The sequence below is a fragment of the Lentzea albidocapillata subsp. violacea genome, assembly GCF_900100275.1.
GTDB lineage: Bacteria > Actinomycetota > Actinomycetes > Mycobacteriales > Pseudonocardiaceae > Lentzea > Lentzea violacea.
Window position 1 is genome coordinate 217960 of sequence record NZ_FNET01000005.1, and the last position, 55662, is coordinate 273621.

The following is a 55662-nucleotide window of genomic DNA, read 5'->3' on the forward strand; positions in this document are numbered from 1 at the left end:
CCGTTCAAGGTGAACCACGTCCGGCGAGCCGCAGATCCGTGGGAGAACTGCCATGCCAAAGATCACTTACGTAGCGCACGACGGGGTTGAGACCGTTGTCGACGTTGCCCAGGACGACACCGTGATGCGCGGCGCGGTTCTCAACGGCATCAAGGGAATCGTCGCCCAGTGCGGCGGTGGAGCCTCCTGCGGCACGTGCCACGTGTACGTCGACCCGGAGAACACCAAGCCGCTGTCGCAGATGCACCAGGTCGAGGACGAGCTCCTGTACTTCACGGCCTGTGAGCGCAAGGAGAACAGCCGGCTGAGCTGCCAGATCCCCGTGACCGAGGAGCAGGACGGGCTCGTCGTGCACATGCCTGAGAAGCAACTCTGAGGGAGAGAAGAAGCATGAGCCAGCGACGGGTCGCCCTGGTCACGGGCGCCACCAGTGGAATCGGTCTCGAGGTCGCCCGCAGCCTCGGCAGGGAGGGGCACGCGGTCTTCGTCGTGGCCCGCAACGCCGAGAACGTCCAGACCACGGTGAAGCAGCTCCGTGAAGAGGGCATCGAGGCGGACGGTGCGCCGTCCGACGTGACGTCCACAGAGGACATCAAGAACGCGGTCCAGAAGGCCGTCGACGTCTTCGGGCCCATCGAGATCCTCGTCAACAACGCCGGACGCGGTGGCGGTGGCATCACCGCCGAGCTGGACGAGGACCTCTGGCTGGACGTGATCAACACCAACCTCAACGGTGTCTTCCGCTTCACCAAAGAGGTGCTGTCGACCGGCAGGATGGTCGAGCAGTCCTGGGGCCGAATCATCAACATCGCCTCCACCGGCGGTAAGCAGGGCGTCGTGTTCGCCGCGCCCTACTCGGCGTCCAAGCACGGCGTCGTCGGCTTCACCAAGGCCGTCGGCATCGAGCTCGCGAAGTCCGGCATCACCGTCAACGCGGTGTGCCCCGGCTACGTCGAGACGCCGATGGCCGGCCGGGTGCGCCAGGGGTACGCGAACCACTGGGGTGTCACCGAGGACGAGGTCCTCGAGAAGTTCAACGCCAAGATCCCGCTGGGTCGGTACAGCACGCCGGAAGAGGTCGCCGGTCTCGTGACGTACCTGACGACGGACACCGCGTCCTCGATCACCGCACAGGCGCTCAACGTCTGCGGCGGGCTGGGCAACTACTGACATGCGCGGCGAGTCGGTAGTCGTCGTCGGGGCCGGGCAGGCGGGCTGCCAGGTCGCGGTGTCCCTGCGCGAACAGGGACACCGCGGCCCCATCACGCTCATCGGGGACGAGCAGGCGGCGCCGTACCAGCGGCCGCCGCTCACCAAGGCCTACCTGGCGGGGGAGACCGACCTCGCCGGGCTGGTGCTCAGGCAGGACTCGTACTACGAGGACCACGGCATCAAGCTCGTGCGCGGCGAGCGGGTGATCGGGGTCGACCGCCAGGCGCGGGTCGCGGTGCTGGGTTGTGCCCGGACGATCAGTTACGACCACCTGGTGTTCGCGACGGGAGCGCGGCCCCGGCCGTTGCCCATCCCCGGCGCCGAGCACGTGCTGAACCTGCGCACGGTCGCCGACGCGGACGCCATCCGGCAGCGGCTCGACGGCCAGATCGGGCTCGACGTCGTCGTCATCGGAGGCGGGTTCATCGGCCTCGAGTTCGCCGCCGTGGTGCGGAAACTGCGTCACGAGGTGACCGTCGTCGAGGCGCAGCCGCAGGTGATGCAACGGGCGGTGTCCGCGGAGACGGCCCAGCACCTCGTCAGCCGCCACCGCAGCGAAGGCGTCCAGATCCTCACCGGAACGGGCGTCGCCGCCGTCAGGGAAGGCCTGGTGGAACTGGCGGACGGCACGGTGCTCGTCGCGGACCTCGTGGTCGCGGGTATCGGTGTCATCCCGAACACCGAGGTCGCCCAGCGCGCCGGGCTCACGGTCGACAACGGCATCGTCGTCGACGCCCACCTCGGCACGGTCGACCCGCGCGTCTACGCGGTCGGCGACTGCGCGCGGTTCGCCAGCACGCACGCCGGCGGCCTGATCCGCCTGGAGTCGGTGCAGAACGCCACGGACCAGGGCACGACGGTCGCGGCGGCCATCATGGGCAGCGCGGAGCCCTACACCGCCCTGCCGTGGTTCTGGAGCGACCAGTACGACGTGAAGCTGCAGACCGCGGGCCTCACCAACGGCCACGACCGCACGGTCACCGTCGGCGACCCGGCCGAGGGCCGGTTCTCGGTGTTCTGCTTCAAAAATGACAGGTTGATTGGAATCGAGGCCTACAACCGGCCGATCGACTTCCTGATGGGGCGCCGGATCCTGGAGGGCGGCAACTCGCTCACCCCGGAGATCGTCGCCCAGCCGGGCTTCGACCTGCGCGCCAGCCAGCAGAGGGCAGCCTGACGGATGCCATCCGCACTAAAGCCAGCCGGCTTCCTCGGCGATGCGGATGGCGTCCACCCGGTTGCGCCCGTTGAGCTTGGTCATGATCGTCGTCATGTAGTTGCGGACGGTGCCGACCGAGAGCGACAGCGCGACAGCGATGTCAGGCGCGTCGGCGCCGTTCGCCGCCAGCCGGAGGACCTCCAGCTCGCGGTCGGTCAGCGGGCACTCGCCACGGTCCCACGCGGCCAGGGCGAGCTGGCTGTCCACGACGCGTTCCCCGGCGGCCACGCGGCGGATCGCGTCGGCGAGCTCCGTCGGCGGCGCGTCCTTGAGCAGGAACCCGTCCACGCGGGCCGCCAACGCCCTGCGCAACGTCCCCGGACGGCCCAGCGACGTCAGCATCAACGTCCTGACCTGCGGCATCGTCTCGCGGATCGTCGTCGCGGCGCTCAGCCCGTCGAGGATCGGCAGGTCGATGTCGATCACACAGACGTCGGGAGCGTGCTGGCGCGCGGCCGGCACGATCTTGTCGCCCGAGCTCACCTCGGCCACGACCTCGATGTCCGGTTCGAGGTTGAGCAGCGCGATGAGAGCACCGCGCACCATGTGCATGTCCTCCGCGAGCAGAACCCTGATCATCGCGCCCCTCCGCGCGACACCATATCTCCCAACGTTCATGTCGCGCTCCACGCCACATCAAGGCGGCCCGGCAAGGGTGAACCGAGCTGCCTCGCGAAGGGATGCGTCATGGAACGCAGCGTCAACGTGACAGTCGTGTACTACTCCTCGACGGGAACGATTCACCGGATCGCCACGGAGATCTCCGAGACGGCCGAGAAGCACGGCGCCGAGGTGCGGCTGGTACGGGCTGCGGAGCTGGCGCCCGAGGCGGCGTGGCGGTCCAGGCCTGCCTGGGCGGCGCACCTGGAGGAGACCGCGGACGTCCCCATCGCCTCGGTCGACGACGTGCTGTGGGCCGACGCCGTCGTGTTCGGCACACCGACCCGCTTCGGCAACGTGTCAGCGCAGCTCAAGCAGTTCATCGACACGCTGGGGCCCGCCTGGTTCAGCGGCCTGCTCGCCGACAAGGTGTACAGCGCGTTCACCTCCGGCGGCAGCCTGCACGGGGGCATGGAGACCACGCTCGTGTCGATCTACAACATGGTCTGCCACTTCGGCGGGATCATCGTGCCGCCGGGAGGAGACCTGAATCCCTACGGCACCTCTCACGTCCTGGGCGCGGGCAACATGCCGGTCGACGAGATCGCGTTGCAGGCGGCCCAGGTCCAGGCGGAACGCGTCGTGCGCGTGGCACGCGCGCTGAAGGAGGTCTGACCGCGGTGCGAGTGAAGGATGTTTTCGTCAACGGCAGCGGCGTGCGCCTGCCCTCGACGCTGAACGTCGCGGACGCGATCGCGTCGGGGGAGTGCGAGCCGAAGCTCGTCGCGCGGACGGACGTCGAGTCCGTGTCCGTGTCCCCGCACGAGTCGGCGGCCGAGATGGCGGTCGAGGCGGCCCGGGTCGCGTTGGCACGGGCGGGATCCGCGCCCGACGACGTCGACCTGATCCTGCACGCCACCACCTACCACCAGGGCCAGGACCTGTGGCCGGTCGGTTCCTACATCCAGCGCGAGACGGTGCGGAACTCCTGCCTGGCGCTGGAGATCCGGCAGATGTCCAACGGCGGCCTGGCCGCGATGGACCTCGCGGTGTCCTACCTGATCGCCCGTCCCGGCAGGGACGCCCTCCTCACGTCCTCGGACCGCTTCTGCCTGCCGGGAATCGACCGCTGGAGGACCGACCCCGGAACGCCCTACGGCGACGGCGCGTCGGCTCTCGTGCTGTCCACTCGCGGCGGTTACGCGAAGCTGCTTTCCTTGGCGATCAACGCGGATTCCGACCTGGAGCCACTGCACCGCGGCGACGTGCCGTTCGGCCTCGCGCCGTTCTCGCACCGCATCCCGGTGGACTTCGAGGAGGCCAAGCACACGTTCAGCCGCGAGTTCGGGCTCTCCTACGGCATCAACAAGGCCAACGCGGGCCAGGCGCTCGCCGTGGAGCAGGCGCTGTCCGACGCCGACATGAAGATCGGTGACGCGGACTGGATCATCCTGCCGCACTTCGGCCGCCGCCGGCTGGACGTGAACTACCTGCGCCCGTACGACATCGACCCGGACCGCACGACGTGGTCGTGGAGCCGCACGGTCGGGCACCTCGGCGCCGGCGACCAGTTCGCGAGCTTCGACCACCTCGTGCAGACCGGCAAGGCGAAGTCCGGCCAGCGGATCGTGATGTACGGCGTCGGCGCCGGTTACAGCTGGGGTTGCGCGGTCATCGAGATGCTGTGAGCGGGATTTCGGCGCGCAGCCGGTAGGTTCGCTCGGGCGTGAGCACGCCAGAAGTGCCTGCGCGCCCAGCGCCAGGTAGGCCCCGCGGGACCGCAGGTTCGTGCCCGGCCGGGAGAACACCCCGAGCTGCAGGTACGCGATCGCGAGCAGGATGGCGAGCGAACTCGTGATCCGCACCGGCTACCAGGACGTAGAGGAACGCGTTGCCGAGGTAGTTGGCGAACACCACGCTGATGACGAGGTACGCCAAACGACGGGACACCGCCGAGTGTTCCTGTAGCTGCGCCACGGCGGCATATAGGCGCGTCACCTGGGGATTCAGGTGTTCCGCGATGGCCTCAGTTGAACGACAGAGGGATCTCGGCGCGCAGCCGGTAGGTGTGCTCCGGGGTGAGCCCGGCGTGCAGGTCGCCGCCGAGCGCGCGGACGCGGGTGGTGAGGTTGCCGATCCCGCTGCCGTCGCGGGACTTCCGCTCGATCACGGGGATGCCGTCGTTGATGATGTCCATCGTGACGAGGTGCCGTGAACTCGACAGCACGATCTCGCAGTGCTCCGCCTTGCTGTGCCGCAGGAGGTTCGTGACGCCTTCGCGCAACACGGTCGCGAGCGTCACCTTCACCTCCTTGGGCAGCTGGTCGCACGCGTCGATGCGGACGGTGACCTCGATGTCGGCCGCGGACAGCAGCGCCTGCGCCGACTGGGTCTCCTCGTCGAACGACAGCTCGCGGTAGCTCAGGGCCACCGACCGGACGTCCGCGAGGGCCTGCCGGGAGATCTCCAGGACCTCGGTGAGCTCCTGGCGGGCGCGGTCCGGGTCGGCCGTCGCCAGCCGGTGGGTCAGCTCGCTCTTCAACGTGATCGCGGACAGGCTGTAGCCGAGCAGGTCGTGCAGGTCGCGCGCGAACCGCAGCCGCTCCTGCGCCACCGCCGCCGTAGCGAGCTCTTCCCGTGCCTCGTGCAGCTCGGACACCATCGACCGCAGCCGGGTCAGCGCGTACAGCACGAGCCCGTGGTTCGTCACGGCGACGAAGCCGTAGGCGACCCAGAAGAAGTCAGGACTGGAGACGATCCACATGGCCATCTGCCCGGCGACGATCGCGAGGAACGCCCACCAGCCGACCCGGCGGGGCAGAAGCAGCGCCGCGGACCCGGCGACGAAGCCGGCCACGCCCATGAGCGGGTTGCCGAAGATCCACACCGGCACGTAGACGCACATGGCCATCACGGCGAGCACCGCGAGGCTGCTCACCAGGTTCAGCCGGACGTGTGGACGGCCGACCAGGCTCAGCACCAGCCCGAGCTCTACCGCGGTGGCGAGCACCGCGACCGCCATCCCCGGCAGTCCGATGCGGGGATAGTCGAAGGCCACCTGGGACAGCGACATCAGCCCGTAGCCGACCACCACCGCGGTGAACAGCACCTGGGCGAACCGCATTGCCATCGGCTGGCCCGCAGGTCGTGGGTCGCTCGCCGGTTCCCGCAGCGCCGGCTCGACCGGTACCTCTGCGTGCAACCGGTAGGTGCGGTCCGGGGATGTCTGGGCGAGCAGGGAACCGCCGATGGCTGCCGTGCGGGTGGCGAGGTTGGTGAGACCACTGCCTCGCTCGGCCTCGGCCTCGGCGGGAGCACCGTCATTGACGATGTCGATCGACACCGCGCGGCCGGCGCCCGAAATGGTGATGGCGCAGCGGGTGGCCTCGCTGTGCCGCAGCAGGTTCGTCACGCCTTCGCGCAGCACCGTCGCCAGCACGGTCCTGGACCGCGGCGAGAGATCCGGGTGATCCGTCTCGATCGTCGTCGCGACGCCGGCCGCGGTCAGCACGGAGCGCGCCGACTCGATCTCGTCCGCCAGTGACAACTCGCGGTAGCTCGAAGCCACCGCACGAACGTCCGCCAGAGCTTCACGCGCGATGCCGAGGATCTCGGCCAGTTCACGCAGTGCGCGGTCGGTGTGCGCACCGATCAGCTTGCGGGCCAGCTCCACCTTCAGGGTGATCGCCGACAGGCTGAACCCGAGTAGATCGTGCAGGTCACGGGCGAACCGCAGCCGCTCCTGCGATACCGCCAGCTCGGCGAGCTCAGAGCGGACGGTCTCCAGCTGCTTCACCAGCGACGGCAGCCTGGACAGCCCGTACACGACCAGACCGGCGACCATCGACGCGATCATGTAGTAGACCTGCGAAAAGACCTCGTCGACGTACCAGGCCTGGATGCCGCCGTTGCCCAGGGCCACGGCGAAGAAGACGAGCCAGCGCACCCGGCCGGGCAACACCAGCAGCGAGCTGCCCGCGAGGAACCCGGGCATGTTGGTCCACTCGGCAGGGAAGAACAGCAGCGGTACGTACACAAGCACCGCCATCGCGCCCAGTGCCAGGTAGGCCCTGCCCGAACGCAGGTGCGCACCGGGCCTGCTGAACACCCGCAACTGCAGGTAGCCGATCGTGAGCAGACAGGCGAGGGAGCCCACTATCCGGGCGGGCGTCGCACTGACCTTCACCACGTCGAGGAAGCTGTCGAGCAGGTAGTTGGCGAACACCACGCTGATCACGAAGTACGCCAATCGACGGGACACCGATGAGCGTTCCTGTCGTAGCGTCACAGTAGCTCCCACACGAGGTTCGGGACGCGCCACGATACGGGGCGCTTCCTGGGAAATCTCGTCAGTTCAACGGCAGTGGGATCTCGGCGCGCAGCCGGTAGGTTCGCTCGGGCGTGAGCCCGGCGTGCAGGTCGCCGCCGAGCGCGCGGACGCGGGTGGTGAGGTTGCCGATCCCGCTGCCGTCAGAAGACTTCCGCTCGATCGTGGGGATCCCGTCGTTGACGATGTCCATCGTGACCAGGTATCGGGAGCTGGAGAGCACGATCTCGCAGTGCTCCGCCTTGCTGTGCCGCAGGAGGTTCGTGACGCCTTCGCGCAGCACCGTCGCGAGCGTCACCTTCACCTCGGTGGGCAGCTGGTCGCACGCGTCGATCTGCACTGTCACGTCGATGTCGGCCGCGGACAGCAGCGCCTGCGCCGACTGGGTCTCCTCGTCGAACGACAGCTCCCGGTAGCTCAGCGCCACCGAGCGCACGTCCGCGAGCGCCTGCCGGGAGATCTCCAGGACCTCGGTGAGCTCTTGGCGGGCGCGATCGGGGTCGGCCGTCGCCAGCCGGTGGGTCAGCTCGCTCTTCAACGTGATCGCGGACAGGCTGTAGCCGAGCAGGTCGTGCAGGTCGCGCGCGAACCGCAGCCGCTCCTGCGCGACGGCGGCGGTGGCCAGTTCCTCCCGCGCCTCGTGCAGCTCGGACACCATCGACCTCAGCCGGGTCAGCGCGTACAGCACGAGTCCGTGGTTCATCGCGGCCATGACGCCGTAGGCGATTTCGACCGCGTTGAACCCGTTTACCCCGAAGATCACGCCCTGCGAGGCGACGATCGCGAAGAACGCCGGCCACCCCGCGCGGGGTGGCAGCATCAGCGCCGCGGACCCGGCGAGGAAGCCCGTCAGGCCGAGGTAGGGGTCGCCGTAGACCAGTTGGGGCACGTACACGAACGCGGCGAGGGCTCCGAGCACCCAACAGCGCTGGGCGAGGCCCAGCCGGATCCGCGGCCTGCTCACCACGCCCAGCGCGAGCCCGACCGTGCCGAAGATGCCGATCGCGGTCAGCACGATCCCGGCCGCGCCGATCCGGGCGTACTCGTTGAGCACCAGCATCGTCGTCGTGAGGACGTACCCGATCACCACCGAGGTGAGCAGCACCTGCGCGAACGTCGTGGCGATCGCCGGACGTGCCGCGCGCACTCCGGACGCGGGCGTTTTCTCCGGCGCCGGGTCGGCGGGCACCTCGGCGTGCAGCCGGTACGTGCCGCCGGGAGCGGTCTGGGCGAGCAGGGAACCACCGATCGCGGTGGTGCGGGTGGCGAGGTTGGTGAGGCCGCTGCCGCGGTCGGCCGAGACCTCCGCCGGCGCGCCGTCGTTGACGATGTCGATCGACACCAGCTCGTCGGTGCCGCAGATGGTGATCCCGCACCGGGTGGCGTTGCTGTGCCGCAGGAGGTTCGTCACGCCTTCGCGCAGCACGGTGGCGAGCACTGTCCTCGACCGGGGAGACACGTCGGGGTGGCAGGTCTCGATCGTCGCGGCGACGCCGGCCGCCGTCAGCACCGACCGCGCCGACTCGATCTCGTCGGACAGCGACAGCTCGCGGTAGCTCGACGCGACCGCACGAACGTCCGTCAGTGCCTCGCGGGCGATGCCGAGGATCTCCGCCAGCTCGCGCATCGCACGCTCGGTGTGCTCACCGATCAGCTTGCGGGCCAGTTCCACCTTCAGCGTGATCGCAGACAGGCTGAACCCGAGCAGGTCGTGCAGGTCGCGGGCGAACCGCAGGCGTTCCTGCGACACGGCCAGCTCAGCCAGTTCGGACCGCGCGGTCTCCAGCTGGCGTACCAGCGTCGGCAGCCGGGACAGGCCGTAGACGACGAGGCCGGAGACCGTCGACCCCACCACGTAGTAGGCCTGTCCGATCAGGGGCAGCGTCGGCACGTAGAACGACTGGATGAGGCCGTTGCTCAGCACGACCGCGCCGAACGCGAGCCAGCGCACCCGGCTGGGCAGCACCAGCAACGCGCTGCCCGCGAGGAACCCCGGCATGCCCGGCCAGCCGGTGGGGAAGAACGGCATCGGCACGTAGACCAGCAGCACCATCGCGCCAAGTGCCAGGTACGCCCGGCTCGACCGCAGGTCCGCACCGGGGCGCGAGAACACCCGCAGCTGCAGGTACCCGATGGTGAGCAGGCAGGCGAGCGAGGACACGATCCGCGGGAACGTCGCCGACACCTGCAGCACATAGAAGAAGGCGTTGCCGAGGTAGTTGGCGAACACCACGCTGATGACGACGTACGCCAAACGACGGGAGACCGAGGAACGTTCCAGTCGTTGCGTCACAGCAGCAGCTCCCACGCGAAGGTCGGGACGCGGCCATGATACGGGCGCGTCCTGGGAAATCCCGCGTTTTACGATCCTCGATCGGAGCAACATGGCGATGGCTCAACACCTCTGGACGACGACGAGTCCGGCCCCCGCCAGATAAGCGACCACATCTTCGACCAGCGACTTCTCCACCTGCAACGACTCCGCCACCTGAGCGATCGTGCTCTCGGTGTGCAGCAACGACTTCGCGATCTCCGTGGCGGGCGCGCTGTGCAGGATCACCTGGTAGGGACGACCGGGGCAGGCGAGCGCCTGGTCGCCGTTGAGGCGCTCGATCTCGGTACGCGGCCTCATGGTGACGATCGCGTCCTCGTCGACGGCAGGCAACGTGAACACGGCGTCCCGCGTGACGGCGACGACCGAGAGGATCGGGCCGGCGCCGTCGTTCAGGCCGAGCGAGGGCACGACACAACCACCCAGTTGGTCGAGAGTGCTCTTGAGCTTGCGCCAGATCAGGCACGGGCCGGAGCCGGTCTTCCACCGCACGAAGTTGTCGTGCAGAGCGGAGATGTTCTCCAGCGCCACCGGTCCGAGGCTCATGCGGTGCAACGCCTCGCGCACGAGCGGGCTCGTGTCCGCGACCTCGATCGCACCCCATCTGCCGTGCACCGTGAGGTGCTCGATGCCTTCGTCGACGAAGGCATCTTCCAGCAACGACCACAGCGGCCGGCCGGCCGGGATGTGCGACTGCATGGGCACCACGGCGCCTCCGCTCTGGCAGGTGTGCGTCACATGAAAAGGGGGATCGGGTTGAGCTCTTCGTAACGCCTGGGGCGGGTCAATCGACCCAGTTGTACCGGCACGTCGTAGAGGCGCCCTTGAGCGAACCTCGACCAGAAGTGCCGCAGGCCCGGCACCACGACCCGCACCACCGGAAGTCCGATGTCGGGCCTGGTCTGGTCGAGCACGAGAACTTCCATTCTGCGCTGCTCCAGAGTGTGCTGGAGCGCGCGGACGTCGTCGGTCAGGTCGTGGCGGAACAGGTAGCCGTGGTGGAACGCGTCCCGCGGCGGCACGGACGGGTCGGGCGCGAGCCACGGCTGCTCGGCCAGCTTCGTCGTCTCGAACCAGCGCCGCATGTCGACGTCGAACGTGCCGAGGTCCATCGGCCCGCACACCATCGGCATGCACTGGTTGAGCTCGGTGAGCGCCCGGCGTGCCGCTAGCCGCGAGTCCAGGTGCGAGCCGCAGCCGAGCATGATGTCCTCCCGTTCGCCGCTGGTCCGCCTCGAGATCGCGACCATCGTCGGCACGCCGAGGTCCGATGTGACGTCCAGCAGCCACACCTCACGGCCGAGGCCCGCGTGCACCTGGCGCAGCTCGCTGATCCATGGGTCGCGGAACGAGTCGAGGTCCATGCCGGGCATGGGCGTGCGGTTGTACCACCAGATCGCGACGGCGTCGCGTTCGACGAGTTCCAGCAGCCCCTGCAGGACGGCGTCCTCGATGCTGCTGCCGGCCGCGCAGCCGTTGGAGTTCGACACGACGCTCGGCGGGCAGGGGGCGCCGAAGTAGACCATACCGGTGGGCAGGAACTTGTGGCGTCGCTCGGTCAGCGACCACAGCGGGGTCCAGTCCATCACCTCGTTCTCGTCGAACGGGGTGGTGACGAACTGGAACGCGGCGTGCTCGGCGTTCCACGCGTCGCGGTCCGCGAACTGGCGCGGATGGTACTGCTGCACCGCATCCGGGTGGATCGCCATGTCGCGGAGCGAAGCGAAGCTGCCGCTCACTCGCGCCTCGTCGCCGAAGAACGCGCCGCTGCGGCGTTCCACGGCCTCGCACAGCGCGCCGACCTCGGCGTCGAGCGCGGTCACGCCCTTGCCGCCGGTGTCCGCGCGCAACGCCGAGCGCAGCCCCTCAATGCCCTCGCCGCTCGCCGCTATGTTCGCGCCGGAGCGATAGGAGTTGAAGAACGCGGGACCCTCCGCCCGGCGGATCTCCCGCACGATCCCGGTGACGGGGCCGATGAGGTGGCGGTAGTGGTCGAGCACCTCCTGCGGCGGCGACGCGCGGTGCCCGCCGCCGTCGCAGGAGCGCTTCACGCGACTCGTGAGTTCGACCGGCTCGAACGCCCTGCGCGCGACAACTTCCTGGTCACCGCAGCCGCCGCACTGCGGGCGGTGCCGCACTTCGTGCTGGGTGACCTTCATGCTCAGGCTGTCGTAGCTCCAGATGGAGCGCTGTATCTCGTGGCGCACACCGGCGAGCCACTTGGCCGCCTCGACCGACGCGATCTCCATCGCCATCGCGTGCAGCGACGGCAGGCCGATGAGTGGGCGAGGAGCCGGGCCCTTCTGCCCGCAGCGCGCCCGTACGTGCGCCTCTGCCGTCCGGTTCGCGGACAGGCGGGTGGCGAGGCAACGCCAGCACGGGCCGTCACCAGGGGTGAAGAACGGGCCTACGGTGACCTGCGCGCCAACCGGCTTGACCAGCAACCACGGTGTGCCGGACGCGCGGTGGGCCTCGTCGATGGCACGAAGTTCTGGTTCCAGGTAGTCCGCACACGCCACGACCGTCAGGTCACCACTCCCCGAGGTGATCGTGAGTCCGTTGCGGTGCAGTGTTTCCGCGAGCGCGTCGCGATCGATGTCGCCGATCGTGACGACGGAGACGAGCGACGTCGTTGTCGCCGCCACCGCGTCCGCGGGGTCGAGCCCCGCCGCGTCCCAGTACGCGAGCGAGGCCTCCGTCGTGGCCGAACCGTCCTCCATGCCGCGCCTGCCGATCAGTCCCGCCGCGGCGAGCCGGGTGAGCATCCGCTCGACCCTGTCCGCGGTCAGGCCGGCGGGCACGTCCCGCAGCAGCGCCGTGAGGTCCCTGGTGCCGTCGAGCAGCGGCGCCAGCGCCTCGACGTGCGAGCCCTGGATCGCGGTGACCCCTGACTCGCCGATCAGATAAACGGCCTCGCCGTGCACGATCTGCGGGCGGAGATGGCGTTTGAATCCAATTCTTTGTTCACCGGGTTCGGCCAGTTCGGGTCTCATGCCGCGAGGACCTCGTCGTAGGCCGTGCAGCCCTTGCCCGAGCCGGTGATGGTCGACCAGCCCCACGGGAACAGCCAGTCCATCGACGCTTCACGGTCGAACTGGTAGATCTTCATGTCGTCGGAGTCGTCCATGGCGGTGGTGACGGAAGACAAGTGCTCCACGGTGACGGTGGGGTACATGTGCATCTCCGATGTTTGTGTGTCATTTGATGGGGTAATCATGCGGACCAGCGGTAATGGATCGGTAGTTACCGGCTAATGCGCCTCCGTATGAAGTTTTCATACCCGGCACGGGCAGAACTCACCTGACATCGATGGCCTGTGCACTAACGCGTCCTCGTTGGGCCGAGCAGACTAATCCCGTGCTCGGAACCGAAGGAGGGGTCGCGATGCAGATCAAGGTCCTGGGGCCCGTCGAGGCCAAGGTGAACGGTCGCTCGGTGACGCCGACCGCGGCCAAGCCACGGCAGATCCTGGCGCTGCTCGCACTGCACTCCGGGCAGGTGGTGTCCGTCCCCACGCTGATCGAGGAGCTGTGGGGCGACCGTCCGCCGCGCAGCGCCCGCACCACCCTGCAGACCTACATCCTGCAGCTGCGCAAGCTCATCGGTGACGCGCTGGCGACGTCCGGTGCGGGCGAGGCGAAGGAAGTGCTCGTCACCCGGTATGGCGGCTACCTGCTCGACGTGCCGCCGGAGGCCGTCGACGTGCACGAGTTCGAACGCCTCTCCCGCGCGGGCCAGCAGGCCTATGACGTCGAGGACTACGTCTCGGCCTCCCGGTTGCTGCGCCAGGCGCTGGAGATGTGGCGCGGCGCCGCGGTCGTGGACGTGCGGCCCGGCATGCCGCTCGGCATCGAGATCGTGCGCCTCGAGGAAGCACGGCTGGGCGTGCTCGAGGCACGTATCGACGCCGAGCTGCGGATGGGCAAGCACAAGGCGTTGCTCAGTGAGCTGTCGGTGCTGACCGTGCAGAACCCGATGAACGAGAACCTGTGCGCGCAGTACATGATCTCGCTGTTCCGCGCGGGCCGGCAGTGGCAGGCGCTCGACTCGTTCAAAGCCCTGCGCAACACGCTGATCGAGGAGCTCGGCGTCGAGCCGTCGTCGCGCCTGCAGACATTGCAGCACGCGATCCTGACGTCCGATCCGCGCCTCGACAGCGCCGAAACCCGTCAGTTGCAACGCCTTCTGGCTTAGAACATGGCTCCAGCGGCCCGCGCCACACTGTGGCGCGGGCCGTTTTTGCTTGTCGTGCAACGGTTTCTTCGAGAATCTCTCCAGTGGCTTACAGGTGCGCGGTGTCAACCTCAGTCGTGGGCGCGCGGAAACCGCCCGCTGGAGGAAAGGAAGCTAGCCGTGAGCGCACTGACCATCGAGGGCCTCAAAGAGATCCTCAACGAGGCCGCGGGCGACGACGACTCGTTCAAGCCGGGCCAGGACATTCTCGACCTCCCGTTCCTCGAGCTGGGCTTCGATTCCCTCGCCCTGCTGGAGACGGTGGCGCTGATCAAGCGCAAGCACGGGGTCTCCATCGCCGACGACGAGATGGCGTACATCCAGACGCCGCGTCAGCTGCTGGACAAGGTCAACGGACAGATCGCGGCCTGACGCCGGCGACTCGGATACGGAGACGGACATGACGCACACCACCACGCACACGGTCATGATCGGGGCTCCCGCCAAGGTGGTGTACGACCTGGTCGCGGACGTGACGACCTGGCCGTACATCTTCGGACCCACGGTTCAGGCCGAGGTGTTCGAACGGGACGGCTCGACGGAACGGTTGCGGTTGCACGCCTTCGCCAACGGTGACGTGCGCACGTGGACGTCCCGGCGAGAGCTCGACCCGGCGAACCTGCACATCAAGTTCGAGCAGGAGCGTTCAGCCGCTCCGGTGAAGACGATGGGTGGGGAGTGGCGGATCGTCCCGATCGCCGACTCGGCGACCCGGGTCGATCTGCTCCACCACTTCACCGCGGCGCAGCCCGAGGCGGTCGACCTCATCCTGAACGCCGTCAACAACAACAGCGACGCCGAGCTCGCCGCTCTCAAGCGGGCGGCCGAGTACGGCGACGACTACGACAAGCTGGTGCTGTCGTTCTCGGACAGCATCACGATCCACGCGAGCCGCAAGGACGTCTACGAGTTCCTGTACCGCTCGGATCTGTGGCCGGAACGCCTGCCGCACGTCGCGCGGCTGGACCTCACCGAAGCCGTCACCGGCGTGCAGTCCATGGAGATGGACACGCGCAGCCCGGACGGGTCGATCCACACCACGCACTCGGTGCGGGTCTGCACCCCGTACGACGGCATCGTCTACAAGCAGACGCACACACCGCCGATCATGGCGGCGCACGTCGGCCGGTGGACGTTCCGGGACATCGGCGACGGCATCGAGGCCGGCATCGAGGCGACGTCGCACCACACCGTCGTCATCCGGCCCGAGGTCATCCCCGACGTGCTGGGAGCGGACGGGACGATCGAGCGCGCTCGCGAGCTCATCCGTCACGCGCTGGGCACCAACAGCCTCACGACGCTCCGGCACGCCAAGGAATTCGCCGAGAACGGGTGAGGTGACGCGATGGGGTTGGGTGGCGCGGAGTTGCTGACCGCCGCGGCACGCGCTGCAAGCCGCAACGGACTCTACGTGGTCTCCATGTACCTGGAGAAGGCCGCGGTCGAGCATCAGCGCAAGGGTTGTCCTTCTTCGGACGTGGCGCCCTGTGCCTACGAGATCGAGGCCTCCCGAGTGCTGCTGTCGGGATTCTAGATGAAGCTCTACGACATCTCGCTGCGTCGCACCAGCTTGTCCATTCCGGACAGACTGGTCGCGGCGCGGCGCCTCGACGCGCTCGGAGTCACGTTCGTCGACGGAGGCGTACCCGCCCGGTCGTTCTACCCCAGAGGATTTTTCGGCAGGGCGGCGATCGAACTCCGGTTGCGGGTCGCCACCCTCATCGCTTCCGGCGGTGCGGAGGACCTCGAAGCACTGATGGCCGCGGAAACCCCCGCGGTGGCAATAGTTGTCCAAGGGCACGGCATCTCGATGGTCCGGGAAGCCGTGCGTCAACTCGTGCGCGCCGAAAGACGAGTGATCGTCGAGGCGCGGGACTTCTTCGACGGCTGGCTGATCGACCCCGAACACGCTTTGGAGGTCGTGCTGACAGCCGCGGAGGCTGGGGCGGAAACCGTGTTGCTGCACGACACAGCGGGCAAGCTGTGGCCGGACCAGATCGGCGAGATCATCGAGTCGGTCGCGGAAACCGGTGTGCCCCTTGGATTTGGATGTCACGACGACGGAGGAACGGCCGCGAAACAGCTGTTCGCCGCCGATGCGGGGGCCGGACTCGTACAGGGGTCCTACGCCGTCGTTCGAGGTGGCCTCGATCGAGCCGATTCACCATCGGTTCATTCGGCAGAGACAGGTATCGCTCCCGTGCCCTGTCCGAGATTGGAGCAGACCGTGTCCGCACAGAAGGCGATTGGAGGTGTCCGATGAGTCGTCGCGCCGTCATCACCGGGGTGGGCGTGGTCGCACCTGGTGGCATCGGAACGAAGGCGTATTGGAAACTGCTGTCCGAAGGGCGTACGGCGACTCGCAACATCACGCACTTCGACGCGTCTCCGTACCGCTCCCGCATGGCGGGGGAAGCAGATTTCGATCCAGTGCGCGAAGGCCTGACGCCGCAGGAGATTCGCCGGCTCGACCGGGCCGCGCAGTTCGCGGTCGTCGCGGGTCGTGAGGCGATGTCCGACTCCGGCATCGAGTTCGACCAGCTCGACCCCGGCCGCATCGGTGTCTCGCTCGGCACCGCGGTCGGCTGCACGACCTCGCTGGAGCGCGAGTTCATCGTCGGCTCCGACCGGGGCAAGTACTGGGAGGTCGACCAGTCCTACGCCGTCCCGCACCTCTACGACTACTTCACGCCGTCCTCGATGGCGACGGAGCTGGCGTGGACAGTGGGCGCCGAGGGACCGGTCTCCGTGGTCTCCACGGGCTGCACCTCGGGTCTCGACTCGGTGGGTTACGCCGCCGAGCTGATCATGGAGGGCTCCGCGGACGTCGTCGTCACCGGCGGCACCGAGGCCCCGCTCTCCCCGATCACCGTGGTGTGCTTCGACGTGATCCGTGCGTCCAGCACCCGCAACGACGACCCCACCACGGCGTGCCGGCCGTTCGACAAGACCCGCGACGGCCTGGTGCTGGGCGAGGGTTGCGCGATCATCGTGCTCGAGGAGCTGGAGCACGCCCGCGCTCGCGGTGCCCACATCTACGGTGAGGTCGCCGGCTTCGCCTCGCGGTGCAACGCCTACCACATGACGGGTTTGCACCCCGAGGGCATCGAGATGTCCGACGCCATCAACATCGCGCTGAAGCAGGCGCGTGCGGATGCCACGGACGTCGGTTACATCAACGCGCACGGGTCGGGCACCAAACAGAACGACCTGCACGAGACGGCGGCTTTCAAGCGTTCGTTGGGTGCGCACGCGTACAAGACCCCGGTCTCCGGCTTCAAGTCGATGATCGGGCACTCGCTGGGCGCGATCGGTTCGCTGGAGATCGTCGGCTCGCTGCTGGCGTTCGAGCAGGACCTCATCCCGCCGACGGCGAACCTCCACGAGCAGGACCCCGAGTGCGACCTCGACTACACGCCGTTGGTGGCGCGTGAGAAGAAGGTCGACACCCTCCTGACCGTGGGCAGTGGTTTCGGTGGATTCCAGAGCGCCATGGTGCTCAAAAAGGTGGAAGGGGCAGGCCGGTGACTCGGGCAGTGGTGACGGGAATCGGCATCGCGTCTCCCAACGGTTTGGGGCCGACCGCGTACTGGCGGGCGACCCTGCACGGGGAGGCGGCGATCAAGCCGATCACCCGGTTCGACAGCGCCAACTACTGGGCGAAGATCGCCGGTGAGGTGCCTGGCTTCGAGGCAGGGCGGCACCTGCAGGGTCGCCTGCTGCCGCAGACGGACCACATGACGCGGCTGACACTGGTCGGCACGGACTGGGCGTTGCGTGGTGCGGGTGTGCAGCCGAACGACATCCCCGACACGGACATCGCGGTGATCACCGCGGCGACCGCCGGCGGGTACGAGTTCGGGCAGCGCGAACTGCAGAAGCTGTGGCACCAGGGTCCGGAGTACGTCTCGGCGTACCAGTCGTTCGCGTGGTTCTACGCGGTCAACACGGGCCAGATCTCCATCCGGCACGGCACGCGTGGTCCCGGCGCGGTGGTGGTGTCCGAGCAGGCCGGTGGCATCGACTCCATCGGTCACGCCCGGCGCCAGCTGCGCAAGGGCGTCCAGCTCGCCCTCACCGGCGGCATGGACTCGTCACTCTGCCCGTGGGCATGGGTGGCGCACCAGGCGTCGGGTTGCCTGTCCCGCAACAACAACCCGAAGCGCGCCTACCTGCCGTTCGACCGCGACGCCTCCGGGTACGTCGCGGGAGAGGGTGGCGCGATCATGGTCGTCGAGACGCCGGAGTCGGCGGCCGGTCGTCCGGGTACGCGCATCTACGGTGAGATCGTCGGGTACGCCGCGACGTTCGACTCGAAGATGCCGTCACGGGAGCCGGGCCTGAAGCGGGCGGCCGAACTGGCGCTGCGCGACGCCGGCATGGACGCCTCGGAGATCGACGTGGTGTTCGCCGACGCGGCGGGCATCCCCGAGCTCGACAAGGCCGAGGCCGAGGCGATCAAGGGCATCTTCGGGCCGTACGGCGTGCCGGTGACGGCGCCGAAGACCATGACCGGGCGCCTGTTCGCCGGCGGTGGCTCCCTCGACGTGGCGTCGGCGATCCTCTCCATCTACTGGAGCGCGATCCCGCCGACCGTCAACGTCGAGAACCTCGTGCCGGAGTACGAGCTCGACCTGGTGATGAACGAGGCGCGGCACGGCAAGATCAAGGCCGCGCTGGTGCTCGGACGCGGCAAGGGCGGCTACAACTCCGCCATGGTGGTCCGCGAGTACAGGTGATGTCATGCCTCAAGGCCGTGAAGGTGTTCCCTTCACGGCCTTGAGCCGTTTCTGGAGGCGTGTTGTGGACGTAGCACTGATGTTTCCGGGCCAGGGATCGCAGTACCCGCGGATGGCGGCGTCCCTGTACGGCACGGATGCCGTGTTCACCTCGGTGATCGACGAGGTGTTCGAACTGTTCGGCGAGGTCGGTTCGGTCGCCTGCGAGGACTGGCTCGCCGGTGCCGACATCGACCACGTGTCCCGCGCGCAGCCGTTGCTGTTCGCGGTCGACTACGCGTTGGGACGCACCGTTCTGTCGTGGGGCGTCGAGCCGGTGGCGTTGATCGGGCACTCCGCCGGTGAGGTCGTCGCGGCGACGCTGGCGGGCGTGTTCTCGTTGGAGGAAGCCGTCTCCCTGGTGCGGGACCGGGTGCTGTCGGCCGTGCCGATCCCTTCCGGCGGCATGCTGGCCGCAGCCGCCTCCGAGGCGGATCTGTTGCCGTACCTGGAAGGCGACGTCGCGATCGCCGCCGTGAACTCCGCGCGGCAGACGATGCTGGCCGGGTCCGACGAACCGCTCGCCCGTGTGCGCGCACGGCTGGAGGCCGACGAGTACATCGTCGTGACGGTGCCGGCGTCGACGCCGTTCCACAGCCCGGCGATGCAGCCCGCCGTGGACGAGGCGCTGGCGTCGTGGAGTGCTTCGCCCCGTGCGCCGCGAATGCCGCTGTACTCGGGCTACACGGGCAAGCTGATGACGCCTCAAGACGCGCTGTCCGCGCGTTTCTGGACTCGCCAGCTGACCGACGCCGTCTACTTCGGACCGGCGCTGAACGAGCTCGTGGCGATGTACGACGTGCTGCTGGTGGAAGCCGGTCCCGGCCAGACCCTGACGTCGTTCGCACGCCGCACGAAGGCCGTGCGGTCCGGTGCGTCGCAGGTGCTGCCGTTGCTGGACTCCTCGGACACCGTCGACGCCGCTCGCGCTCGTCTGGTGTGACTCGGCGATATAAAAGGGCCGCCCTCTCCCAGTTGAACTCTCCTGGGGGAAGGGCGGCCCTTTGGCGGTGTCTAGTCGATGCCGCGGACGATGTGGTCTTCGTTCTCCGGTGGCCAATCGCTGTTTTCCATACCTACGAAGGTAGGTACCGTGATTCAGCTCTCACTTGAGACCTAGTCGTCGAGCAGGGCGACCGCGCGGGTCCAGCCCGCCCCGGCACCCTTGATCTTGACGGGGAACGCGACGACGGTGAACCCGAAGTCCGGCAACGCCTCCAGGTTCGCGAGGCGCTCGATCTGGCAGTACTCGCGGTCACGCCCGGCGAAGTGCGCGGGCCACAGCACGCTCTCGTCCTTGGTCGTCAGGTAGCGCTTGACGATGTCCGGGAACGGCGCGTCGAGGCTGAACGCGTCGGTGGCGATCACCTTGACTCCCAGGTCCAGCAGGAAGTTCGTGGCGGGACCGTCGAGTCCGGTGTAGTCGGTGAAGTAGGTCTGGGTGCCCGCGTGCTCGGCGGCGCCGGTGTCGAGGATGACGATGTCCATCGGCTTCGGCGTGTAGCCGATGCGGGCGAACTCCTTCTCCAGCACCTCCACGCCGATGACGCCGGTGCCGTGGCCGCGGACGTCGAGCTTCACGCCGGGGTTGTGGAACCACTCCAGCGGCATCTCGTCGATGTGGCGGGGGATTCCGTTGCCGTACGTGGTCTTCGAGCCGTAGTGGGACGGCGCGTCGACGTGCGTTCCGGTGTGGGAGGTGAGGCTGATCCGGTCCAGGGTCAGGAATTCGGAGTCCCGCAGCACGGAGACGTCGAACTCGATGCCGAGCCGCGCCTTGAGCTGCTCGGCCATGTGTTCGGCACCCTGGGCGGCCGTGAGCACCTCGTGCGTCACCGGGTCCGCTTCGTACGCGGATGCGTCAATGTGGGAAGACAGATCGATGATGCGCATGCGTTCGAGCTTGGCGGGCGTTCCTTGAGCACGTCTCAAGAGGCGGTGTGCATGGTTTTTCTAGCCTGACACCGTTTTGGAGGAGCCACCTCATGATCACCTTCCTCAACCGCTTCACGCTCACCGGTGACCCCGAGGAGTTCGAGAAGGCCTTCGACGAGACGGCGGCGTTCCTGCGCGAGCAGCCGGGCCTGATCAGGTACACGCTCTCGCGCCAGCTGGACGACCCGGCGTCGTACATCAACATCGCGTTGTGGGAGAGCGCCGACGCCCTGCGCGCGGCGCTGGCCCACCCGGACTTCGGCAACCACGCCAAGGCCATGCGCGGCCTGGCCGAGTCCACGGGCGCGATCTTCAACCCGCGCCTGTCCTTTGAAGCCTGATGGGGCCGCTTGACGGGCTGAAGGTCGTCGAGTTCGGCGGCATCGGTCCCGGCCCGCACGGCGCGATGCTGCTGGCGGACCTCGGCGCGGAGGTCGTGCGCGTCGAACGTCCGTCCGGCGGGCTGTCCGTGGTGCCGGACGCCTCCCGCGACTTCCTGTTGCGCGGCAGGCGTTCGGTGTCCGCGGACCTGAAGTCCGCGGACGGGAGGGCGGCGGTGCTGGCGTTGGTCTCGTCGGCCGACGTGGTGATCGAGGGCTTCCGCCCCGGCGTGCTGGAGCGGCTCGGTCTCGGGCCGTCCGACTGCCTGGCGGTCAACCCCGGCCTGATCTACGCGCGGATGACCGGGTGGGGCCAGGACGGGCCGCTGGCCCAGCGCGCCGGGCACGACATCAACTACCTGTCGGTCACCGGGGTGCTGCACGCGATCGGCAAGCCGCCGCTCAACCTGGTCGGCGACTTCGGTGGTGGCTCGCTCTACCTGGTGCTGGGCGTGCTGGCGGCGTTGTGGGAACGGCAGCGCACCGGGCTCGGCCAGGTCGTCGACGCGGCGATCGTCGACGGGGTGGCGTCGCTCGCGCAGATGATCTGGTCGATGAGGTCGCAGTCGGTGTGGGAGGACTCGCCGGAGTCGAACCTGCTCGACGGCGGGTGCCCGTTCTACTCGATCTACGAGTGCGCGGACGGCCGGTCCGTCGCGGTGGGGTCGCTGGAACCGCAGTTCTACGCCCTGCTGCTGGCAGGGCTGGAACTGTCCGCTTCGGACCTGCCCGACCAGATGGACCGCGACTCGTGGCCGTTGCTGCGCAAGACGTTCGCCGAGGCGTTCCTGACCCGTACGCGCGACGAGTGGTCGGAGGTGTTCGCCTCGTCCGACGCCTGCGTGACTCCGGTGCTGAGTCTGGAGGAGGCGGTCTCGCATCCGCACCTGGTCGCACGCGGAGTGTTCACCTCCGACGGGGCGGCCGTGCCCGCACCACGCTTTTCCGCGGAGTTTTTCGGGGACTAGATTCGAGTTCGTGGAACTGCGCATCTTCACCGAGCCCCAGCAGGGGGCGAGCTACGACGACCTGCTCCGGGTGGCCAGGACGGCCGAGGACGCCGGCTACGGCGCCTTCTTCCGCTCCGACCACTACCTCCAGATGGGCTCGGCCGACGGACTGCCCGGCCCGACCGACCCGTGGATCACGTTCGCCGGGCTGGCCCGCGACACGTCGACGATCCGCCTGGGCACGCTGATGACCGCCGCGACGTTCCGCCACCCCGGACCGCTGGCCATCAGCGTCGCCCAGGTCGACCAGATGTCGGGCGGCCGGGTGGAGTTCGGCATCGGCGCCGGGTGGTACGAGGCCGAGCACAACGCGTACGGCATCCCGTTCCCGTCGCTGGGGGAGCGCTTCGACCGTTACGAGGAGCAGGTCGCGATCATCACCGGCCTGTGGGAGACCCCGGTCGGCGGCACCTTCTCGTTCGAGGGCAAGCACTACACGCTCACCGACTCGCCCGCGCTGCCCAAGCCCGCGCAGGAGCGCGTCCCGCTGCTGATCGGCGGCATGGGCGCCAAGCGCACCCCTGCCTTGGCCGCGTCCTGCGCCACCGAGTTCAACCTGCCGTTCGTCGGCATCGACGCCGCCGCCGAGCAGTTCGCCCGTGTCGACGCCGCGTGCGAGGAGATCGGCCGCGACCCGAAGGAGATCATCCGTTCGGTCGCGCTCGTCGCGTGCGTCGGCCGCACCGACGCCGACGTCGCCCGCCGGGCCGCCGCGATCGGCCGCGAAGCGGGCGAACTCAGGGAGAACGGCCTGGCCGGCACCCCGGCCGAGGTCGCCCACCGCATCGGCGCGTGGCGCGAGGCGACCGGCATCCAGCGCGTCTACCTGCAGATCCTGGATCTCGCCGACCTCGACCACATCACCGAGATCGCCACGGACGTCGCCCCGCAGCTGATCTGACGCAGCTCTGATATATCGCGTATTGGATATCAGGCGAGCGCTTTGCGGACCGCTGACGGCATCGGCAGGACGTAGTTCGCGAACCGCCGCCGATATCCGATATATCGCAGCTGGAGGCCGGGCTCGTCGAAGTAGCGTTTCTCCAGCCTGTCCTGCCCGAGCACCAGCTTCAGCCCACGTCCGAGCATCGACGGAGAGTCGAGGCCGAAGCGGGCCCGCAGCACATCGGCGGCCGCATGGTCGCCGAACTCCAGCGCTGCCCGCCGCACGGACTCGACCGGCACCATCAGGTACTGCTCGTCGGCGCGGACCCCGTCACGGTGTGCGATGCCCAATGCTTTGAGGGCCTTCTGGTGTGCTCCACCATCGAGGCCGAGGTAGTACTGCTCCCAGTCGCTGACCTGGATCTCACCGCTCCACGTCCGAGCGAGTGCGGCCGCCGCCGCCGACTCGTTCGAACTGATTCCGCCTGCCAGCGCCGTTAATCCGGCAGCAGCCAACAACTGGCGTCGGGATAACCTCACGACGCACCCTCCTCCGAATTCCCCCAGGAGACGCCACAGGTTCTCGCCGCGGGGCTACGGAATGCTAGCGAAGGTGATACCCGGGGCGACGGGGCCAGTGCGGGTCAGCGTGCGGTCCGTCAGGGGAAGCGTTCCGTCGAGCGCCGCGAGCACTGCGTCACGGGCGAGCGGCAGGACCTCGGCGACGGTGACGTCGCGGCCCAGCTCCTGTGAGAGGGAAGCGACGCCCGCGTCCTTGATCCCGCAGGGAATGATGTCGCCGAACGCGTCGAGGCTCGCGTTGCAGTTGATCTCGAAGCCGTGCATGGTCACGCCACGCTGCACGCGGATGCCGATGGCGGCGACCTTGCGCTCCGGCCCGCGGTCGTCGGCGGGCAGCCACACGCCGCTGCGGCCCTCGATCCGGCCGGTGTGCACGCCGAGCCGGTCGCACACGTCGATCAGGCCCTGCTCGACGCGCCGCACGTACTCCACGACGTCGATCGGATCGGCGAGCTTGACGATCGGGTAGCCGACCAGCTGGCCCGGGCCGTGCCAGGTGATCTTGCCGCCGCGGTCGACGTCGATGACGGGGGTGTCGCCACCGCGCGGGCGCTCCTCGTCGAGGGTGCGCCGGCCGCAGGTGTAGACGGGCGGGTGTTCGAGCAGCAGGAGGGTGTCCGGGCGGGTGCCGTTGGCGCGCGCCTCCGCGATCTCCTTCTGCAGGTCCCACGCCGCCATGTAGTCGATGAGCCCCAGCTCACGGATCACGACGGGGTCTGACGAGGTCCGGCACGAGTTCACGACCCGACGTTACCAACCCCAGGAGCATGGCCGCCAAAAGTCCGATGCCCGTCACACCCAGCACCGCGCCGACGACATCGGTGACCCAGTGCATCTCCAGGATGATCCTCGCGAATCCCGCCACCAGCACCGCGAGCACCGCCCACAGCACACCGCGCTTCAGCAGGACGACCATCGTGAAACCGACCGACGCGACCGCCACCGTGTGCCCGCTCGGATAGCTCGGCAGGTGGTACTCGACGGGCCGCACGCGGTCGAACAGGAACCGCGTCAGCAAGGTCGCGCAGCACAGCGCGTGCAACGCCAGGCCCTTCCAGAGCCGCAGGTCGCGCCGCCGCCAGGCCAGGACGAACAACACCGCCGCGAACGCCCACCCGATCGTCGGTCCGAGCACCAGGCTCACCGCGAACGCGGTCGTGCGCAGCCACTCGGGTCGCGGCAGTTCGTCGTGCACCCACGCGTCGAGCCCGGTCATCTCGGGAAGTCCCAGCAGGATCCACGAGATGACCAGCACCGCCGCCACCGCACGCGTCATGCGACCGCCGCGTTCAGGGCCGCCGGCAGCGTGGGATGCAGGAAGTGGAACCCGTGCCTCTCCAACACCTTCGGCGTCAGGCCCGGACCGCTGAGCAGCAGCTCCTGCGCCATCTCGGCGCCGAGCAACGTCTTGAGCGCGAACGCCGGCACCGTCCACGGAGTCGGCCGGCTCAGCGCCGTGCCGACCGCCTTGGTGAACTCGGCGTTCGTCACCGGAGCCGGGCCCGCGACGTTCACCGGCCCGCGGATCTCCTCGTGCTCGACGGCGAACCGGTAGGCGGACACGACGTCGTCCAGCGACACCCACGGGAAGAACTGCTCGCCACTGCCGAGCTTGCCGCCCAGGAAGAACTGGAACACCGGCTTGAGCCGGCCGAACACACCGCCCGACGGAGAGATGACGACAGCGGTGCGCATGAGCACGACCCGCACACCGCCTTCCTGCGCCGCGGACGTCGCCGCCTCCCAGTCCTGGGTCAGCCGCGACATGAAGGTGTGGCCGCCCGGCGCGTCCTCGTCCGCGAGGCGCGACGCGGTGTCACCGTAGAAGTGGGCGCCGGACGAGCTCACCAGCGCCGGCACCCCGTGCTCGACGCAGGCCGCCGACAGCACCTCGGCCGGCACGACCCGGCTGTCGTGCAGCACCTGCTTGCGCGCGTCGTCCCACCGCTTGTCGGCGATGCCCGCACCGCACAGGTTGATGACGGCGTCGACGCCGTCGAACGTCCCGTCGTCAACGCGCCCGGCGTACGGGTCCCAGCCGCGTTCGTCGGGTGCGGCGGCTTTGCGGCGCACCAGCCGCAGCACCTCGTGGCCGGCGGCGCGCATGGACGCCACCAGGCTCGTTCCGATCAAGCCCGACGATCCCGCGATGACGACTCGCATAGCTAGATCGTTCCCCACTCACGCACCGCGTGCACAGCCACTCCTGGCACATCTGACCCAGGATGTGCTGAAGGCCACCCCGGCAAACCGGAGTGGCCTTCAGGTCACACGTTCTGCTGATATCTGATATATCGGATATCAGTCCTGCTCAGAGTGTTCAGAGACCGAGGTCGGCCTCGAACGCGCCCTCCTCGAGACGGTTCTTGACCGTCGTGAGGAAGCGGCCCGCGTCGGCACCGTCGACCAGGCGGTGGTCGTAGGTGAGCGCGAGGTACATCATCGAGCGGATCGCGATGGTGTCGTTGCCGTCCTCGTCGGTCATGACGACCGCGCGCTTCTTGACGACGCCGACGCCCAGGATGCCGACCTGCGGCTGCTGGATGATCGGGGTGTCGAAGAGCGCGCCGTTGCTGCCGAGGTTGGTCAGCGAGAACGTGCCGCCGGCGAGCTCGTCGGGCGTGAGCTTGTTGGAGCGGGCGCGCGCAGCCAGGTCACCGATCTTGTGGGCGATGCCCGACAGGTTCAGGTCACCGGCGTTGTGGATCACGGCGTTGAGCAGGCCGCGCTCCGTGTCGATCGCCATACCGAGGTGCTCGGCACCGTGGTAGGTGACCTCCTTGCGCTCCTCGTCGATCGACGCGTTGAGCACCGGGTGGGCCTTGAGGGCCTCGATGGCGGCCTTGGCGAAGAACGGCAGGAACGTGAGCTTCGCGCCCTCGCGAGCCTCGAACGCCTTCTTGGCCTGGTTGCGCAGCCGGGCGATCTTGGTCACGTCGACCTCGAACACCTGGGTGAGCTGGGCCGAGCCCTGCAGGGACTCACGCGTGCGCTGCGCGACGATCTGACGCAGGCGCGGGAGCTTCTGCACGGTGCCGCGCTTGCCCGAGTTGTCGACCGCGGCCGGAGCCGAGGTGCGGGAGGCGGGAGCGGCAGCCGGAGCAGCGGCGGCGGGCGCGGGAGCCGGGGCCTTCTTGGCCTCGACGGCGGCCAGCACGTCCTGCTTGCGGATGCGGCCACCGACGCCGGTGCCCTTGAGCGAGCCCAGGTCGATGCCGTTCTCCGACGCGAGCTTGCGCACGAGCGGAGTGACGTACGGCGTGCCGTTCGCGTCGTCCGAAGTGGACTGCGCGGCGGCGGGAGCGGCCTGCGGAGCCGGAGCGGCGGGGGCCGGAGCCGGTGCCGGGGCGGACTGCGGGGCCGGAGCCGGAGCGGCCTGCTGGGGAGCGGGCTTGGACTCCGGGGCGGGCGCGGCGGCCGGAGCCGGGCTGCCCGAACCGATGACGGCGAGCTTGCCGCCGACCTCGACGGTCTCGTCCTCACCGGCGCTGATCTCGAGTAGCGTGCCCGCGACCGGCGACGGGATCTCGGTGTCGACCTTGTCGGTCGAGACCTCGAGCAGCGGCTCGTCGACCTCGACGCTGTCGCCGACCTGCTTGAGCCAGCGGGTGACGGTGCCCTCGGTGACGGACTCGCCGAGCGCGGGCATCGTGACGTCGGTGCCCTCGGCCGGACCACCGGACTGGGCGGGGGCCGCGGGAGCCGGAGCTTCCTGCGCCTGTTCGGACGGCTGCGCGGACGGCTGCGTCTGCTGCGGCTCGGGAGCGGACTCCTGGGCCGGGGCGGGCGCGGGCTCGGACGGTGCGGCGTCGCCGTCACCGATGACCGCGAGCTCACCGCCGACCTCGACGGTGTCGTCCTCCTGCGCGACGATCTTCTGCAGGACGCCGGCCGCCGGGGACGGGATCTCGGTGTCGACCTTGTCGGTGGACACCTCGAGCAACGGCTCGTCCACCTCCACCCGGTCGCCTTCTTGCTTCAACCACCGGGTGACCGTGCCCTCGGTGACGCTCTCACCGAGTGCGGGCATCTGGACGGAGAAGGCCATTGTTCGCTGACTCCTCGTGCTCTCGTGTGGCTGACTTTGTGTGGGGAACGGTCAGCCGTGCACGTGCAGCGGCTTGCCGGCCAGGGCGAGGAACGCCTCGCCCAGGGCTTCAGTCTGGGTCGGGTGGGCGTGGATCAGCGGAGCCACGTCCTCCGGGTAAGCCTCCCAGCTGTAGATCAGCTGTGCTTCACCGATGAGTTCGCCGACGCGCTCGCCGACCATGGTGATCCCGACGACCGGGCCGTCGGGAGCCTTGACGAGCTTCACGCCACCGGCGGTCTTGAGGATCTGGCTCTTGCCGTTGCCCGCGAGGTCGTAGACGAAAACCTCGGCGGAGCCGTACTTCTCCTTCGCGGCGGCCTCGGTGAGACCGACGGAGGCGACCTCGGGCTTGCAGTAGGTGACGCGCGGGATGCCCGCCTCGTCGATCACCTTCGGGTTCTGGCCCGCGATCTCCTCGGCCACGAAGATGCCCTGCTGGAACCCGCGGTGCGCGAGCTGCAGGCCCGGCACGATGTCGCCGACGGCGTACACGTTCTCCAGGTTCGTGCGCAGGCGCTCGTCGGTGACGACGAAGCCGCGGTCGATCTTGACGCCGGCCTCCTCGTAGCCGTGACCCGCGCTGTTCGGGCCGCGGCCGACCGCGACGAGCAGCAGGTCGGCGTCGAGGACGTCGCCGTTCTCCAGCGTGATCGACACGCCCGAGCCGGACTGGGTGGCGCCGGTGAACTTCACGCCGGTCTTGAACTTGATGCCGCGCTTGCGGAACGCGCGCTCCAGCTGCTTGGACGCGTACTCGTCCTCGGCCGGGACCAGGCGGGGCAGGGCCTCGACGATGGTCACCTCGGCGCCGAACGAACGCCACACGCTGGCGAACTCCACACCGATGACGCCGCCGCCGAGGACGACGACCTTCTCCGGGATGAAGTCCAGGTTGAGCGCCTGGTCGCTGGTGATGACCCGGCCGCCGATCTCCAGACCGGGCAGGCTGCGGGCGTACGAACCGGTCGCGAGGACCACGTTGCGGCCCGTGTAGCGCTGCCCGTTCACCTCGACGGTGTTCGGGCCGACGAATGTGCCCGCGCCCTCGACGAGGGTGACCTTGTTGGCCTTCGCGAGACCCTGCAGACCCTTGTAGAGTCGCGAGACCACGCCGTCCTTGTACGAGTTGACGCCGGCGATGTCGATGCCCTCGAGCGAGCTCTTCACGCCGAACTGGTCGCCCTCACGAGCGTTGTCCGCGACCTCGGCCGCGTGCAGCAGCGCCTTGGTCGGGATGCAACCGCGGTGCAGGCAGGTGCCGCCCAGCTTGTCCTTCTCGACCAGGACGACGGACAGGCCAAGCTCTGCCGCGCGGAATGCGCAGGCGTAGCCACCTGAACCACCGCCGAGGATGACAAGATCGGCGTTGGTGGCCGACTCCAGTTCCGGCGAAGTCACTTCGGATCTCCTCGGGATTACTTACTACGCGCGGGTGCGCGCGAGGTACGCGGCCATCTTGTCACTAGTTGCCGGAGCGTGGTGATCCGGCATGGGGCACCATGCCGGATCCTGATCATTCACCTACTCATAACACCCTTACCTGGCACCATGGTGGAGGGAAGCACAGGAGGTGCTCGATGGGGCTGTTCGATCGTTTCCGCAGGAAACCACGTCCGGGTGTGCTACGTACCGCCTCAGGCCAGGACACGAGTCATCTCGAACAGTGGACGAAGAGCCGCCACGGCGTCGAGGCCTATGTGGAACCGAAGACCACGGTGACCGAAACCACTGTGGTCCTGGTCGCCCACGACGGGGAGTGGACCCGCCGCCGGGTCGCGTCACCGGACGCCGCGAGGTCGTTCGCGCGCAAACTCGGCATGCCGATCTACGACGCGGGCATCGTGGGTTACCCGAAGCGCATGCGTGACTACACGGCGCGAAAAAAGGCCTCGGGCGATCTTTAGATCTCCACGGTCGGTTCGTGCCGCACGGGAAAATTGACGCTCGCCGCGATGAAGCACAGCGAGTGCGCTTTCTCGTGCAATGCCTGCGCCGTTTCCTTGGTGGCGGGGTCCGCGACGGTCACGACGGGGTGGAGCAGTACCTCGGTGAACCGCCCGGACCCGTCCGGGTGCTCGGCCATCGTGCCGGTCGCGCGGTCGCGGTAGCCGGTCACGACGACGCCGTTCGTCGAGGCGAGGTGCAGGTACCAGAGCATGTGGCACTGCGCGAGCGACGCGACCAGCAGTTCCTCGGGGTTGTAGCGGCTGCGGTCACCCCGGAACGACGGGTCGGACGACCCGAGGATCGTCTCCTTGCCCGCGATCCGGATCTCATGCGCGCGCTCGTAGGACTTGTAACCGGAAGTCCCGCTTCCGGTGTTGCCGGTCCAAACGACGTCGGCCTCGTACTGATGCGTCCCCATGTGGAAATACTCCTCTCATCGGGCCCAGGTATCCAGCCCCGTGAGACTCGTGTCTCCATCCGGCCGTGCTGCGCCTGCGCGCAAGAGTCCACAGTGGACTTCGTGGTTCGTTCTCGCTGCGGAGCAGGGAATTCGGGGTGAACGCTCCTTTGTGCACCAGGAACGTCTACATGGGACTGAAATGAAGCCGGGCCGGTTGCCCGTCGACGAACAGGTCGAGGCGTTGCGCGACGTCCTCGGGCGCAACGAGGTGCTGACCGGCGTCCTCGCCGGAGCGGCCGAACTGAGCCTGCCCGGCTGGTACCTGACGGCGGGGTGCGTGTTCCAGACGGTGTGGAACGTCGTGACCGGCCGGCCCGCGACCGAGGGCGTCCTCGACTACGACCTGTTCTACTTCGACGCGTCCGACCTGTCCTGGGAAGCCGAGGACGCCGTCATCCAGGCCGGTCGGCAGCGGTTCGCCGGTCTGCCCGCGACCGTCGAGATCCGCAACGAGGCGCGCGTGCACCTCTGGTACGAGGAGAAGTTCGGGGTGCCCTGCCCGCCTCACGACTCGACGGAGGCGGCCATCGACTCGTTCGCCGCCACCACGTGTTGCGTCGGCATCCGATCAGAGCCCGACGGGCGGTGGCGTGTCTACGCGCCGCACGGGCTCGCGGACGTGTTCAACCTTGTCGTGCGACCCAACCCCGTGCTGGCTCCCCGCCACGTCTACGAGGCCAAAACATCCAGGTGGCGGGCCCAATGGCCGGAGCTGACCGTGCTCCCGTGGCCCTGAGACCCGGAACGGGCGGAGACCCCGAAGGATCTCCGCCCGTTACGTGCAGAGCAGGACTCAGCCGTTGGCCGCGATGTCCGCCAGCACGGCCGCGATGGTCCGCACCGGAACACCGGTGCCACCCTTCGAGGTGTAGCCGTACGGGCCACCGGTGTGGAACGCCGGGCCGGCGATGTCGATGTGCGCCCACTGCACGCCCTCGGCCACGAACTCGCGCAGGAACAGGCCGGCCGCGAGCATGCCGCCCCACCGGTGCCCGGTGACGTTCGCGAGGTCCGCCAGGCGCGAGTCGAGGTCCGCGCGCAGTTCCTCGGGCAGCGGCATGGCCCACGCCGACTCGCCGACGGCGGTGCCGATGGCGGCGACGCGGTCGCGGAACTCGTCCGAGCCCATGACACCCGAGGTGCGCTTGCCCAGGGCCACGACCTGCGCGCCGGTCAGCGTCGCGGTCTCGATCAGGTAGTCAGGGCCGTCCTCGCACGCGCGCACGATGGCGTCGGACAGGATCAGACGGCCCTCGGCGTCGGTGTTGAGCACCTCGACGGTCTTGCCGCCGTACATGGTCAGCACGTCGCCGGGGCGGTACGCGTCACCTGACGGCATGTTCTCCGCCATCGGGATCGACGCGATGATCTCCAGCGGGTACTTGAGCTTCGCGGCGAGCACCATCGTGGCGACGATCGCGGCGGCACCCGACATGTCCGAGGTCATCTCGTCCATGCCGGCGGCCGGCTTGATCGAGATGCCGCCGGTGTCGAACGTGATGCCCTTGCCGACGAGCGCGACCTTCTTGACGGCCTTCGCGCCCTTGTACGAGATGCGCACGAGACGCGGCTGGCGCGTCGAACCTACGCCGACGCCCAGGATGCCGCCGAAGCCCTGCTTCTTCAGCGCCTTCTCGTCGAGGATCTCGACGTCGAGACCGGCCGCGGTGGCGAGCTTCTCCGCGCGGGCGGCGAACGAGGCGGGGTAGAGGTCGTTCGGCGGCGTGTTGATGAAGTCACGCGCGATGGCGACGGACTCGGCGATCGCGACGGCGGCCTTCAGCGCGGCCCTGTTCTCCTTGGAACCGGCGGCGTGCAGGTCGACCTTCGCGACCGGGCCCTCGCCCTTGTCGGACTTGTACTCGGTGAACGAGTAGGCGCCGAGCAGCGTGCCCTCGGCGGCGGCACCGACGTGCAGGGCGGCGAGCGTGTTGATCGCGCGCTTCTTGCCGCCCAGCGCGCGGGCGGCGACACCGGACGCGCGGCGCACCTGCTCCTCGCCCGCGGTCTTGCCCAGGCCGACGGCCAGCACGAGCGGGGCGGCGATCTTGCCGAACGTCGGCACCTTCACCAGTTCGTCGGCCTTGCCGGACGCGCGCAGCGTGCCGAGCACGTCGAGCAGCGCGCCGTCGAACGCGGCGGCGACAGCTTCGGCACCGGGTGCGAGCTCCAGACCGTCCGCACCCTGCAGGGTGCCCACGACGACTGCGTCCGCGGCGGTGGTGCTCAGGTCGCCCTCGGTGAGGGCCAGCTTCGGGGCTGTCACGTGCTGCTCCAGGGTTGTGCGTGCGAGGGGCTCGGAATCGTGACTCATGCTAAAGGTCGGACTGTCCCACTAATGCCCAGCCCCGCCACGTTCGCCGCAATCCGTGACGTTCACAGTTGCGCTCAGTGGCGATTCGCCCGTTTCACGCATCAGTCGACCGGGTGGTTACGGCCGGTTGTCACATCTGACAATGTGTACCGGTGACCCACACGCCTCGCGACATCGTCACGACGGTCGCGCTCGGTCTGCCCGCGGTGCTCGGAGCGGGGGTCTTCGCCGGATTCGCCCCAGCAGCAGGCCTTGCGGGCTGGTGGGTGCTCCCGGCGCTGGCCATCTCCGCGCTCGCAGCCCTGTGCTCGGCCTTCTCGACCGCTGACCAGTCCCGTGCCTACCCGGACATCGGCGGCGGTTACGGGTATGTGCGCGCGCAGCTCGGCGTGTGGCCCGCGAGGATGACAGCGAGTGCACACCTGCTCGGCCGGTGCGCCATGGCCGCCGCGGTGGCGTTGATGTTCGGCGCGTACGTGGTGCCGGACCAGCCGCTGATCGGCGCGCTCGTCCTCGTCGCCGCGACGGCGCTGCTCGGCGCGGCCGGATTCCGCTTCAGCACCGGTGTCAGCGTGCTGGTGTCGGTGGTAGTGCTCGGCGTGCTGGCGCTGGTCGTCGCGGCGAGCTTCTCGATCGCGCCCGTGCCGTCGGCGGGGGAGGCGGGCACCGTCAACGAACTCGTCGGCGTCGCCGGCCTGATGTTCATGGCGTTCGCCGGCTTCGAACGCGTCACCGCACCCCACCGCGGCGAGCAGCCGCACTCGCCGGCCGTGCTGAAGATCGCGATTCCGGTCCTCATCGGACTGTCGTTCACCGTCTACCTGGCCGTGGGCGCGGGAGTGCTCCGTCAGCTCGGCAGCGCGCGCCTGGCGTTGTCACCGGCTCCGCTGCGAGACGCGCTGGTCGCGGCGGACTCGGCCGCGCTGGTGCCGCTGGTGCAGATCGCCGCGGCGATGGCCGGCGTGGCCGCGCTGCACTTCGTCCTCGCGTCCGCTCACCGCACGCTGACCGGGCTGGCCGAGGACGGCGACCTGCCGAGCCGCCTCAGGCCCGGCGCGCTGTCGCTCGTAGTGGCCGTCGCTGCCGTGCTCGCCGTGGTGCTGATGCCGCTGGGGCTGGCCCTGGGCGTGGCGGCCTGCGGGACGTTGTTCTACTACGCCTTCACGAACGCGTCGGCTCGGGTGCTGCTGCAGAACGACCGCACGTGGCCCATGCGCACGGCCTGCCTCGGGCTCGGGCTCTCGGTGCTGCTCGCCATGAGCATGCCGGTGCCCGCGATGCTCATCTCGATCGCGGGCCTGGGCGTGGGCACGGGTCTTATCGGGCTGACAGCGTCCCTCAGAGTGTCACTGAGAGGAAAACGAGCAGCGTCACGCCAACGCACACCGCAAGCCCGATGACGCGGCCGTTGCTGGACGGCTTCTCCTTGGCGATCGCCCCGTAGCAGGCCAGGAAGATCGCGGCGGCGAACACGGCGCCGACCACACCGCCGACACCCCCGATCACCCAGCCGTCGAGAAGCGTCATCCCGGTGCCCAGAACGAGCAGTGCGGCCTGTAAGACGGTGCGGACGTCCGCACCCTTCGAAGATCGTTCCACCTCGGTCATGGCCGGGGACTCTATCGAGCTTCAACTAGTAGGACGTCCGAGTTTTGGGAAGACGATTTTCCGTATCCCCACCTGCGGGTTACCGTGCTCTCATGACGAGCGAGTTGCCTTTCACCCGGACTCCCCACCCGCACCCGGCGACCCCGGAGCGCGTAGCGGAGGTACTTGCCAAGCCGGGCTTCGGGCAGCACTTCACCGACCACATGGTGACGATCCGCTGGAACCGCGAGAAGGGCTGGCACGACGCTGAAGTCGGCCCGTACTCCACCCTCGCACTGGACCCCGCGGCAATGGTGCTGCACTACGGCCAGGCGATCTTCGAAGGGCTCAAGGCCTACCGGCAGCCCGACGGTTCGATCGCGTCCTTCCGCCCTGAGGCCAACGCCGAGCGCTTCCGCGCCTCGGCCCGCCGCATGGCGATGCCCGAACTTCCCGACGAGCTCTTCCTGGAGTCCGTGCGGCAGATCCTCGCGGTCGACGACCGCTGGGTGCCCGCGGCCCCGGAGGAGTCCCTCTACCTGCGGCCGTTCATGATCTCCACGGAGAAGGGCCTCGGCGTGCGACCCGCGTCCGAGTACCTCTACGTGCTGATCGCCTCTCCCGCCGGCTCCTACTTCGCGGGCGGCGTCCGTCCCGTGAGCGTGTGGCTCTCGACCGAGTACGTCCGCGCGGCCCCCGGTGGCACCGGCGCGGCCAAGTTCGCCGGCAACTACGCCGCGTCCCTCGTGGCGCAGGCGCAGGCCGCCGAGAAGGGCTGCGACCAGGTCGTCTGGCTCGACGCGGTGGAACGCCGCTGGGTCGAGGAGATGGGCGGCATGAACCTGTTCTTCGTCTTCGGGGACAAGGTGATCACGCCCGAGCTCACCGGCACGCTGCTGCCCGGCATCACCCGGAACTCGTTGCTGACGCTGGCCTCCGACCTCGGCCTGTCCGTGGAGGAGCGCCGCATCTCGACCGACGAGTGGGAGAAGGCGAACGCCTCCGGTGAGCTCACCGAGGTCTTCGCCTGTGGCACGGCGGCGGTCATCACGCCGGTCGGCCACGTCAAGCACGCCGGCGGCGAGTTCGACGTCGCCGACGGCGGCACCGGCTCGGTGACGATGAAGCTGCGCGAGCGCCTGACCGGCCTGCAGCACGGCCACGTCGCCGACACCCACGGCTGGATGACGACACTCCGTTCCTAGGCGATCACCAGCACGGCCAGAAGCGCGATTTCGGCGGCAGCACCGAGCACATCACCGGTGATGCCGCCGAAACGCTTTCCGGTGTGCTTCACCAGCAGCCACACGAGCGCGAACGCGACGACGACGGCGACGACCGCGCGCCACCCGAGCGGAATCGCCGCCACAGCGAGCACCACCCACGTGCCGACGACCAGCAACGGATGCTGTGTGCCCGCCACGAGCGCACCAAGCCCCTCAGACCGTGCCGCGGGCACACCGCGCATGCAGCAGATCCCGAACGCCGCCCGGCTAGTCGCGAACGCGAGCAGCACGACACCCCAGTGGGCGTGGGGGAGCGCGGCGGCCTGCGCACCCAGCACCACGATCAGCGAGACGACGCCGAACGGTCCCGCGCCACCGTCCTTCATGACCTTGAGCGCCCGCTCCGGCGGCCCGTAGCAACCGAGTCCGTCGGCGACGTCGGCGAGCCCGTCGAGGTGCATGCCGCGCGTTGCAAGGGCGACGACGCCGACGACCAGAAATCCGGCCACGAGCGCCGATATATTGGATATCGCGAGCAGCTCAAGCACGCCGACGACGAACGCGCCGAGTACGACGCCGACGACGGGCGTGCATGCAATGGCCCGCCCCGCCGCTCTGCGATCGACGTCGTCGACCCTGAGCGGCAGGACGGTCAGCCAGGAGAACGCGAGCTTCACTCCGCCGTATTTTCGCGGGCCGTATTTTCTTGGGTCGTGTTTTCCGCGGTCGTGTCTTCCCGGTTCGTCACGCCGGCGCTCTCGAACGTCGCCATCTCCGCGAGCACCTTCACCGCCGAGATCAGCAACGGCAGCGCCGCCACGGCACCGGAGCCCTCGCCGAGCCGCATCCCGAACTCCAGCAGCGGCTTCAGGTTCAGGTGCCCGAGCGCGATCGCGTGCGCGGGCTCGGCCGACTCGTGCCCGGCCACCCACCACTCGCGCGCCCCCGGCGCCATCTCCTCGGCGACGACGGCGGCCGCACCGACGACAACGCCGTCGAGCACGACAGGGGTCTTGCGCACGGCGGCCTGCGCGAGGAACCCGGCCATCGCGGCGATGTCGGCGCCACCGGCCGTGGCGAGCAACGCGACCGGGTCGCTGATCACCAGGCGGGCTCGGCGCAGCGCGTCCCGGATCGCCGCCGTCTTGCGCATCCACGCCTGGTCGTCGATGCCGGTGCCGCGCCCGACGACCGCGACGGGCTCCGACCCGGTCAGCGACGCGATCAGCACGGCGGCGGGCGTCGTGTTGCCGATGCCCATGTCGCCGGCGACGAGCACGTCGGCGCCCGCGTCGACCTCCTCGTCGGCGAGCGCGCGGCCGGCCGCGATCGCGAGTTCGCACTGCTCACGGGTGAGCGCGTCCTCGTGGTCGATCGACCCGGACGAGCGCCGCACCTTGTGCTGGCTGACCGCGGCCGGGGTGTCCGCGTCGACGGCCATGTCGACCACGCGGACCGTGGCGCCCGCGACCTGCGCGAGCACGTTCACCGCGGCGCCGCCGGTCAGGAAGTTCGCGACCATCTGGCCGGTCACCTCGCTCGGGAACGCCGAGACGCCCTGCGCGGTGATGCCGTGGTCGCCCGCGAACACGACCACGCGCGGCCGCACGAACGGCTTAGGCGGCACGGAGCCCTGGCAGGCGGCGATCCAGTTGCCCAGCTCTTCGAGCCGTCCGAGGGAGCCGACCGGCTTGGTCAGCACCGCGTGCCGGGCCTCGGCCTCGCGCAGAACGGTCTCGTCCGGCGGTTCAACCGGCGGGAACTCGGTGCTCACCTGGTCGCTCCTATCGCAGTTTCAGGGGGATGCCGGCGACGAGGAGGGTGACCTCGTCGCACACCTCGGCGACGCGCGCGTTGAGCGCACCGAGGTGATCGCGGAAGAGCCTGCCAGAGCGCGTGGACGGAATGACGCCGAGGCCGACCTCCGCCGTCACGAGCACCAGCCGTGCCCGGCACGTGGCGACCGAATGCACGAGCTGGTCGACGTTGTGCGCGATGGTCTCGGCGCCGTCGCCCTCCCACGCCTGAGCGTCGTCGAGCACGCCGACCAGCCACGTGGACAGGTCGTCCACCAGGATCGGCGGGTCCTCGTACTGCGTCGCCGTGAGCAACGCGGCCAGGTCGGCAGGCGAGGACGCCTCGACCGTGTGCCAGGTGGACGGACGCCGCGCGACGTGCAGCGCGATGCGCGCGTCCCAGTCAGGGTCGTCCGGGTACCGGCGCGCGGTGGCGACGTAGGTCACGGTCGCTTCGGTGAGCAGACCTTCCGCATGCGCCGACTTGCCCGAACGTGCTCCGCCGAGCACGAGCGTGCGAGGTGACAAGAGAGTTAGCCTTCGTCCGTGGAATACCGCTGGCGTTACCAGGATGCACAGGGACGCGACGTCGCGGGCCCGGATGTGATGTTCGCGTACCAGGCCGAGGCCGAGGAGTGGTTCAGCGCCGGGTGGCGTGACCTGCTCGACGCCGGGGTCGAACAGGTCACGCTGCTGCGTTCGGAAACCGAGGTGTACGGCCCGATGAGCCTGCACCCGGCCCAGTGACTCAGCCCAGTAACTCAGCCCTGGGCGGTGAGCCTCGGGTCGTCGGTGATGACGCCTTCGAGGACCTTGTCGATCTGCGTGAGCATGTCGTCGCCGAGCTCGACGTCGATGGCCTTGACGTTCTCGAAGACCTGCTCCGGACGCGACGCGCCGATGATCGCGGACGCGACGTTCGGGTTCTTCAGCACCCACGCGACGGCGAGCTGCGCCAGCGTGATGCCCGCCTCCTCGGCGATCGGCTTGAGCTGCTGAACGGCGTTGAGCACGTCGTCCCGCACCCAGCGCCCGATCATCTGCGAACCGCGCGCGTCGGCCAGGCGTGACCCCTCCGGCGCCTCGGCGCCCGGCAGGTACTTGCCGGTCAGGATGCCCTGTGCGACGGGGGAGAAGACGATCTGGCTCAGGCCCTCGCGCTCGCAGGCCGGGATGACCTGCGGCTCGATGACACGCCACAGCATCGAGTACTGCGGCTGGTGCGACACGAACGGGACGTTCAGCTCACGGGCCAGCGCGGCACCGCGGGTGATCTGCTCGGCGGTCCACTCGGAGACGCCGACGTAGAGGACCTTGCCCTGCCGGACGAGGTCGGCGAACGCCAGCATCGTCTCTTCCAGCGGGACGCTGTGGTCGAACCGGTGCGCCTGGTACAGGTCGACGTAGTCGGTCTGCAGGCGCTTCAGCGACGCGTTGGCCGACTCCATGATGTGCTTGCGGCCGAGTCCGCGGTCGTTGGGGCCGCCGGGACCTGTCGGCCAGTAGACCTTGGTGAGGACTTCGAGCGATTCGCGCCGCTCACCCCGCAGCGCCCGGCCGAGCACCGACTCCGCGGCCGTGTTGGCGTAGACGTCGGCGGTGTCGAAGGTCGTGATCCCCGACTCCAGCGCCGCCTTCACACAGGCGTGGGCCTGGTCCTCCTCGACCTGGGACCCGTGCGTGAGCCAGTTGCCGTACGAGATCTCACTGATGGACAGGCCGCTGCGGCCGAGTCGACGGAACTTCATACATCGGAGCTTAACCGAAATCGTTCGTGCTGCTAATGAACTTCGGGCGCGTGCCACACCAGGGAATACCGCCAGAACAGGTGCCGGCGGATCCGCGCTCCGGGCACGATCTCCGCTGCCGCCGCCCGGATCTCGTCCAACGTCGGCGCGCTCATCACCACCGGCATCTCCGCGTCGTGCGGCGTGCCCCCGGTCCCGTTGAGGGCCTTGGCGAGCCCGACGATGGCGTTGGCGGGCAACGTCACCAGCTCCATGGCCCGGTCGGCGCGGCTAGCCATCAGGTACAGCCCGATGACGATCAGCGTCCCACCCGGCCTGGTCAGCCCGGCGAGCCTGGTGAGACCTTCGCGCAACGGCAGGTGGTGCAGGCTCGCCTCGGCGGTGACGACGTCGTACCGCCCAAGGTCGTGGGTGAGCACGTCGCCGTGAATCCATCGGACCTCGTCCGTGGTGGCGCTCGCCCGTTCGATCATGCGCGCGCTGGCGTCGATCGCGGTGACCTCGCCGGCCCTGATCTGCCGCGCCAGGTCACCCAGGCCGCAGCCGACGTCCAGCGCCGATCCGGCCCGCGACGGCAACTGCCGGAGCAGCCAGCGGCGGTACCACTCGTTGTGGTTCCACCGCAGCTTCTCCGGCAGCTGGAGCTTGCGCTGCTTCTCGCGCACCGGCTACTTGATCGCGTCGCCCGGCTTCACCCGCGGCTTGGGCACGCGCAGCTTGCGGATCTGGCTCGCACGGATGAACGAGTACCAGCCGATCGACAGGCCCTTGATCGGCTCGGCCGGGAACTTCGCCCGCACCTTCCGCGTGACGAGGCGGCCCAGCACGATGCCCTCGATGACCATCGCGATCAACATGAACGTCGTCGCGAGCGTCGCGTACCGCTGCACGGCCAGCGACGGCGTCAGCAGCGCCACGAACACGAGAATCGCGAGCGGCATGAAAAGACCCATGAGGTTGCGCCGCGAGTCGACGAGGTCGCGGATGTACGCCTTCACCGGACCGCGGTCGCGCGGCAGCAGGTACTTGTCCTCACCCGCCATCATGCGCTGACGACGCTCGGTGGCCGCGGCACGGCGCTCTTCCTTGCTCACCTTGTTGCCGCGCATGCGTTTGAACGCCTCGCGCTGCGTGCGGGGAGGCGGCGGCACAGGCCCGGAACGCCTGCCTTGCGCCTCACGCCGCTTGGGCGTGGGCCTGCCCTTGCCCGCGGAACGGGTGGAGTCGGCGACCTCGTCGGTCGACTCGGTGGCCGGGGCATCGGTGTCGGCGGCGTTGCGGCGCAGGAACCTCACGACCACAGGGTAGGACAGTGGTCCTTCTGTACCTTTCGCGAGGTGCGCGTACTCATCGCTCCGGACTGCTTCGGCGGCACCCTGACCGCCCGCGAGGCCGCCGACGCCATCGCCACCGGCTGGCGCGACGCCAAGCCTGACGACGTCGTCGTCGAACGCCCACTCGCCGACGGAGGCCCCGGTTTCATCGACGTGCTGCACGCCGCCACAGGCGGCGATATCCGATATATCAGTGTCACCGGCCCTCTGGGCGAACCGGTCGAAGCGCGCTGGCTCAGCGTGCACACCGGCGGCCGGCGCGGTGCATACATCGAGTCCGCGGAAGCGTGCGGCCTCCATCTGATCCCGGCAGAACTCCGCCCGCAGACCTGCGAGACGGCGACCACGCGCGGCGTCGGCGACCTCATCGCGGCAGCGGCAGCTGACAACGATGTCATCACGGTCGGCCTGGGCGGCTCGGCCACCACCGACGGAGGCGCCGGCATGCTCGCCGCGTTGGCGGACGCAGACGTGGACCTGACCGATATATCGCTGGTCGCCGCCTCCGACGTGGAGAACCCGCTCCTCGGCCCGCACGGCGCCGCGCGCACGTTCGGCCCGCAAAAGGGCGCGTCCCCGGAAGCCGTCGAACGCCTCGAAGCGAAGTTGGCCGCCATGAACGTCCTGGCCCCCGTATCCGATATATCGGGTGCCGGAGCGGCGGGCGGCCTGGGCGCGGCGCTGCTCTCGCTGGGCGCGACGATCACGTCCGGCGCGGGCCTGGTCCGCGACCTCACCGGCCTAGACGCCGCCCTCGACGAGGCCGACATCGTCATCACCGGCGAGGGCAGCTTCGACTGGCAGTCACTGCGCGGCAAGCTCATCACCGCCGTAGCGGCAGGCGCCGCCGAACGCGGCATCCCCTGCATCGCCATCGCGGGCCAGGTCAGCGTCGGCCGCCGCGAGATGGGCGCCGCCGGCGTCCAGGCCGCCTACTCGGTCTCCGACCACGTGGGCTCTGTGCAAAAGTCGATTGCGGACGCCCGCAAAAGTGTCATTGCAACGGCCCGGCACGTCGCGCGGCAGTGGTCGCGCTGAAGTGCAGGGATCTCAGCAGGGACCTCGCTGGAAGGTCCAGCTGATATATCGGTTGGCTTGAGCGTGGTCTACGTGACAGTCGACACCTAGGGCGACATGAGGCGTCGTTGTGGGACCATGGGAAGCGGAACAAGGCGGGGAACGCCCGTGTTGTTGATGGGTGAACCGCCCGCAAAGGACCTCTTAGGAGAGCCATGACGACCGCTCAGGACGCCGCTTCGACCACTGAGGCGCCCAGCCACGGCGTGACGCTGACCGATGCGGCTGCCGTCAAGGCCAAGGCGCTGCTCGACCAGGAGGGCCGCGACGACATGCACCTGCGCATCGCCGTCCAGCCCGGTGGTTGTGCCGGCCTTCGCTACCAGCTGTTCTTCGACGAGCGTGCGCTCGACGGTGACGCGATGGTCGACTTCAACGGCATGAAGGTCGCCGTCGACCGGATGAGCGCCCCGTACGTCGAAGGCGCTGTCATCGACTTCGTGGACACGATCGAGAAGCAGGGCTTCACGATCGACAACCCGAACGCCGGCGGGTCCTGCGCCTGCGGCGACTCGTTCCACTAAGGCGAACACGCGGAGAGGCCGCGTTCCCGCATCGACGGGGACGCGGCCTCTCCGCGTGTGGACCAGGAAATCTGCCAGGTACTGCCCGGACGGACCGGTGAGCCGGGCCCAGGAGCCGGATCGCAAAGTCAGGCCCAGAAGTCAGGCCCAGAAGTCAGGCCCAGAAGTCAGGCCCAGAAGTCAGGCCCAGAAGTCAGACCAGAAAGTCAGACGCCGTATTCGGCGAGGCCTTCGACCTGGTGGGCGCACCCCTCGTCGACCTGCCAGGGCGCGGCCGCGCGCGGGGCGGGAAGGGGGTGCTCGGGGTGGGTCAGAGCGAAGGGGAGCTGCGCGCAGTCCTCGATCAGTTCACTCATCGTGGTGGCCTCTGGGATCGTCACTTCCTGACCGTATGACGGCGGTCTGACCTGCGGTAGCCCTACCAAACAGTAGTCTTCACAGCGGTACTCGTCCGGGTGAGTTGTCACGTAGCGCAACAAAGAAAAGAGGAGCCGACGTGCCCCTAGCCGTGTGCGGCAGCATCGCGACCGACCATCTGATGCACTTTCCGGGTCGTTTCGCGGACCAGCTGGTCGCGGAGCGTCTCGACCGCGTGTCACTGAGCTTCCTGGTCGACGACCTCGTGGTCCGTCGCGGTGGCATCGGCGCGAACATCGCGTTCGGCCTCGGTGTGCTCGGGGTGCGGCCGGTGCTCGTCGGTGCCGTCGGCAAGGACTTCGACGACTACCGCTCGTGGCTCGAGCGGCACGGCGTCGACACGTCCGGCGTGTACGTGTCCGAGGTCGCGCACACCGCGCGGTTCGTCTGCACGACGGACGACGACATGTGCCAGATCGCGTCCTTCTACGCCGGTGCGATGGCCGAGTCCCGCAACATCGAGCTCGCGCCGATCGCGGGGCGCGTCGAGAACCTCGAGCTCGTCATCATCAGCCCGGACGACCCCGCGGCCATGCTCCGGCACGCCGACGAGTGCCGTCAGCGCGGTTACAAGTTCGCCGTCGACCCGTCGCAGCAGCTCGCCCGCATGGACGGTGAGCAGGCGCGCGCGTTCATCGAGGGCGCCGAGTATCTATTCAGCAACGACTACGAGTGGGAACTGCTGCTGCAGAAGACCGGCTGGACCGAGGCCGACGTCCTCGCCCGCGTCGGCAAGCGCGTCACCACGCTCGGCGCCAAGGGCGTCGAGATCGTCGACCGCGACGGCTTCGCGCTGCACGTCCCCGCCGTCCCCGAGGTCGCGAAGACCGACCCGACCGGCGTCGGCGACGGCTTCCGCGCGGGCTTCCTCGCCGGCATCACCGCGGGCCTGGGCATCGAACGCGCAGCGCAGCTCGGCTCGTTCATCGCGGTCGAGGTGCTCGAGACCGTCGGCACGCAGGAGTGGGTGATCGAGCGCGAGTCGGCGCTCGCTCGCATTCGTGGCGCGTTTGGTGCGGAAGCCGCTGAGGAGATCGCTCCCGTCCTGCCATGATCGGACAATGGGGACGTACCTGTTCGGCGACACCGGTGAGTCGCTCGACCCGAAGTTCGACGCGCTGAGCTCACTGCTCGACGCGGGCACCTTCGCCCGCGTCGAGCAGCTGGGTGTCTCGGACGGCTGGCGCTGCCTCGAAGTGGGAGGTGGCGGGGGATCGGTGGCGAACTGGCTGGCCGACGCCGTCGCCCCGGCCGGGCACGTGACGGTCACCGACATCGACGTCACCAGGCTCGAGGAACGCGACAACGTCACCGTCCTGGAACACGACGTAGTATCCAATATATTGCCCGGCAACGCGTTCGACCTGGTCCACGCCCGCCTGGTGCTCTTCTATCTCCCCGCCCGCGACCTCGTCCTGCGCAAGCTGCGCGACGCGTTGCGTCCCGGTGGCTGGCTCGTCCTCGAAGAGTTCGACTGCCTCCCGCTCGAAGTCCTCTCGGTCGGATCTTCTGGCGCGCCTGAGGACGCGAAGCTGATCATCCGGGTCAAGAACGCCCTGCTGACGGCGCTCGACCACGCCGGTGCCGAACTGGCGTGGGGCGCGCGCGTCGAGAAGGCACTGCGCGACACCGGGCTGAACGACGTCAGCGGGTCCCGCGAGGTGCAGGAGTGGGAGGGCGGCTCGGCCGGCTGCCGCCTGCTCGCCGCGACCGCCCGCCTGGTGCGCGCGAAGCTCCCGCTCACCGACGACGAGTTCGACCGCTACCTGGAGCTGATGGCGTCCCCCGAGACCGTTGTCAGCTCGTACGCGATCTGCAGCGCACAAGGTCGTCGCTGAAAGCGTCAGGGCCCCTCCGTGGAGGGGCCCTGACGCACCGAACCTAGAGCTTGACCGGGTAGTGCGGTTCCGGCACCACCGGCTGGATGCGGCCCTCGACGAAGATGCCGTGCCAGATCATGAACACCAGCAGCGCCCAGATGCGGCGGCTGTGGTCGAGCACGCCGGAACGGTGCTCCTCGATCAGCCGCAGCACCGCGGTCTTGTCGATGTACTGGTCGGTCTGCGACCTGCGCACGATGTCGACGGCCCAGTCGTGCATCTCGTCCTTGAGCCAGTGCCGGATCGGCACCGGGAAGCCGAGCTTGCGGCGGTTCAGCACGTGCGCCGGCACGATGTCGCGGATCGCCTTGCGCAGCGCGAACTTCGTCGTGTCCTTCGTGATCTTCAACTCACTCGGGATCTGTGACGCGATCTTGAAGACCTCGGGGTCGAGGAACGGGACCCGCAGCTCCAGCGAGTTCGCCATGGTCATCTTGTCGGCCTTGACCAGGATGTCGCCGCGCAGCCACGTGAACAGGTCGACGTGCTGCATGCGCGTCACCGGGTCCCAGTCGCGCGACTCGCGGTACGGCCCGGCCGTCGCGTCCATGTGCGACACCGCCGGGTCGTACGTGCGCAACACCTGACGCAGGTGGTCGTCGAGGAAGATGCGCGCGTTGCCGTAGTAGCGCTCCTCCAGCGTCAATGCGCCACGACGCAGCAGGTCCTTGCCGCGCACGCCGTGCGGGATCTTCGTCGAGACCTTGCCCATGGCCTTGCGCAGCGCGCCCGGCACCTTCTCGAACCCCGCCAGCGACAACGGCTCGCGGTAGATCGTGTACCCGCCGAACAGCTCGTCCGCGCCCTCACCGGACAGCACGACCTTCACGTGCTGACGCGCCTCACGGGCGATGAACCACAACGGCACCAGCGCCGGGTCGGCCACCGGGTCGTCGAGGTACCAGGTGATCAGCGGCAGGGAGTCCATCATCTCCTGCGCGCTCACCGTGCGGACCACGTGCTTCACGCCGATCAGCGCCGCCGACTCCGCGGCCACGTCTACCTCGGAGAACCCCTGGCGCTCGAACCCCGTGGTGAACGTGATCAGGTCCGGGTTGTGCTCCTTGGCCAGCGCCGCGACCACCGTCGAGTCGATGCCGCCGGACAGGAACGAGCCGACCGTCACGTCCGCGCGCATGTGCTTGGCGACCGAGTCGCGCAGCGCCGCGGTGATCTCGTCGTACAGCGCGTTCGCCTCGGCCTCGCTGCGGACCGTGCGGACCTTGAAGTCCGCCGGGAAGTAGCGCTCGAACTTCGGCGACTCGCCCGGGACCAGCGTGAACGAGTGGCCCGACTCGACGCGGAAGATCTGGTCGTGCAGCGAGGCGGGCTCCGGCACGTACTGCAGCGTCAGGTAGTGCTGCAGCCCCTTGACGTTCATCTTCGGCGCGATGCCGATCGAGGACGCGATCTCCAGGAGGATCTTCTTCTCACTGGAGAACGCGACGCCGCTCTGGCCCTGCGCCCAGTACAGCGGCTTGATGCCGAACGGGTCGCGGCCGCCGAACACGATCTCGCGCTCGGAGTCCCAGATCATGAACGCGAACATGCCGCGCAGCTTCGTGATCGCCGCGGGCCCGTAGTAGTGGTACGCGGCGACGATGGTCTCGGTGTCGCCGTCGGTGTGGAAGACCGCGCCGTGCTTCTCGGTGAGCTCGGCCCGCAGTTCCAGGTAGTTGTAGATCTCGCCGTTGAAGTTGATCGTGTAGCGGCTCGGCGACTCCGCCGGGCCCCAGGTCAACGGCTGATGTGAGTGCTCGATGTCGATGATCGCGAGCCGGTTGAAGCCGAACACGACCTCGTCGACCCGCCTGGTGCCGCTCTCGTCCGGCCCGCGGTGCCGCATGCAACGCAGCGCCGCCTCCACGGCCGGGCGCGCGTTCTCGGCCTCGTTCTCGCTAGGGCATACAAGTCCTGCCAGGCCGCACAAGGCTCTCGCACCTCTCAAAAGACATGAAGGGGAAGACCACCGGGGAAGTCCCCAGTATGCCGAAGGGGCTTTGTGTGACCGAAACTGCACCGCAGCGGCGGTGCCCCCGAGGGGTGAGCGTGGTTGCGCTGGGCTACGCTCCCGCTTGATCCGTTGGCATGGAACGAGGAGGCGGGCGAGCAGTGGGCCTGAAGGAGGGCACCAGGGCATCCCGGCTGGTGAAGACCGCTGGGCTTGTGAGCCTGGTCGGTATCGGGGCCACCGGTTGCTCCACGGAAGAGGTGCTGCGCTTCGGATGGCCGCAGGCCGTCACGCCGCAGGCCGAGAAGATGCGCGAGCTCTGGACCTGGTCCGTGATCGCCGCGCTCGTCGTCGGCGTCATCGTGTGGGGTCTGATCCTGTGGTCGGTGGTGTTCCACCGTAAGAAGTCCGAGGAACTGCCGCGTCAGACGGCGTACAACCTCCCGCTGGAGATCGTGCTCATCGTCGTGCCGACGGTGATCGTGGCGGTGTTGTTCTACTTCACCGCCGTGACGCAGAACTACGTCACGGACAAGTCGGGCAAGCCCGACGTGAACGTCGACGTGATCGCGTTCCAGTGGAACTGGGAGTTCCAGTACCCGGACCACAAGACCGAAGAGGGCAACACGGTCAGCACGGTCGGCACCTCGGGCGAGGTCCCGATCATGGTGCTGCCGGCCGGCAAGCGCATCCAGTTCACGCTGCGCTCGACGGACGTCATCCACTCGTTCTTCGTGCCGGAGTTCCACTTCAAGCGGGACGTCTTCCCGCAGCCGGAGAAGAACAACCAGGACAACGTCTTCCAGATCGACCAGATCGACCGTCCCGGTGCGTTCGTCGGTCGTTGCGCCGAGCTCTGCGGTTCGTACCACGCGGTGATGAACTTCGAGGTCCGCGCCCTGAAGGAAGCCGACTTCGAGAAGTACATCGAGCTGCGCAAGCAGGTCAACGAGAAGACGGGCAAGCCGTACACCACGGCAGAAGCCCTTTCTCAGGTGAACTGTGACGAGTGGTGCTCACCGCTGGCCACGACGACGACCCCGTTCAACACCGACCGGACGGCCCGCGAGGCCTCCGGCGCGGGCCAGAAGTAGGGACACGCCCCGCGATGAAGATCGAAGCTCGCGTATTCGACCTGGTGATGGCCTTCTCGTTCCTGATGGCCGTCGTCTACGGCTACTGGACGCACCTGGCGACCGGCCACGTCGAGCCCACCGGTACGGTGGCGCTCGCGCTGACCGGTGGCCTGGCCCTCATCACCGGCACCTACTTCCGGTTCGTCGCCCGCCGCATCGAGGTGCGGCCGGAGGACAACCCCGACGCCGAGGTGTCCGACGGCGCCGGTGAGCTGGGCTTCTTCAGCCCGGGCTCGTACTGGCCGGTCGGCTTGGCCGCCGCGGCGGCGACCACGGGTGTCGCGGTGGCGTTCTGGCACGTGTGGCTGCTCGTGATCGCCATCGTCATGGTGCTGGTAGCGGTCGGTGGCCTGGTGTTCGAGTACCACACCGGTCCTGACCACGACTGATCCAGCACGGCTGATATCCCATATATCGGATATTGTTCGACCGAGGCCCTCTCCCATGCGGAGGGGGCCTTCGTCGTCTCCTGGGAACCGTCTCCTGGGAACCGATATCCGATATGTGTCATATCACATATCGGATATCGCACGAGAAAGGACGAGAAAGGCCCCTTCCCGCCATCGTCGGCGGGCAGAGGCCTTCGTAGTCCTGCGCGCGGTTACGCCGCCGCGGCGACCGGGGTCTTCTGGTACGCGTCGACGTACTCCTGGCCGCTCAGGTCGAGGATGCGGTAGATGATCTCGTCGGTGACACTGCGCAGCACCGGCAGCGAGTCCTGCATGCCGTCGTAGCGGCTGAAGTCGAGCGGCTCACCGAAGCGGATCGTCACGGGGACGATCTTCGGGAACCTGCTGCCGACCGGCTGCACCTTGTCGGTGCCGATGATGCCGACCGGAATGACCGGGGCACCGGACTCGAGAGCCATACGGGCAACGCCCGTGCGGCCGCGGTGCAGCCTGCCGTCGAGCGAGCGGGTGCCCTCGGGGTAGATGGCGAAGGCGTCTCCGCGCGCCAGGATCTCGGCGGCCGTGTCGAGCGCGGCGCGGGCGTCGCGGCCCTTGCCGCGGTGCACCGGCACGTGGCCGAGCGAGGAGAAGAACCGGCGCGTCAGCGAGCCCTTCAGGCCGGTGCCCGTGAAGTACTCCGCCTTCGCGAGGAACGACACGCGGCGCGGAACGACCATCGGGATGACGACGCTGTCGATGAAGCTGAGGTGGTTGGCCGCCAGGATGACGGGGCCGTCGGTGGGGATGTTCTCCAGCCCGTCCACCACGGGGCGGTAGACGAGACGGGCTGTGCGCGCGACGACGTGCTTCATCACCGGGTAGAGGAGGGCCATGTCTCCAGCATTCCAGGTGACGATTGCCACGGCGTTACCACGTGGTGCGCATCTCGGGCCCATCACTCGCTCGGACTACGCCGATGCGGCCGTCGTGCGAGCAGGGTCACGCGCCGACGACGACGCGTGACCGAAACACGTCTTGCTAGCCCTTGAGGGTCTGCGAGAGCTCCACCCAGCGGTTCAGCAGCGTCGCCGCCCTGCCCGAGTCGATGGCGTCGGCCGCTCGGCTCAGCGAGGCCGTCAGGTCGGCGTGCAGGTCGTCGGAGAACCCGCCGTGCGCCGCGATGGCGCCCGCGGCGTTCACGAGCACTGCGTCCCGCACCGAACCCGTCTTGCCGGCCACGAGGTCGCGGACCACCTGGGCGTTGACCGACGAGTCGCCGCCCTTCAGGTCCTCCTCGCGCGCGGGCTTCACGCCGAGCACTGTCGGGTCGATGGTCTCCGTGCGCACCACACCGTCCTGCGCGAGCCACGCGGACGTCGTCGTGGTCGTGGTGATCTCGTCGAGACCGTCGTCGCCCCGCACCACCAGCGCGGTGTTGCGGCGGCGCGCGAACACGCCGGCGATCAACGGTGCCGCGGCCGCCCGCGCGCAGCCGATCAGGCCGACGGTGGGCTGCGCGGGGTTCGTCAGCGGACCGAGCAGGTTGAACGACGTCGGGATGCCGATCTCGCGCCGCACCGGGCCCGCGTGCCGGAAACCGGGGTGGAACACCGGCGCGAAGCAGAAACCGATGCCGAGCTCGCGCACGGTCTCCCGCACGCCGTCCGCGGGCAGGTCGATCGCGACGCCGAGCGCCTCCAGCACGTCCGCCGTGCCGCACTGGGACGACGCCGCACGGTTGCCGTGCTTGACCACTGGCACGCCCGCGGCGGCCGTGATGATCGCGGCCATCGTCGAAATGTTCACCGAACCGGAATGATCACCGCCGGTGCCCACGATGTCGGTCGCCCGCACGTCCACCGTGAACCGGTTCGCGTGGTTGAGCATCATCGTCGCGAGGCCGTCGACCTCTTCCGGGGTCTCACCCTTGGCGCGCAACGCGACGATGAACGCCGCGATCTGCGCCGCGGTCGCCTCGCCGGACATCACCTGGTCCATTCCCCAGGCGGTGTCGTCGGCGGTCAGGTCGACGCCGTCGAGCAGGCGGTTGAGCAGTGAGGGCCAGGTGCGCCGGCTCATGGCCGATCAGCCCCTGACGACGGGCACAGCCGAGCCCCGCAGCACCTCGGCCACGGTCTCGGCGGCGGCCAGCGGGTCCAGCGGGTGCACCAGCACCGCGTCCGCCTGCGACCAGGTGGCGAGCCACCTGTCGTCCTTGCGGCGCACCGCGACGACGATCGGCGGGCAGTTCGTGATCTCGTCCTTGAGCTGGCGGGACAGGCCCATGCCACCGGTCGGCTGCGCCTCGCCGTCGAGGATCAGCAGGTCGACGGTGCCGGCGTCCGCCTCGTAGAGGACGTCCGCGATCGTCGCGGCCTCGACGTAGTCGACGCGCGCGAGGTCCGGCGCCGGACGGCGGCCGACCGCAGTGATGATCGTCTCACGCACCTCGGGCCGGTGGCTGAACACCAGGATCTTCGTGGTCTGCGTGCTCATCTCTGGATCCTCCGCTGCGACTGCCGACTGCGGTCCTGAAGAAAGTGACCAAGGTCGCCGTGATGTTATCGGGCCGGTTCGGGTGCCTTCTGCAGGGCGTCCCACCCCAGGGCCTCACCGCCGAGCCGTTGCGCCAGCGAGGCCATCCGTGACCGCTCCTGGGCACAGTGCAACGCGTCCAGCTTCTGCACGCGACTGATATGCGATATATCACCGGCCACGAGCACCCAGCCGTCCGGCGTGAGCAGTTCGCGCGCACGTTCTACCTGTTCAGCGGGGATGCGCACGTGGTGCCGCAGTACCGCGAGCTCGTCGGCACGCCACCGCGGGGACCGCGCCAGGGCGGCCGAATCGGCCTCCGCGATGTCGAACGCCTCGACCACCACGACGAGCGCCGGGTCGTCGATCGACAACGCCGGCTCGTCCTGTCGGCGCAGCTTGTCCCGCAATCGGCTCAGCAAGCCCATTCGTTGATCTCCTCGCGATCACCCTGGGTGTGACCCAGCCGACCCAATGATCTGCCCAGGACCCGATGGGCGGACGGAAATAGCGCAGGCAATAATGCTGCTCGTGACCACGGCAGCGCCTTCAATCGGCCAGCGCGTGCACTCGCTGAACCGCCCGAACATGGTCAGCGTCGGCACGATCGTCTGGCTGTCCAGCGAGCTCATGTTCTTCGCTGGCCTCTTCGCCATGTTCTTCACGGTGAAGGCCCAGAACGAGGGACCTTGGCCCCCGCCCCCCACGCACCTGAACGTTCCCTACGCAGCGGTCTTCACGATCATCCTGGTCGCGTCGTCCTTCACCTGTCAGTGGGGCGTGTTCGCCGCTGAGCGCGGTGACGTCTTCGGTCTGCGTCGCTGGTACATCGTGACGCTCATCATGGGGACCATCTTCGTCGGCGGGCAGGCAGGTGAGTACGTCCAGCTGATCCACGAAGGCACGACGATCCCGTCCTCGGCCTACGGCACCGTCTTCTACCTGACGACCGGCTTCCACGGCCTGCACGTCATCGGCGGTCTGATCGCGTTCGTCTACCTGTTGATCCGGACGAAGCTCAGCAAGTTCACGCCGGCGCAGGCCACCTCCGCCATCGTCGTGTCGTACTACTGGCACTTCGTCGACGTCGTGTGGATCGGGCTGTTCGCCATCATCTACATCGTGCCCTGACCTGCTCCCCAGCCACGAGCTCCCGAACTGACAGCAAGGGTTGCCGCACACCATGACCACCACGACGAAACGCCGCCGCGGCGCCCGCACCAAGCTGCGCCGCCGGGTCGCCGGACTGCTCGCACTGGGCTTCGGCCTGCTGAGCGCCGGCATGCTGTTCGCCGCCTTCGCGCCCCAGGCGCAGACCGCCCAGGCGCAGCAGCAGGACGCCCTGGTGCGCCAGGGCGAGCAGATCTACCTCAACACCTGCCAGAGCTGCCACGGCAAGTCCCTCGAGGGCGTGAAGGACCGCGGACCGAGCCTGATCGGCGTCGGCGACGCCGCGGTCTACTTCCAGACTTCCTCCGGCCGCATGCCCATGGCGCGGCAGGAGGCCCAGGCCATCCGCAAGCCCGCGAAGCTCTCCCCTGAAGAGATCAACGCGCTGATGGCCTACATCGACGCGAGCGGCGGCGAGGGCCCGAAGAAGCCCGCCGAGTCCGGTGAGGCGCTGCGCGGCGACAACCCGGCGCGTGGCGGCGAGCTCTTCCGCCTCAACTGCGCCAGCTGCCACAACTTCACGGGTCGTGGTGGCGCGCTGTCCTCCGGCAAGTTCGCGCCGGAGCTCGACGGGGTGTCCGAGGAGCAGATCTACACGGCGATGCTGTCCGGCCCGCAGAACATGCCGAAGTTCGGCGAGCGCCAGCTGACGCCGGAAGAGAAGAAAGACATCATCGCGTACGTCAAGTCGGTCACCGATGGGAACAACAACTCCGGTGGTGCCCCCCTGGGTGGGCTCGGACCGGTGTCCGAGGGATTGATCGCGTTCATCGTGGGCATGGCCGCGCTCATCGGCGTGACCCTCTGGATCGGAGCCAAGGCATGAGCGGCGACAAGCCGATCGAGCTGCCCAGCGAGGCAGAGCTCGCGGAGATGAGCCGGGACGACCTCGTCAGGCTCGGCACGAAGATGGACGGCGTCGAGCTCGTCCACTACGAGGAGAGGTTCCCGGTCCCCGGCACGCGTGCCGAGCGTCGCGCCGAGCGCATCGTCGCGCTCTGGTTCATGATCTCCGCGCTGTCCGGCCTGGCCTTCCTCGGCGTGTTCCTGTTCTGGCCGTGGCAGTACGAGCCCGCGCACACCGACGGCCACCTGCTGCACCTGCTCTACAACCCGCTGATCGGCCTGTTCCTGGGCCTGTCGGTGGTGGCGCTGGGCGTCGCCGCGCTGCTCTACACCAAGAAGTTCATCCCCGAAGAGCTCGCGGTGCAGCAGCGCCACGACGGCCCGTCGGCCGAGGTCGACCGCGCCACCCTGGTCGCCGAGCTCGCCGACGCGGGTGACCGCAGCGGCATCGCGCGCCGCAGCCTGATCAAGCGCACCGCGGGCCTCGGCGCCGGCGTGCTGGGTCTGGGTGTCGCGGCCGTCCCGCTGGGCGCGCTCATCAAGAACCCGCACGCGGACAGCGAGACCAAGAACTCGCTGTGGCACACCAGCTGGAAGCCGGAGAAGCCGGGCGAGAAGGTCTACCTCCGCCGCCACACCGGCGACTTCCACGAGGTCTCGCTGGTGCGTCCCGAGGACGTCGAGCCGGGCGGCTTCGAGACGGTGTTCCCGTTCCGGGAGTCCGAGCGGGGCGACGACCACGCCCTGGTCGCGGCCCTCAAGCGCGCCGACGCGCCGGTCATGCTCATCCGCATGCGTCCGAACCAGGCGGTCACCAAGCGCGCTGGTCAGGAAGACTTCAACTACGGCGACCTGTACGCGTACTCCAAGATCTGCACGCACCTCGGTTGCCCGACGTCGCTGTTCGAGCAGCAGACCGGTCTGCTGCTCTGCCCGTGCCACCAGTCGCAGTTCGACGTCTTCGAGTACGCCAAGCCGCGGTTCGGTCCGGCAACCCGTCCTCTGCCGCAGCTTCCGATCACTGTGGACGAAGACGGATACTTGGTTGCCCGCAGCGACTTCATCGAGGCTGTGGGTCCGGCGTTCTGGGAGCGGAAGTCATGAGTGCCATCACCACGCCGACGAAGCCGGCCAACGCCGCCGCGCGCTTCGCAGGGGCGGCGGCCAACGCTGCCGACGAGCGGTACCACGCGGCCTCTGGCCTGCGTAAACAGCTGAACAAGGTCTTCCCGACGCACTGGTCGTTCCTGCTCGGCGAGATCGCGCTGTACAGCTTCATCGTGCTGTTGCTGTCGGGCACGTACCTCGCCCTGTTCTTCGACCCGTCGATGACCGAGGTCACCTACCAGGGGTCGTTCGAGAACCTGCGCGGCATCGAGATGTCGCGGGCGTTCGCGTCCACGCTCGACATCTCGTTCGAGACGCGCGGTGGCCTGTTCGTCCGCCAGGTGCACCACTGGGCGGCGCTGCTGTTCATGGCCGCGATCGTCGTGCACATGTTCCGGATCTTCTTCACCGGCGCGTTCCGCAAGCCGCGTGAGATCAACTGGGTCATCGGCATCGTGCTGTTCATGCTCGGCGCGATCGAGGGCTTCCTCGGCTACTCGCTGCCGGACGACCTGCTCTCGGGCACCGGCCTCCGCGTCATGGCGGCGCTGCTGATCTCGTTCCCGGTGGTCGGCACCTGGATCAACTGGCTGATGTTCGGCGGGGAGTTCCCCGGCACGGACATCATCCCGATGCTCTACACCGCGCACATCCTGATCATCCCGGCGATCATCCTGGGTCTGATCGCGGCGCACCTGGCGCTGGTCTGGTACCAGAAGCACACGCAGTTCCCCGGCGTGGGCCGCAAGGAGACCAACGTCGTCGGCGTCCGCATCATGCCGGTGTTCGCGGCCAAGGGCGGTGGCTTCTTCGCCATCGTCGTCGGTGTCATCGCGATCATGGGTGGCGTCTTCCAGATCAACCCGATCTGGAACTTCGGCCCGTACAACCCCGCGCAGATCTCCGCCGGTTCGCAGCCCGACTGGTACATGGGCTGGACCGACGGCCTGGTCCGCATCTGGCCCGCGTGGGAGTTCTACCTGGGCAACTACACGATCCCAGGGGCCTTCCTGCCGTTCATCCTCGGTCTGCCGCTGCTGACCGGCATCGCGGCGGTGTACCCGTGGATCGAGCGCAAGATGACCAAGGACTACGCGCACCACAACCTGCTGCAGCGCCCGCGTGACGTTCCGGTCCGCACCGCGCTCGGCTGGATGGCGATCACGTACTTCATGGTCCTGCTGCTCATGGGCGGCAACGACATCTTGGCGTACAAGTTCGACATCTCGTTGAACCTGACGACATGGATGGGCCGCATCGGCATGCTGGTCCTGCCTCCGATCGCGTACTTCGTCGCGTACCGGATCTGCATCGGCCTGCAGCGCGGCGACCGCGAGGTGCTCGAGCACGGTGTCGAGACCGGCATCATCAAGCGCCTGCCGCACGGCGAGTTCATCGAGATCCACCAGCCGCTCGGCCCGGTGGACGACCACGGCCACCCGCTTCCGCTCGCCTACCAGGGCGCGGCGGTGCCGAAGAAGATGAACAAGCTCGGCTCGGCCGGTCACCCGGTCGCCGGCAGCACGTGGTCCCCGGACCCGGTCGAGGAGACCGTGGCACTGGAGAACGCGCGCAAGGCGAAGCACGTCTCCGAGGGGACCAGCGCCCAAGACGAGGCGAGCGAGCTCGTGGGCAAGCCGTCCGACCCGAAGGCCTGACCCACCGCTGAACACGACGAAGGCCCCCGTGATCTTCACGGGGGCCTTCGTTCTGTCTGTGGCTTGCTGTGCCGACTGTCAGGCGTCGTCCAGGCCGATGGAGAACGCGGCCTCGTCGTCGCGCTTCGAGTAGCTGCGGAACGCGATGTGCGTGTCGGTGTTCAGCACGCCCGCGACCTTGCTGATCTTGCCGGGCACCAGTGCGGCGAGGTCCTCGTGCTTGCTGACCCGCACCAGCGCGATCAGGTCCACGTCACCGGCACAGGAGTACACCTCGGTGACTCCGTCGATGTCGGCGATCTCCTGCGCGGCCTCGGGAATGCGTTCGGCGGCGGCCTGGATCAGCACGATGGCGGTGACCACGGCTTCCTCCTCGGGTCTGGGCTCCGGTGTCTCAAGCACCCGTAGTCTGCCCTACCGCCTGATCACCTGCGTGAGGACGTCGCCGCTCGCGAAGCCCACGCCCCCCACGGCCCGCTCGTGTCTCTTTGTCGACTTCCCAACTGATATATCGGTTGCCGCCCCTGCCTCTGACCTGCACTTACCCACCCTTATGCAAAAAACGTTTGCGGACGTCCGCAAACGTTTTTTGCATAAGGGCTGTGCAACGAGGTGTATCGGGGTCAGTTCCAGCGGTCGTGGAGGGGGCGGGCGCCTGCGGCTTGTTCGGCCCACGGCACCCATGCCGCGGCGGCACCGGCGGGGGACGACCACGGCTCGTCCGCGTAGACCAGGCGGGTGCCCGGCTGGTCGAGCCAGCGCAGGACGACCGCGGCCTCTTCCGGGGGTGCGCCTCGCAGCGGGCCGGGGGTGGGGACGACCGTCTCCGCTGAGGCGACGAGTGCGTCGACCACCGGCATCGGGCGGGTGCCACGGCGGGCGACTCCGGCGGAGGCGAGGCGGCCGTAGCGCACGACCGAGAACTCCCAGCCGCCTTCGCGGTCGGGTCTGGCGGCCACGAGCTGGGGAAGTGCGGC

Annotated in this window: 61 protein-coding genes (1 of these 61 only partly in view); 31 read left to right on the plus strand and 30 right to left on the minus strand. The window is 68.7% G+C overall.

Annotated features, from left to right (window positions below; all coding sequences use genetic code 11):
- Positions 1–52: 52 nt before the first annotated feature.
- From BLR21_RS14045 to BLR21_RS14055, 3 genes are read left to right on the plus strand one after another with little or no spacing between them, the layout of a single operon-like run.
- Positions 53–376, plus strand: coding sequence for a 2Fe-2S iron-sulfur cluster-binding protein (locus tag BLR21_RS14045; RefSeq protein ID WP_030474564.1), 324 nt, complete (start codon positions 53–55; stop codon positions 374–376).
- A 14-nt stretch (positions 377–390) separates the two neighbouring features.
- Complete coding sequence (locus BLR21_RS14050; RefSeq protein WP_090006278.1) at positions 391–1170, plus strand: SDR family NAD(P)-dependent oxidoreductase; 780 nt, start codon at positions 391–393, stop codon at positions 1168–1170.
- 1 nt (position 1171) lies between these two features.
- Complete coding sequence (locus tag BLR21_RS14055) at positions 1172–2389, plus strand: NAD(P)/FAD-dependent oxidoreductase (protein WP_090006279.1); 1218 nt, start codon at positions 1172–1174, stop codon at positions 2387–2389.
- A gap of 15 nt (positions 2390–2404) precedes the next feature.
- Here BLR21_RS14055 and BLR21_RS14060 read toward each other — a convergent pair whose 3' ends face one another.
- The gene (locus BLR21_RS14060; protein ID WP_030474567.1) at positions 2405–3010 is read right to left on the minus strand and encodes a response regulator transcription factor; all 606 of its coding nucleotides are present in this window, start codon (positions 3008–3010) and stop codon (positions 2405–2407) included.
- A 108-nt stretch (positions 3011–3118) separates the two neighbouring features.
- Between BLR21_RS14060 and BLR21_RS14065 the strand changes: the two genes are divergently transcribed.
- Both BLR21_RS14065 and BLR21_RS14070 read left to right on the plus strand, forming a co-directional pair.
- Positions 3119–3706, plus strand: a complete 588-nt coding sequence (locus tag BLR21_RS14065) for a flavodoxin family protein (protein WP_090006280.1) — start codon at positions 3119–3121, stop codon at positions 3704–3706.
- Positions 3707–3711: 5 nt separating this feature from the next.
- A complete protein-coding gene (locus BLR21_RS14070; protein WP_090006281.1) occupies positions 3712–4719 on the plus strand; it encodes a ketoacyl-ACP synthase III family protein in 1008 nt (335 codons plus the stop codon).
- A gap of 338 nt (positions 4720–5057) precedes the next feature.
- Here BLR21_RS14070 and BLR21_RS14080 read toward each other — a convergent pair whose 3' ends face one another.
- From BLR21_RS14080 to BLR21_RS14100, 5 genes are all read right to left on the minus strand, one after another.
- On the minus strand, positions 5058–7292 hold the full coding sequence (locus BLR21_RS14080) for a sensor histidine kinase (RefSeq protein WP_143027719.1): 2235 nt from the start codon (positions 7290–7292) through the stop codon (positions 5058–5060).
- Between the two features lie 88 nt (positions 7293–7380).
- The gene (locus tag BLR21_RS14085; RefSeq protein WP_176929626.1) at positions 7381–9651 is read right to left on the minus strand and encodes a sensor histidine kinase; all 2271 of its coding nucleotides are present in this window, start codon (positions 9649–9651) and stop codon (positions 7381–7383) included.
- 102 nt (positions 9652–9753) lie between these two features.
- A complete protein-coding gene (locus tag BLR21_RS14090) occupies positions 9754–10398 on the minus strand; it encodes a hypothetical protein (protein WP_143027720.1) in 645 nt (214 codons plus the stop codon).
- 26 nt (positions 10399–10424) lie between these two features.
- Entirely contained in the window at positions 10425–12683 is a 2259-nt protein-coding gene (locus BLR21_RS14095) for a TOMM precursor leader peptide-binding protein (protein WP_090006286.1), read from the minus strand.
- Positions 12680–12865, minus strand: coding sequence for a hypothetical protein (locus BLR21_RS14100; protein ID WP_090006287.1), 186 nt, complete (start codon positions 12863–12865; stop codon positions 12680–12682). Before BLR21_RS14100 ends, BLR21_RS14095 begins: the two co-directional genes overlap by 4 nt.
- 209 nt (positions 12866–13074) lie before the next feature.
- On the opposite strand from BLR21_RS14100, the gene BLR21_RS14105 reads away from it, so the two are divergent.
- From BLR21_RS14105 to BLR21_RS14140, 8 genes are all read left to right on the plus strand, one after another.
- Complete coding sequence (locus BLR21_RS14105; protein ID WP_090006288.1) at positions 13075–13884, plus strand: AfsR/SARP family transcriptional regulator; 810 nt, start codon at positions 13075–13077, stop codon at positions 13882–13884.
- Between the two features lie 159 nt (positions 13885–14043).
- Complete coding sequence (locus BLR21_RS14110) at positions 14044–14295, plus strand: acyl carrier protein (protein WP_030474575.1); 252 nt, start codon at positions 14044–14046, stop codon at positions 14293–14295.
- 28 nt (positions 14296–14323) lie between these two features.
- Positions 14324–15259 carry an aromatase/cyclase gene (locus BLR21_RS14115; protein WP_030474576.1) on the plus strand — a complete coding sequence of 312 codons (936 nt, stop codon included), beginning with the start codon at positions 14324–14326 and terminating at the stop codon, positions 15257–15259.
- A gap of 9 nt (positions 15260–15268) precedes the next feature.
- Positions 15269–15457, plus strand: a complete 189-nt coding sequence (locus tag BLR21_RS14120) for a hypothetical protein (RefSeq protein ID WP_030474577.1) — start codon at positions 15269–15271, stop codon at positions 15455–15457.
- Positions 15458–16186, plus strand: a complete 729-nt coding sequence (locus BLR21_RS14125; protein ID WP_090006289.1) for a beta/alpha barrel domain-containing protein — start codon at positions 15458–15460, stop codon at positions 16184–16186.
- On the plus strand, positions 16183–17451 hold the full coding sequence (locus BLR21_RS14130) for a beta-ketoacyl-[acyl-carrier-protein] synthase family protein (RefSeq protein WP_030474579.1): 1269 nt from the start codon (positions 16183–16185) through the stop codon (positions 17449–17451). Before BLR21_RS14125 ends, BLR21_RS14130 begins: the two co-directional genes overlap by 4 nt.
- Positions 17448–18662 (plus strand): ketosynthase chain-length factor, encoded by a 1215-nt coding sequence (locus BLR21_RS14135; protein WP_030474580.1) that lies wholly within the window; start codon positions 17448–17450, stop codon positions 18660–18662. Before BLR21_RS14130 ends, BLR21_RS14135 begins: the two co-directional genes overlap by 4 nt.
- 64 nt (positions 18663–18726) lie before the next feature.
- Complete coding sequence (locus BLR21_RS14140; protein WP_176929627.1) at positions 18727–19644, plus strand: acyltransferase domain-containing protein; 918 nt, start codon at positions 18727–18729, stop codon at positions 19642–19644.
- Positions 19645–19817: 173 nt separating this feature from the next.
- On the opposite strand, the gene BLR21_RS14145 is transcribed toward BLR21_RS14140, so the two are convergent.
- On the minus strand, positions 19818–20594 hold the full coding sequence (locus BLR21_RS14145; RefSeq protein ID WP_090006291.1) for a cyclase family protein: 777 nt from the start codon (positions 20592–20594) through the stop codon (positions 19818–19820).
- A 92-nt stretch (positions 20595–20686) separates the two neighbouring features.
- Between BLR21_RS14145 and BLR21_RS14150 the strand changes: the two genes are divergently transcribed.
- The 3 genes from BLR21_RS14150 to BLR21_RS14160 are packed head-to-tail and all read left to right on the plus strand — an operon-like array spanning position 20687 to position 22927.
- Positions 20687–20977 carry an antibiotic biosynthesis monooxygenase family protein gene (locus BLR21_RS14150; RefSeq protein WP_090006292.1) on the plus strand — a complete coding sequence of 97 codons (291 nt, stop codon included), beginning with the start codon at positions 20687–20689 and terminating at the stop codon, positions 20975–20977.
- Positions 20974–21984 carry a CaiB/BaiF CoA transferase family protein gene (locus tag BLR21_RS14155; protein WP_090006293.1) on the plus strand — a complete coding sequence of 337 codons (1011 nt, stop codon included), beginning with the start codon at positions 20974–20976 and terminating at the stop codon, positions 21982–21984. The genes BLR21_RS14150 and BLR21_RS14155 overlap by 4 nt, the downstream gene beginning before the upstream one ends.
- Before the next feature lie 10 nt (positions 21985–21994).
- A complete protein-coding gene (locus tag BLR21_RS14160; protein WP_090006294.1) occupies positions 21995–22927 on the plus strand; it encodes an LLM class F420-dependent oxidoreductase in 933 nt (310 codons plus the stop codon).
- A gap of 29 nt (positions 22928–22956) precedes the next feature.
- Here BLR21_RS14160 and BLR21_RS14165 read toward each other — a convergent pair whose 3' ends face one another.
- The 6 genes from BLR21_RS14165 to lpdA form a co-directional block, all read right to left on the minus strand.
- On the minus strand, positions 22957–23451 hold the full coding sequence (locus BLR21_RS14165; RefSeq protein ID WP_143027721.1) for a hypothetical protein: 495 nt from the start codon (positions 23449–23451) through the stop codon (positions 22957–22959).
- A gap of 54 nt (positions 23452–23505) precedes the next feature.
- Complete coding sequence (gene lipB, locus BLR21_RS14170) at positions 23506–24234, minus strand: lipoyl(octanoyl) transferase LipB (RefSeq protein WP_090006296.1); 729 nt, start codon at positions 24232–24234, stop codon at positions 23506–23508.
- Positions 24191–24769: a phosphatase PAP2 family protein gene (locus BLR21_RS14175; protein ID WP_090006297.1), complete on the minus strand. Its 579-nt coding sequence runs from the start codon at positions 24767–24769 to the stop codon at positions 24191–24193. Before BLR21_RS14175 ends, lipB begins: the two co-directional genes overlap by 44 nt.
- Positions 24766–25656: a TIGR01777 family oxidoreductase gene (locus BLR21_RS14180; RefSeq protein WP_090006298.1), complete on the minus strand. Its 891-nt coding sequence runs from the start codon at positions 25654–25656 to the stop codon at positions 24766–24768. Before BLR21_RS14180 ends, BLR21_RS14175 begins: the two co-directional genes overlap by 4 nt.
- A gap of 157 nt (positions 25657–25813) precedes the next feature.
- A complete protein-coding gene (gene sucB / locus BLR21_RS14185) occupies positions 25814–27541 on the minus strand; it encodes a 2-oxoglutarate dehydrogenase, E2 component, dihydrolipoamide succinyltransferase (RefSeq protein WP_090006299.1) in 1728 nt (575 codons plus the stop codon).
- A gap of 51 nt (positions 27542–27592) precedes the next feature.
- Positions 27593–28981 (minus strand): dihydrolipoyl dehydrogenase, encoded by a 1389-nt coding sequence (gene lpdA / locus BLR21_RS14190; protein ID WP_256334675.1) that lies wholly within the window; start codon positions 28979–28981, stop codon positions 27593–27595.
- Positions 28982–29160: 179 nt separating this feature from the next.
- On the opposite strand from lpdA, the gene BLR21_RS14195 reads away from it, so the two are divergent.
- Positions 29161–29487, plus strand: coding sequence for an oxidoreductase (locus BLR21_RS14195; RefSeq protein ID WP_030474592.1), 327 nt, complete (start codon positions 29161–29163; stop codon positions 29485–29487).
- Here BLR21_RS14195 and BLR21_RS14200 read toward each other — a convergent pair.
- Positions 29484–29948, minus strand: a complete 465-nt coding sequence (locus BLR21_RS14200; protein ID WP_090006300.1) for an OsmC family protein — start codon at positions 29946–29948, stop codon at positions 29484–29486. The two genes, BLR21_RS14195 and BLR21_RS14200, sit on opposite strands and share 4 nt — an antisense overlap.
- Before the next feature lie 181 nt (positions 29949–30129).
- On the opposite strand from BLR21_RS14200, the gene BLR21_RS14205 reads away from it, so the two are divergent.
- A complete protein-coding gene (locus BLR21_RS14205) occupies positions 30130–30726 on the plus strand; it encodes a nucleotidyltransferase family protein (RefSeq protein ID WP_090006301.1) in 597 nt (198 codons plus the stop codon).
- Positions 30727–30783: 57 nt separating this feature from the next.
- Here the strand turns inward: BLR21_RS14205 and BLR21_RS14210 are convergent, their stop codons facing one another.
- On the minus strand, positions 30784–32256 hold the full coding sequence (locus BLR21_RS14210) for a leucyl aminopeptidase (protein ID WP_090006468.1): 1473 nt from the start codon (positions 32254–32256) through the stop codon (positions 30784–30786).
- A gap of 200 nt (positions 32257–32456) precedes the next feature.
- Here BLR21_RS14210 and BLR21_RS14215 point away from each other — a divergent pair, with 200 nt between their 5' ends.
- Entirely contained in the window at positions 32457–33704 is a 1248-nt protein-coding gene (locus BLR21_RS14215; protein ID WP_090006302.1) for an APC family permease, read from the plus strand.
- On the opposite strand, the gene BLR21_RS14220 is transcribed toward BLR21_RS14215, so the two are convergent.
- Positions 33643–33912 (minus strand): hypothetical protein, encoded by a 270-nt coding sequence (locus BLR21_RS14220; protein ID WP_090006303.1) that lies wholly within the window; start codon positions 33910–33912, stop codon positions 33643–33645. The two genes, BLR21_RS14215 and BLR21_RS14220, sit on opposite strands and share 62 nt — an antisense overlap.
- Positions 33913–34004: 92 nt before the next feature.
- Between BLR21_RS14220 and BLR21_RS14225 the strand changes: the two genes are divergently transcribed.
- Positions 34005–35096, plus strand: coding sequence for a branched-chain amino acid aminotransferase (locus BLR21_RS14225; RefSeq protein ID WP_090006304.1), 1092 nt, complete (start codon positions 34005–34007; stop codon positions 35094–35096).
- Here the strand turns inward: BLR21_RS14225 and cobS are convergent.
- The 3 genes from cobS to cobU are packed head-to-tail and all read right to left on the minus strand — an operon-like array spanning position 35093 to position 37441.
- A complete protein-coding gene (gene cobS, locus BLR21_RS14230; RefSeq protein ID WP_090006305.1) occupies positions 35093–35794 on the minus strand; it encodes an adenosylcobinamide-GDP ribazoletransferase in 702 nt (233 codons plus the stop codon). The genes BLR21_RS14225 and cobS overlap by 4 nt on opposite strands.
- Positions 35791–36891: a nicotinate-nucleotide--dimethylbenzimidazole phosphoribosyltransferase gene (cobT, locus tag BLR21_RS14235; RefSeq protein WP_090006306.1), complete on the minus strand. Its 1101-nt coding sequence runs from the start codon at positions 36889–36891 to the stop codon at positions 35791–35793. Before cobT ends, cobS begins: the two co-directional genes overlap by 4 nt.
- Before the next feature lie 10 nt (positions 36892–36901).
- Positions 36902–37441 (minus strand): bifunctional adenosylcobinamide kinase/adenosylcobinamide-phosphate guanylyltransferase, encoded by a 540-nt coding sequence (gene cobU, locus BLR21_RS14240; RefSeq protein ID WP_090006307.1) that lies wholly within the window; start codon positions 37439–37441, stop codon positions 36902–36904.
- Positions 37442–37459: 18 nt separating this feature from the next.
- Here cobU and BLR21_RS14245 point away from each other — a divergent pair, with 18 nt between their 5' ends.
- The gene (locus tag BLR21_RS14245) at positions 37460–37660 is read left to right on the plus strand and encodes a hypothetical protein (protein ID WP_090006308.1); all 201 of its coding nucleotides are present in this window, start codon (positions 37460–37462) and stop codon (positions 37658–37660) included.
- Between the two features lie 14 nt (positions 37661–37674).
- Here BLR21_RS14245 and BLR21_RS14250 read toward each other — a convergent pair whose 3' ends face one another.
- From BLR21_RS14250 to BLR21_RS14260, 3 genes are read right to left on the minus strand one after another with little or no spacing between them, the layout of a single operon-like run.
- Positions 37675–38661 carry an aldo/keto reductase family protein gene (locus BLR21_RS14250; RefSeq protein ID WP_090006309.1) on the minus strand — a complete coding sequence of 329 codons (987 nt, stop codon included), beginning with the start codon at positions 38659–38661 and terminating at the stop codon, positions 37675–37677.
- Between the two features lie 32 nt (positions 38662–38693).
- On the minus strand, positions 38694–39326 hold the full coding sequence (locus tag BLR21_RS14255; protein WP_090006310.1) for a class I SAM-dependent methyltransferase: 633 nt from the start codon (positions 39324–39326) through the stop codon (positions 38694–38696).
- Between the two features lie 3 nt (positions 39327–39329).
- Positions 39330–39956, minus strand: a complete 627-nt coding sequence (locus BLR21_RS14260; RefSeq protein ID WP_090006469.1) for a DUF3043 domain-containing protein — start codon at positions 39954–39956, stop codon at positions 39330–39332.
- Between the two features lie 42 nt (positions 39957–39998).
- On the opposite strand from BLR21_RS14260, the gene BLR21_RS14265 reads away from it, so the two are divergent.
- A complete protein-coding gene (locus tag BLR21_RS14265) occupies positions 39999–41033 on the plus strand; it encodes a glycerate kinase family protein (protein ID WP_090006311.1) in 1035 nt (344 codons plus the stop codon).
- Between the two features lie 194 nt (positions 41034–41227).
- Positions 41228–41596, plus strand: coding sequence for a HesB/IscA family protein (locus BLR21_RS14270; protein ID WP_030474606.1), 369 nt, complete (start codon positions 41228–41230; stop codon positions 41594–41596).
- Positions 41597–41802: 206 nt separating this feature from the next.
- On the opposite strand, the gene BLR21_RS42495 is transcribed toward BLR21_RS14270, so the two are convergent.
- Positions 41803–41976, minus strand: coding sequence for a hypothetical protein (locus BLR21_RS42495; RefSeq protein ID WP_176929611.1), 174 nt, complete (start codon positions 41974–41976; stop codon positions 41803–41805).
- 158 nt (positions 41977–42134) lie between these two features.
- Here BLR21_RS42495 and BLR21_RS14275 point away from each other — a divergent pair, with 158 nt between their 5' ends.
- Complete coding sequence (locus BLR21_RS14275; RefSeq protein WP_051768677.1) at positions 42135–43067, plus strand: carbohydrate kinase family protein; 933 nt, start codon at positions 42135–42137, stop codon at positions 43065–43067.
- Between the two features lie 7 nt (positions 43068–43074).
- Positions 43075–43851, plus strand: a complete 777-nt coding sequence (locus BLR21_RS14280; RefSeq protein ID WP_090006312.1) for a class I SAM-dependent methyltransferase — start codon at positions 43075–43077, stop codon at positions 43849–43851.
- Positions 43852–43894: 43 nt separating this feature from the next.
- On the opposite strand, the gene asnB is transcribed toward BLR21_RS14280, so the two are convergent.
- Positions 43895–45823 (minus strand): asparagine synthase (glutamine-hydrolyzing), encoded by a 1929-nt coding sequence (asnB, locus tag BLR21_RS14285; protein ID WP_090006313.1) that lies wholly within the window; start codon positions 45821–45823, stop codon positions 43895–43897.
- A gap of 182 nt (positions 45824–46005) precedes the next feature.
- On the opposite strand from asnB, the gene ctaC reads away from it, so the two are divergent.
- Together ctaC and BLR21_RS14295 are read left to right on the plus strand one after the other, a co-directional pair.
- Positions 46006–46938: an aa3-type cytochrome oxidase subunit II gene (ctaC, locus tag BLR21_RS14290; RefSeq protein ID WP_420843879.1), complete on the plus strand. Its 933-nt coding sequence runs from the start codon at positions 46006–46008 to the stop codon at positions 46936–46938.
- Between the two features lie 14 nt (positions 46939–46952).
- Positions 46953–47369, plus strand: coding sequence for a cytochrome c oxidase subunit 4 (locus BLR21_RS14295; RefSeq protein WP_030474611.1), 417 nt, complete (start codon positions 46953–46955; stop codon positions 47367–47369).
- 212 nt (positions 47370–47581) lie between these two features.
- Here the strand turns inward: BLR21_RS14295 and BLR21_RS14300 are convergent, their stop codons facing one another.
- The 4 genes from BLR21_RS14300 to BLR21_RS14315 all read right to left on the minus strand — a co-directional run bounded on the left by BLR21_RS14300 (position 47582) and on the right by BLR21_RS14315 (position 50332).
- A complete protein-coding gene (locus BLR21_RS14300; RefSeq protein WP_090006315.1) occupies positions 47582–48262 on the minus strand; it encodes a lysophospholipid acyltransferase family protein in 681 nt (226 codons plus the stop codon).
- A gap of 145 nt (positions 48263–48407) precedes the next feature.
- A complete protein-coding gene (trpD, locus tag BLR21_RS14305) occupies positions 48408–49448 on the minus strand; it encodes an anthranilate phosphoribosyltransferase (RefSeq protein ID WP_090006316.1) in 1041 nt (346 codons plus the stop codon).
- A 6-nt stretch (positions 49449–49454) separates the two neighbouring features.
- Complete coding sequence (locus BLR21_RS14310; protein ID WP_090006317.1) at positions 49455–49865, minus strand: hypothetical protein; 411 nt, start codon at positions 49863–49865, stop codon at positions 49455–49457.
- Between the two features lie 65 nt (positions 49866–49930).
- Positions 49931–50332: a hypothetical protein gene (locus tag BLR21_RS14315; protein WP_090006318.1), complete on the minus strand. Its 402-nt coding sequence runs from the start codon at positions 50330–50332 to the stop codon at positions 49931–49933.
- Positions 50333–50426: 94 nt separating this feature from the next.
- Between BLR21_RS14315 and ctaE the strand changes: the two genes are divergently transcribed.
- From ctaE to qcrB, 4 genes are read left to right on the plus strand one after another with little or no spacing between them, the layout of a single operon-like run.
- Entirely contained in the window at positions 50427–51035 is a 609-nt protein-coding gene (gene ctaE / locus BLR21_RS14320) for an aa3-type cytochrome oxidase subunit III (protein WP_090006319.1), read from the plus strand.
- 52 nt (positions 51036–51087) lie between these two features.
- Positions 51088–51900, plus strand: coding sequence for a cytochrome bc1 complex diheme cytochrome c subunit (qcrC, locus tag BLR21_RS14325; protein WP_090006320.1), 813 nt, complete (start codon positions 51088–51090; stop codon positions 51898–51900).
- A complete protein-coding gene (qcrA, locus tag BLR21_RS14330) occupies positions 51897–53024 on the plus strand; it encodes a cytochrome bc1 complex Rieske iron-sulfur subunit (protein WP_090006321.1) in 1128 nt (375 codons plus the stop codon). Before qcrC ends, qcrA begins: the two co-directional genes overlap by 4 nt.
- Positions 53021–54685 carry a cytochrome bc1 complex cytochrome b subunit gene (gene qcrB / locus BLR21_RS14335; protein ID WP_090006322.1) on the plus strand — a complete coding sequence of 555 codons (1665 nt, stop codon included), beginning with the start codon at positions 53021–53023 and terminating at the stop codon, positions 54683–54685. The genes qcrA and qcrB overlap by 4 nt, the downstream gene beginning before the upstream one ends.
- 78 nt (positions 54686–54763) lie before the next feature.
- Here qcrB and BLR21_RS14340 read toward each other — a convergent pair whose 3' ends face one another.
- Positions 54764–55048: an Lrp/AsnC family transcriptional regulator gene (locus BLR21_RS14340; protein ID WP_030474620.1), complete on the minus strand. Its 285-nt coding sequence runs from the start codon at positions 55046–55048 to the stop codon at positions 54764–54766.
- Positions 55049–55308: 260 nt separating this feature from the next.
- A protein-coding gene (locus BLR21_RS14345) for a DEDD exonuclease domain-containing protein (RefSeq protein WP_090006323.1) crosses the window boundary here: on the minus strand, positions 55309–55662 show its 3' end. It continues 1347 nt past the right edge of the window; the window shows 354 of its 1701 coding nt (coding positions 1348–1701); the start codon falls outside the window, past its right edge; the stop codon is at positions 55309–55311.

What these genes read in the sequence shown, in the direction of transcription:
- BLR21_RS14045 (WP_030474564.1), top strand. Translation starts at nt 53, where the DNA reads ATGCCAAAGATCACTTACGTAGCGCACGACGGGGTTGAGACCGTTGTC.
- BLR21_RS14050 (WP_090006278.1), top strand. Translation starts at nt 391, where the DNA reads ATGAGCCAGCGACGGGTCGCCCTGGTCACGGGCGCCACCAGTGGAATC.
- BLR21_RS14055 (WP_090006279.1), top strand. Translation starts at nt 1,172, where the DNA reads ATGCGCGGCGAGTCGGTAGTCGTCGTCGGGGCCGGGCAGGCGGGCTGC.
- BLR21_RS14060 (WP_030474567.1), bottom strand. Translation starts at nt 3,010, where the DNA reads ATGATCAGGGTTCTGCTCGCGGAGGACATGCACATGGTGCGCGGTGCT.
- BLR21_RS14065 (WP_090006280.1), top strand. Translation starts at nt 3,119, where the DNA reads ATGGAACGCAGCGTCAACGTGACAGTCGTGTACTACTCCTCGACGGGA.
- BLR21_RS14095 (WP_090006286.1), bottom strand. Translation starts at nt 12,683, where the DNA reads ATGAGACCCGAACTGGCCGAACCCGGTGAACAAAGAATTGGATTCAAA.
- BLR21_RS14100 (WP_090006287.1), bottom strand. Translation starts at nt 12,865, where the DNA reads ATGTACCCCACCGTCACCGTGGAGCACTTGTCTTCCGTCACCACCGCC.
- BLR21_RS14105 (WP_090006288.1), top strand. Translation starts at nt 13,075, where the DNA reads ATGCAGATCAAGGTCCTGGGGCCCGTCGAGGCCAAGGTGAACGGTCGC.
- BLR21_RS14115 (WP_030474576.1), top strand. Translation starts at nt 14,324, where the DNA reads ATGACGCACACCACCACGCACACGGTCATGATCGGGGCTCCCGCCAAG.
- BLR21_RS14120 (WP_030474577.1), top strand. Translation starts at nt 15,269, where the DNA reads ATGGGGTTGGGTGGCGCGGAGTTGCTGACCGCCGCGGCACGCGCTGCA.
- BLR21_RS14125 (WP_090006289.1), top strand. Translation starts at nt 15,458, where the DNA reads ATGAAGCTCTACGACATCTCGCTGCGTCGCACCAGCTTGTCCATTCCG.
- BLR21_RS14130 (WP_030474579.1), top strand. Translation starts at nt 16,183, where the DNA reads ATGAGTCGTCGCGCCGTCATCACCGGGGTGGGCGTGGTCGCACCTGGT.
- BLR21_RS14145 (WP_090006291.1), bottom strand. Translation starts at nt 20,594, where the DNA reads ATGCGCATCATCGATCTGTCTTCCCACATTGACGCATCCGCGTACGAA.
- BLR21_RS14150 (WP_090006292.1), top strand. Translation starts at nt 20,687, where the DNA reads ATGATCACCTTCCTCAACCGCTTCACGCTCACCGGTGACCCCGAGGAG.
- BLR21_RS14175 (WP_090006297.1), bottom strand. Translation starts at nt 24,769, where the DNA reads ATGACGCGTGCGGTGGCGGCGGTGCTGGTCATCTCGTGGATCCTGCTG.
- BLR21_RS14180 (WP_090006298.1), bottom strand. Translation starts at nt 25,656, where the DNA reads ATGCGAGTCGTCATCGCGGGATCGTCGGGCTTGATCGGAACGAGCCTG.
- sucB (WP_090006299.1), bottom strand. Translation starts at nt 27,541, where the DNA reads ATGGCCTTCTCCGTCCAGATGCCCGCACTCGGTGAGAGCGTCACCGAG.
- BLR21_RS14195 (WP_030474592.1), top strand. Translation starts at nt 29,161, where the DNA reads ATGGGGCTGTTCGATCGTTTCCGCAGGAAACCACGTCCGGGTGTGCTA.
- BLR21_RS14200 (WP_090006300.1), bottom strand. Translation starts at nt 29,948, where the DNA reads ATGGGGACGCATCAGTACGAGGCCGACGTCGTTTGGACCGGCAACACC.
- BLR21_RS14205 (WP_090006301.1), top strand. Translation starts at nt 30,130, where the DNA reads ATGAAGCCGGGCCGGTTGCCCGTCGACGAACAGGTCGAGGCGTTGCGC.
- BLR21_RS14220 (WP_090006303.1), bottom strand. Translation starts at nt 33,912, where the DNA reads ATGACCGAGGTGGAACGATCTTCGAAGGGTGCGGACGTCCGCACCGTC.
- BLR21_RS14225 (WP_090006304.1), top strand. Translation starts at nt 34,005, where the DNA reads ATGACGAGCGAGTTGCCTTTCACCCGGACTCCCCACCCGCACCCGGCG.
- BLR21_RS14250 (WP_090006309.1), bottom strand. Translation starts at nt 38,661, where the DNA reads ATGAAGTTCCGTCGACTCGGCCGCAGCGGCCTGTCCATCAGTGAGATC.
- BLR21_RS14270 (WP_030474606.1), top strand. Translation starts at nt 41,228, where the DNA reads ATGACGACCGCTCAGGACGCCGCTTCGACCACTGAGGCGCCCAGCCAC.
- BLR21_RS14275 (WP_051768677.1), top strand. Translation starts at nt 42,135, where the DNA reads ATGCACTTTCCGGGTCGTTTCGCGGACCAGCTGGTCGCGGAGCGTCTC.
- BLR21_RS14280 (WP_090006312.1), top strand. Translation starts at nt 43,075, where the DNA reads ATGGGGACGTACCTGTTCGGCGACACCGGTGAGTCGCTCGACCCGAAG.
- BLR21_RS14295 (WP_030474611.1), top strand. Translation starts at nt 46,953, where the DNA reads ATGAAGATCGAAGCTCGCGTATTCGACCTGGTGATGGCCTTCTCGTTC.
- BLR21_RS14300 (WP_090006315.1), bottom strand. Translation starts at nt 48,262, where the DNA reads ATGGCCCTCCTCTACCCGGTGATGAAGCACGTCGTCGCGCGCACAGCC.
- trpD (WP_090006316.1), bottom strand. Translation starts at nt 49,448, where the DNA reads ATGAGCCGGCGCACCTGGCCCTCACTGCTCAACCGCCTGCTCGACGGC.
- BLR21_RS14310 (WP_090006317.1), bottom strand. Translation starts at nt 49,865, where the DNA reads ATGAGCACGCAGACCACGAAGATCCTGGTGTTCAGCCACCGGCCCGAG.
- BLR21_RS14315 (WP_090006318.1), bottom strand. Translation starts at nt 50,332, where the DNA reads ATGGGCTTGCTGAGCCGATTGCGGGACAAGCTGCGCCGACAGGACGAG.
- ctaE (WP_090006319.1), top strand. Translation starts at nt 50,427, where the DNA reads ATGCTGCTCGTGACCACGGCAGCGCCTTCAATCGGCCAGCGCGTGCAC.
- qcrC (WP_090006320.1), top strand. Translation starts at nt 51,088, where the DNA reads ATGACCACCACGACGAAACGCCGCCGCGGCGCCCGCACCAAGCTGCGC.
- qcrA (WP_090006321.1), top strand. Translation starts at nt 51,897, where the DNA reads ATGAGCGGCGACAAGCCGATCGAGCTGCCCAGCGAGGCAGAGCTCGCG.
- qcrB (WP_090006322.1), top strand. Translation starts at nt 53,021, where the DNA reads ATGAGTGCCATCACCACGCCGACGAAGCCGGCCAACGCCGCCGCGCGC.